This is a genomic window from Anaerospora hongkongensis (genome assembly GCF_004339805.1).
In the GTDB taxonomy this organism is placed as follows: domain Bacteria; phylum Bacillota; class Negativicutes; order Sporomusales; family DSM-15969; genus Anaerospora; species Anaerospora hongkongensis.
In genome coordinates this window covers 1-57,671 of sequence record NZ_SLUI01000010.1, presented here as the reverse complement: position 1 = coordinate 57,671, position 57,671 = coordinate 1, and the positions used below count along the sequence as shown (strand labels likewise).

At 45.0% G+C, this 57,671-nt stretch carries 62 protein-coding genes and 2 other annotated features (1 of these 64 running past the window's edge); of the genes, 10 read left to right on the top strand and 52 right to left on the bottom strand.

Annotated features, from left to right (window positions below; all coding sequences use genetic code 11):
- The 25 genes from EV210_RS15030 to tyrS all read right to left on the bottom strand — a co-directional run.
- On the bottom strand, positions 1–636 hold the 5' portion of the coding sequence (locus EV210_RS15030) for a magnesium chelatase ATPase subunit I (RefSeq protein WP_132082171.1). Its footprint begins 714 nt before the window's first position; the window shows 636 of its 1,350 coding nt (coding positions 1–636); the start codon lies at positions 634–636; the stop codon falls past the left edge of the window.
- A 90-nt stretch (positions 637–726) separates the two neighbouring features.
- Positions 727–1,185: a DUF456 family protein gene (locus EV210_RS15025; RefSeq protein WP_132082170.1), complete on the bottom strand. Its 459-nt coding sequence runs from the start codon at positions 1,183–1,185 to the stop codon at positions 727–729.
- A 35-nt stretch (positions 1,186–1,220) separates the two neighbouring features.
- The gene (locus EV210_RS15020) at positions 1,221–2,231 is read right to left on the bottom strand and encodes a hypothetical protein (RefSeq protein WP_132082169.1); all 1,011 of its coding nucleotides are present in this window, start codon (positions 2,229–2,231) and stop codon (positions 1,221–1,223) included.
- Between the two features lie 132 nt (positions 2,232–2,363).
- Complete coding sequence (secF, locus tag EV210_RS15015; RefSeq protein WP_132082168.1) at positions 2,364–3,272, bottom strand: protein translocase subunit SecF; 909 nt, start codon at positions 3,270–3,272, stop codon at positions 2,364–2,366.
- Between the two features lie 12 nt (positions 3,273–3,284).
- Positions 3,285–4,490 (bottom strand): protein translocase subunit SecD, encoded by a 1,206-nt coding sequence (secD, locus tag EV210_RS15010; protein ID WP_132082167.1) that lies wholly within the window; start codon positions 4,488–4,490, stop codon positions 3,285–3,287.
- Between the two features lie 85 nt (positions 4,491–4,575).
- Complete coding sequence (locus tag EV210_RS15005) at positions 4,576–5,241, bottom strand: HD domain-containing protein (RefSeq protein WP_132082166.1); 666 nt, start codon at positions 5,239–5,241, stop codon at positions 4,576–4,578.
- A 4-nt stretch (positions 5,242–5,245) separates the two neighbouring features.
- Positions 5,246–5,578 (bottom strand): hypothetical protein, encoded by a 333-nt coding sequence (locus tag EV210_RS15000; protein ID WP_132082164.1) that lies wholly within the window; start codon positions 5,576–5,578, stop codon positions 5,246–5,248.
- Between the two features lie 13 nt (positions 5,579–5,591).
- A complete protein-coding gene (locus EV210_RS14995) occupies positions 5,592–6,296 on the bottom strand; it encodes a PP2C family protein-serine/threonine phosphatase (protein ID WP_132082162.1) in 705 nt (234 codons plus the stop codon).
- 37 nt (positions 6,297–6,333) lie between these two features.
- Positions 6,334–6,927: a 5-formyltetrahydrofolate cyclo-ligase gene (locus tag EV210_RS14990; protein WP_132082160.1), complete on the bottom strand. Its 594-nt coding sequence runs from the start codon at positions 6,925–6,927 to the stop codon at positions 6,334–6,336.
- On the bottom strand, positions 6,911–7,216 hold the full coding sequence (gene yajC, locus EV210_RS14985; protein WP_132082158.1) for a preprotein translocase subunit YajC: 306 nt from the start codon (positions 7,214–7,216) through the stop codon (positions 6,911–6,913). Before yajC ends, EV210_RS14990 begins: the two co-directional genes overlap by 17 nt.
- Before the next feature lie 54 nt (positions 7,217–7,270).
- Positions 7,271–8,383 (bottom strand): tRNA guanosine(34) transglycosylase Tgt, encoded by a 1,113-nt coding sequence (tgt, locus tag EV210_RS14980; RefSeq protein WP_132082156.1) that lies wholly within the window; start codon positions 8,381–8,383, stop codon positions 7,271–7,273.
- A 14-nt stretch (positions 8,384–8,397) separates the two neighbouring features.
- Complete coding sequence (gene queA / locus EV210_RS14975) at positions 8,398–9,417, bottom strand: tRNA preQ1(34) S-adenosylmethionine ribosyltransferase-isomerase QueA (RefSeq protein ID WP_132082154.1); 1,020 nt, start codon at positions 9,415–9,417, stop codon at positions 8,398–8,400.
- 36 nt (positions 9,418–9,453) lie between these two features.
- Positions 9,454–10,794 (bottom strand): SpoIID/LytB domain-containing protein, encoded by a 1,341-nt coding sequence (locus tag EV210_RS14970; RefSeq protein WP_132082152.1) that lies wholly within the window; start codon positions 10,792–10,794, stop codon positions 9,454–9,456.
- An 18-nt stretch (positions 10,795–10,812) separates the two neighbouring features.
- A complete protein-coding gene (locus EV210_RS14965; RefSeq protein ID WP_243650569.1) occupies positions 10,813–11,037 on the bottom strand; it encodes a DUF2905 domain-containing protein in 225 nt (74 codons plus the stop codon).
- 24 nt (positions 11,038–11,061) lie between these two features.
- Positions 11,062–12,078 carry a Holliday junction branch migration DNA helicase RuvB gene (gene ruvB, locus EV210_RS14960; RefSeq protein WP_132082150.1) on the bottom strand — a complete coding sequence of 339 codons (1,017 nt, stop codon included), beginning with the start codon at positions 12,076–12,078 and terminating at the stop codon, positions 11,062–11,064.
- A gap of 2 nt (positions 12,079–12,080) precedes the next feature.
- Positions 12,081–12,683 (bottom strand): Holliday junction branch migration protein RuvA, encoded by a 603-nt coding sequence (gene ruvA / locus EV210_RS14955; protein ID WP_132082148.1) that lies wholly within the window; start codon positions 12,681–12,683, stop codon positions 12,081–12,083.
- Positions 12,680–13,177, bottom strand: coding sequence for a crossover junction endodeoxyribonuclease RuvC (ruvC, locus tag EV210_RS14950; RefSeq protein WP_132082146.1), 498 nt, complete (start codon positions 13,175–13,177; stop codon positions 12,680–12,682). Before ruvC ends, ruvA begins: the two co-directional genes overlap by 4 nt.
- Before the next feature lie 102 nt (positions 13,178–13,279).
- Complete coding sequence (locus tag EV210_RS14945) at positions 13,280–13,855, bottom strand: BofC C-terminal domain-containing protein (RefSeq protein WP_132082144.1); 576 nt, start codon at positions 13,853–13,855, stop codon at positions 13,280–13,282.
- A gap of 89 nt (positions 13,856–13,944) precedes the next feature.
- Positions 13,945–14,679, bottom strand: coding sequence for a YebC/PmpR family DNA-binding transcriptional regulator (locus EV210_RS14940; protein ID WP_132082142.1), 735 nt, complete (start codon positions 14,677–14,679; stop codon positions 13,945–13,947).
- Positions 14,680–14,758: 79 nt separating this feature from the next.
- Positions 14,759–16,261 carry a 4Fe-4S dicluster domain-containing protein gene (locus EV210_RS14935; protein WP_132082140.1) on the bottom strand — a complete coding sequence of 501 codons (1,503 nt, stop codon included), beginning with the start codon at positions 16,259–16,261 and terminating at the stop codon, positions 14,759–14,761.
- Between the two features lie 101 nt (positions 16,262–16,362).
- On the bottom strand, positions 16,363–17,505 hold the full coding sequence (locus EV210_RS14930; RefSeq protein WP_132082138.1) for a SpoIIE family protein phosphatase: 1,143 nt from the start codon (positions 17,503–17,505) through the stop codon (positions 16,363–16,365).
- Positions 17,505–19,208 carry a [Fe-Fe] hydrogenase large subunit C-terminal domain-containing protein gene (locus tag EV210_RS14925; RefSeq protein ID WP_132082136.1) on the bottom strand — a complete coding sequence of 568 codons (1,704 nt, stop codon included), beginning with the start codon at positions 19,206–19,208 and terminating at the stop codon, positions 17,505–17,507. Before EV210_RS14925 ends, EV210_RS14930 begins: the two co-directional genes overlap by 1 nt.
- Positions 19,209–19,212: 4 nt before the next feature.
- Positions 19,213–19,455 carry a (2Fe-2S) ferredoxin domain-containing protein gene (locus EV210_RS14920; RefSeq protein ID WP_132082134.1) on the bottom strand — a complete coding sequence of 81 codons (243 nt, stop codon included), beginning with the start codon at positions 19,453–19,455 and terminating at the stop codon, positions 19,213–19,215.
- A gap of 184 nt (positions 19,456–19,639) precedes the next feature.
- Complete coding sequence (yunB, locus tag EV210_RS14915) at positions 19,640–20,317, bottom strand: sporulation protein YunB (RefSeq protein WP_132082132.1); 678 nt, start codon at positions 20,315–20,317, stop codon at positions 19,640–19,642.
- Positions 20,318–20,441: 124 nt separating this feature from the next.
- Positions 20,442–21,656: a tyrosine--tRNA ligase gene (gene tyrS / locus EV210_RS14910; protein ID WP_132082130.1), complete on the bottom strand. Its 1,215-nt coding sequence runs from the start codon at positions 21,654–21,656 to the stop codon at positions 20,442–20,444.
- Positions 21,657–21,821: 165 nt separating this feature from the next.
- Here tyrS and EV210_RS14905 point away from each other — a divergent pair, with 165 nt between their 5' ends.
- Entirely contained in the window at positions 21,822–24,014 is a 2,193-nt protein-coding gene (locus EV210_RS14905) for a transglycosylase domain-containing protein (RefSeq protein ID WP_424218048.1), read from the top strand.
- Between the two features lie 557 nt (positions 24,015–24,571).
- On the opposite strand, the gene EV210_RS14900 is transcribed toward EV210_RS14905, so the two are convergent.
- Positions 24,572–24,934 carry a hypothetical protein gene (locus EV210_RS14900; protein ID WP_132082126.1) on the bottom strand — a complete coding sequence of 121 codons (363 nt, stop codon included), beginning with the start codon at positions 24,932–24,934 and terminating at the stop codon, positions 24,572–24,574.
- A 96-nt stretch (positions 24,935–25,030) separates the two neighbouring features.
- On the opposite strand from EV210_RS14900, the gene EV210_RS14895 reads away from it, so the two are divergent.
- Both EV210_RS14895 and EV210_RS14890 read left to right on the top strand, forming a co-directional pair.
- Positions 25,031–25,351 (top strand): YbaB/EbfC family nucleoid-associated protein, encoded by a 321-nt coding sequence (locus EV210_RS14895; protein ID WP_132082124.1) that lies wholly within the window; start codon positions 25,031–25,033, stop codon positions 25,349–25,351.
- 14 nt (positions 25,352–25,365) lie between these two features.
- Positions 25,366–25,971, top strand: coding sequence for a hypothetical protein (locus tag EV210_RS14890; RefSeq protein ID WP_132082122.1), 606 nt, complete (start codon positions 25,366–25,368; stop codon positions 25,969–25,971).
- A gap of 71 nt (positions 25,972–26,042) precedes the next feature.
- Here the strand turns inward: EV210_RS14890 and EV210_RS14885 are convergent, their stop codons facing one another.
- From EV210_RS14885 to EV210_RS14785, 21 genes are all read right to left on the bottom strand, one after another.
- Entirely contained in the window at positions 26,043–28,406 is a 2,364-nt protein-coding gene (locus EV210_RS14885; protein WP_132082120.1) for an endonuclease MutS2, read from the bottom strand.
- Positions 28,407–28,418: 12 nt separating this feature from the next.
- Positions 28,419–30,914 carry a U32 family peptidase gene (locus tag EV210_RS14880; RefSeq protein WP_132082118.1) on the bottom strand — a complete coding sequence of 832 codons (2,496 nt, stop codon included), beginning with the start codon at positions 30,912–30,914 and terminating at the stop codon, positions 28,419–28,421.
- A complete protein-coding gene (locus EV210_RS14875; RefSeq protein ID WP_132082116.1) occupies positions 30,911–31,825 on the bottom strand; it encodes an alkaline phosphatase family protein in 915 nt (304 codons plus the stop codon). Before EV210_RS14875 ends, EV210_RS14880 begins: the two co-directional genes overlap by 4 nt.
- A gap of 117 nt (positions 31,826–31,942) precedes the next feature.
- On the bottom strand, positions 31,943–32,611 hold the full coding sequence (locus EV210_RS14870) for a DUF421 domain-containing protein (RefSeq protein ID WP_243650568.1): 669 nt from the start codon (positions 32,609–32,611) through the stop codon (positions 31,943–31,945).
- 63 nt (positions 32,612–32,674) lie between these two features.
- The gene (locus tag EV210_RS14865) at positions 32,675–32,935 is read right to left on the bottom strand and encodes a cell division protein ZapA (protein WP_243650567.1); all 261 of its coding nucleotides are present in this window, start codon (positions 32,933–32,935) and stop codon (positions 32,675–32,677) included.
- 133 nt (positions 32,936–33,068) lie between these two features.
- Positions 33,069–34,460 (bottom strand): amino acid permease, encoded by a 1,392-nt coding sequence (locus tag EV210_RS14860; protein ID WP_132082112.1) that lies wholly within the window; start codon positions 34,458–34,460, stop codon positions 33,069–33,071.
- 205 nt (positions 34,461–34,665) lie between these two features.
- Positions 34,666–37,095, bottom strand: coding sequence for a phenylalanine--tRNA ligase subunit beta (gene pheT / locus EV210_RS14855; RefSeq protein ID WP_132082110.1), 2,430 nt, complete (start codon positions 37,093–37,095; stop codon positions 34,666–34,668).
- 12 nt (positions 37,096–37,107) lie between these two features.
- Positions 37,108–38,130: a phenylalanine--tRNA ligase subunit alpha gene (pheS, locus tag EV210_RS14850; RefSeq protein WP_132082108.1), complete on the bottom strand. Its 1,023-nt coding sequence runs from the start codon at positions 38,128–38,130 to the stop codon at positions 37,108–37,110.
- Between the two features lie 268 nt (positions 38,131–38,398).
- The gene (locus EV210_RS14845; RefSeq protein ID WP_132082106.1) at positions 38,399–38,488 is read right to left on the bottom strand and encodes a YqzL family protein; all 90 of its coding nucleotides are present in this window, start codon (positions 38,486–38,488) and stop codon (positions 38,399–38,401) included.
- A gap of 78 nt (positions 38,489–38,566) precedes the next feature.
- Positions 38,567–39,376, bottom strand: coding sequence for a TrmH family RNA methyltransferase (locus EV210_RS14840; protein ID WP_132082104.1), 810 nt, complete (start codon positions 39,374–39,376; stop codon positions 38,567–38,569).
- Positions 39,377–39,522: 146 nt separating this feature from the next.
- Positions 39,523–40,371 carry a class II fructose-bisphosphate aldolase gene (locus tag EV210_RS14835; protein ID WP_132082102.1) on the bottom strand — a complete coding sequence of 283 codons (849 nt, stop codon included), beginning with the start codon at positions 40,369–40,371 and terminating at the stop codon, positions 39,523–39,525.
- 194 nt (positions 40,372–40,565) lie between these two features.
- Positions 40,566–40,922 carry a 50S ribosomal protein L20 gene (rplT, locus tag EV210_RS14830; RefSeq protein WP_132082100.1) on the bottom strand — a complete coding sequence of 119 codons (357 nt, stop codon included), beginning with the start codon at positions 40,920–40,922 and terminating at the stop codon, positions 40,566–40,568.
- Positions 40,923–40,955: 33 nt separating this feature from the next.
- Positions 40,956–41,153 (bottom strand): 50S ribosomal protein L35, encoded by a 198-nt coding sequence (gene rpmI / locus EV210_RS14825; protein ID WP_132082098.1) that lies wholly within the window; start codon positions 41,151–41,153, stop codon positions 40,956–40,958.
- A gap of 15 nt (positions 41,154–41,168) precedes the next feature.
- Entirely contained in the window at positions 41,169–41,672 is a 504-nt protein-coding gene (infC, locus tag EV210_RS14820) for a translation initiation factor IF-3 (protein WP_132082096.1), read from the bottom strand.
- 41 nt (positions 41,673–41,713) lie between these two features.
- Positions 41,714–41,842, bottom strand: a sequence feature (ribosomal protein L20 leader region).
- Positions 41,843–41,908: 66 nt separating this feature from the next.
- A complete protein-coding gene (gene thrS / locus EV210_RS14815; protein ID WP_132082094.1) occupies positions 41,909–43,822 on the bottom strand; it encodes a threonine--tRNA ligase in 1,914 nt (637 codons plus the stop codon).
- Between the two features lie 305 nt (positions 43,823–44,127).
- Complete coding sequence (gene ytxC, locus EV210_RS14810; RefSeq protein WP_132082092.1) at positions 44,128–45,042, bottom strand: putative sporulation protein YtxC; 915 nt, start codon at positions 45,040–45,042, stop codon at positions 44,128–44,130.
- 124 nt (positions 45,043–45,166) lie between these two features.
- Positions 45,167–45,493 (bottom strand): GRAM domain-containing protein, encoded by a 327-nt coding sequence (locus EV210_RS14805; RefSeq protein ID WP_132082090.1) that lies wholly within the window; start codon positions 45,491–45,493, stop codon positions 45,167–45,169.
- 15 nt (positions 45,494–45,508) lie between these two features.
- Positions 45,509–46,279 carry a pseudouridine synthase gene (locus EV210_RS14800; protein WP_132082088.1) on the bottom strand — a complete coding sequence of 257 codons (771 nt, stop codon included), beginning with the start codon at positions 46,277–46,279 and terminating at the stop codon, positions 45,509–45,511.
- A 13-nt stretch (positions 46,280–46,292) separates the two neighbouring features.
- Complete coding sequence (locus tag EV210_RS14795; protein ID WP_243650566.1) at positions 46,293–47,669, bottom strand: RsmB/NOP family class I SAM-dependent RNA methyltransferase; 1,377 nt, start codon at positions 47,667–47,669, stop codon at positions 46,293–46,295.
- A gap of 28 nt (positions 47,670–47,697) precedes the next feature.
- Positions 47,698–48,789 (bottom strand): glycosyltransferase family protein, encoded by a 1,092-nt coding sequence (locus tag EV210_RS14790; protein WP_132082086.1) that lies wholly within the window; start codon positions 48,787–48,789, stop codon positions 47,698–47,700.
- 53 nt (positions 48,790–48,842) lie between these two features.
- On the bottom strand, positions 48,843–49,451 hold the full coding sequence (locus EV210_RS14785; RefSeq protein WP_132082084.1) for a DNA-3-methyladenine glycosylase I: 609 nt from the start codon (positions 49,449–49,451) through the stop codon (positions 48,843–48,845).
- Positions 49,452–49,670: 219 nt separating this feature from the next.
- Between EV210_RS14785 and EV210_RS14780 the strand changes: the two genes are divergently transcribed.
- On the top strand, positions 49,671–50,105 hold the full coding sequence (locus tag EV210_RS14780; protein ID WP_132082082.1) for a hypothetical protein: 435 nt from the start codon (positions 49,671–49,673) through the stop codon (positions 50,103–50,105).
- A 180-nt stretch (positions 50,106–50,285) separates the two neighbouring features.
- Positions 50,286–50,558, top strand: a complete 273-nt coding sequence (locus EV210_RS14775) for a hypothetical protein (protein ID WP_132082080.1) — start codon at positions 50,286–50,288, stop codon at positions 50,556–50,558.
- 63 nt (positions 50,559–50,621) lie between these two features.
- Here EV210_RS14775 and EV210_RS22705 read toward each other — a convergent pair whose 3' ends face one another.
- The 3 genes from EV210_RS22705 to EV210_RS14765 all read right to left on the bottom strand — a co-directional run bounded on the left by EV210_RS22705 (position 50,622) and on the right by EV210_RS14765 (position 51,871).
- On the bottom strand, positions 50,622–50,774 hold the full coding sequence (locus tag EV210_RS22705; protein WP_165898928.1) for a hypothetical protein: 153 nt from the start codon (positions 50,772–50,774) through the stop codon (positions 50,622–50,624).
- 332 nt (positions 50,775–51,106) lie between these two features.
- Positions 51,107–51,604: a peptide-methionine (S)-S-oxide reductase MsrA gene (gene msrA / locus EV210_RS14770; protein WP_132082078.1), complete on the bottom strand. Its 498-nt coding sequence runs from the start codon at positions 51,602–51,604 to the stop codon at positions 51,107–51,109.
- Between the two features lie 75 nt (positions 51,605–51,679).
- Positions 51,680–51,871 carry a hypothetical protein gene (locus tag EV210_RS14765; RefSeq protein ID WP_132082076.1) on the bottom strand — a complete coding sequence of 64 codons (192 nt, stop codon included), beginning with the start codon at positions 51,869–51,871 and terminating at the stop codon, positions 51,680–51,682.
- A 145-nt stretch (positions 51,872–52,016) separates the two neighbouring features.
- Positions 52,017–52,218, top strand: a binding site (T-box leader).
- 54 nt (positions 52,219–52,272) lie between these two features.
- Here EV210_RS14765 and EV210_RS14760 point away from each other — a divergent pair.
- Both EV210_RS14760 and EV210_RS14755 read left to right on the top strand, forming a co-directional pair.
- Positions 52,273–52,752: an Lrp/AsnC family transcriptional regulator gene (locus EV210_RS14760; protein WP_132082074.1), complete on the top strand. Its 480-nt coding sequence runs from the start codon at positions 52,273–52,275 to the stop codon at positions 52,750–52,752.
- Entirely contained in the window at positions 52,749–53,918 is a 1,170-nt protein-coding gene (locus EV210_RS14755) for an aminotransferase class I/II-fold pyridoxal phosphate-dependent enzyme (protein WP_132082072.1), read from the top strand. Before EV210_RS14760 ends, EV210_RS14755 begins: the two co-directional genes overlap by 4 nt.
- A gap of 47 nt (positions 53,919–53,965) precedes the next feature.
- On the opposite strand, the gene EV210_RS14750 is transcribed toward EV210_RS14755, so the two are convergent.
- Together EV210_RS14750 and EV210_RS14745 are read right to left on the bottom strand one after the other, a co-directional pair.
- Entirely contained in the window at positions 53,966–54,505 is a 540-nt protein-coding gene (locus EV210_RS14750; protein WP_132082070.1) for a guanylate kinase, read from the bottom strand.
- Positions 54,506–54,543: 38 nt separating this feature from the next.
- On the bottom strand, positions 54,544–55,086 hold the full coding sequence (locus tag EV210_RS14745) for a hypothetical protein (protein WP_132082068.1): 543 nt from the start codon (positions 55,084–55,086) through the stop codon (positions 54,544–54,546).
- Positions 55,087–55,242: 156 nt separating this feature from the next.
- Between EV210_RS14745 and EV210_RS14740 the strand changes: the two genes are divergently transcribed.
- From EV210_RS14740 to EV210_RS14730, 3 genes are all read left to right on the top strand, one after another.
- Positions 55,243–55,698 carry a CBO0543 family protein gene (locus EV210_RS14740; protein ID WP_132082066.1) on the top strand — a complete coding sequence of 152 codons (456 nt, stop codon included), beginning with the start codon at positions 55,243–55,245 and terminating at the stop codon, positions 55,696–55,698.
- A gap of 93 nt (positions 55,699–55,791) precedes the next feature.
- Complete coding sequence (locus EV210_RS14735) at positions 55,792–55,989, top strand: hypothetical protein (protein ID WP_132082064.1); 198 nt, start codon at positions 55,792–55,794, stop codon at positions 55,987–55,989.
- 142 nt (positions 55,990–56,131) lie between these two features.
- Positions 56,132–56,869, top strand: a complete 738-nt coding sequence (locus tag EV210_RS14730) for a polysaccharide deacetylase family protein (RefSeq protein ID WP_165898927.1) — start codon at positions 56,132–56,134, stop codon at positions 56,867–56,869.
- Positions 56,870–57,671: the final 802 nt, after the last annotated feature.

Here is a 57,671-nt window from a genome sequence, read left to right as displayed (position 1 = left end):
GGATAGTTGACGACGAACTTGTGCTAAAGCTCCCGGGTCTTCATCCGGATTTGACGCCGCCCATACAGTAACCGCCAACGGCAGTTCAACTGCAGGCATACCCGTTTCTTCAATCTGAATACGGCCGGGTTTTGTCCCCATAACATCCAGCAAAACGTCAGCTAACTCCGGTGACGTATCAGCGAGCCTGTTAATTTCATCAACAAAAATGATTCCGCGATGAGCCTGTACAATTGTACCGGGCAGAATCGAAGCAGCTGGTGACATTTTGTCAGTCAATTTAGCTAAATCAATCGTGCCTACCACCGTGCCGATTTTGGCTGACTGTGATATTTCTAAAAAAGGACACGGTATTGTTTCAGAGCCAATTTCCTGAATTTCTTGTGCTGACAGGCACCGGTGCTCAGGACAATGCGGTTTAGCCGGATCACAATTATACAAACAATTTTTTATGCGCACAATAGGCGGTAAAATATCTTTCACAGCCCGCATAATAGTGGTTTTGCCAGTCCCCCGCAGTCCTTCTACATGAAGGTGAAAAGGCTGTCCTTCCGCTAATGCTGACAATGATAATTCTACGGCCTGAAATAAGTCGCCATTTCCGTTGTGTCTTACAAGTTCAAAATATGAAGGCAATCGTAATCCCTCCCCACCCCGTTTTTCTTATTTTGCCCATTGCGTAACCTGCCATACGAAAATGACGCAGCGCAATATTTATTTTGTCTGTTAAAAAACATAGACTGTTATTAAAGCAACCATAATTACCGCACAGATAAAACGCAGCATAGCAGCTATTGCCAGGAAGTAAATGACGCGACCTACTGTACTCCAGCGGGGGATGAAGGCTTTACCAACAATTACCTCCCAAATAATAATTCCTAAAACAGGCCCCAGCAGCGCATCGGCCGCAATGATTCCCGCAATATTTCCTGCCGATGCGTTAACACAAAACAGCCGTGAAAGCTGATACCGGTTTGTCAAATACGTACGCAGCCATCGCCCGCCTATTTCTGCCGTCAAGGTCAAAATGAAAAGCAAAGCGATAAGCCAAGGCTGAAATGTGGTAAACCCGGTCAATCCCCCATATAACAAAGCCCCGCAGAATATGATGAACGTTCCCGGCACCCTTGGTATTAGTGTACCGACCACCCCTATGAGCATAATAACAGCGACAATAAGCTTCACGATACTTTATCCTTTCAGCGAATATAGTATCATTATTACTTGTTTGTTCGTCGTTTATGTAAAAACCATGCCGTGTAAATCAAAAAGCCTATTGTAATGAGACCAGCCCAGCTCAGTACCAACAGCAAGGTATGAAAATTCACTAAACTACTGATATATACAGCCGCTATGGAAAGGCCGAGCGACGGCCAAGTCGGTAAATTTGCCATTAAGCTAATCTGCCGGGCATTTACAATCATGGCAGGCACCATTGTATTCATAAATGTGCATAATAGAATAATATTAAATAAATAAAAACCAATTGTTCCCAAAGACTTCTGCACTACCTGGGATAGCGCCAGCGGTCCGGCCGCACCGGCAAATACCACCAGATGTGCCACACCAATCGTAAACAACCCCTCCACTACTTTGGATAATACCGCTAAATAAACTGCCTTTTCTCCCTTTTTGGATAAGATCGCCGCCGCCTCAACTACGAGAATCGAGCGCATACCGCCCGAATTATAGCCAATTAAGGCAAAAACCAGCGGCCAGTTAATCGCTCCCACATCAAAAAAACGCTGGGTAATGGTAAATTCCTGCTGAAAAAACAAAATGCCCACAATAGGCAGTAAAAATAACGCCAGATAGTTGGATAATTTCAGAAATTCGAATCCATAACCCGCCGCAATCAAGGAAAAAAACAATAAGCAAATCAGACCGGCCGCTAAGTGAGGTATCCCCGTGAGTGCGTGCAATACCCAGCCGGCAAAATAACAGCCCGTAATCGCGCTAGCCGGAATACAGGTAGCTAGGATAATTGCCGCCAAGGTGTTTTTACCAGTGCTGCCAAAGTGTTTCTTTACCACAATAATCAGTTCCTGACCGGTTTGTACGCCAATCCAGGATGAAATGCCGGTAATCAAAGAGCCCAGCAAAACATAGGCCACAATAATCGTGCTGTAAATATCCGTTCCAATTACTGAAGCCATATCGGGAACAACTGCAACATTATCCCCGGCAATCTGTACGATTGCCAACGAAATAGCTGGTAATAGCATCCACATTGTTTTCACCGCCCTTGTTGCTATCATCATATTACACAGAGCGGATAATGGTGAATAAGCGCAGCTTAATCCGGCAAATTGGCATAAAAAAACTGTGCAGCCACTTTTAAAGTGAAATGCACAGTTTTTTGCTTATTTGGCGCCTTTAGGCCGCAGTTCAGCCCTGCGGCGGTCGTCATATTCCTTCCAGGTTACCCATATGGGGCTGGCATTAAATATGGATGAATAAGCACCGCTGATGAAGCCAATTAACATGGCAAGCGAGAAATTCTTCGTTGTTTCGCCGCCAAAAAAATGTAGCGATGCACACGCAAACAACACCGTCAATAAGGTGTAAATGGAGCGGGTAATCGTTTGCCCAATGCTGCGATTAACAAGATCTTCATAGGACTCGCTCTTACGATGACTGCGCAAATTTTCCCGGATACGGTCAAATATTACAACTGCCTCATTCATCGAATAGCCAATAACAGTTAAAATTGCGGCAATAAAAGAGGAATCCAGTTCCAGTTGGAAGATGGAAAATACCCCCAAGACCACAAATACATCATGCAAAATAGCTAAAATAGCCGATATGGCGATTTTGTACTCAAAGCGATACGAAATGTAAGCACACAAAAGCAGGCAGGCAACTGACAGGTTCAATAAAGCCTGACGGGTAAGCTCAGAGCCGACAACCGCTCCGACCTTCTCAACACGCTGTACCTCAAAGGCACCCAGTCTATCGGTCATTCCGGCAAATAAAGCTTTACTTTCATCATTTGACAGAAAATGGGTGCGCAGAAAAACATATTGTGATGCATCCGTTTTCGCCGTTCCCGCCAGCTGAATAGTACTATTCTCCAAATGGAAATCTTTTAATGACTCCCGAACTTCGGCAACAGTCACTTCCCTGCTGAACTTCAAATCAACAATCGTTCCACCGGTAAAGTCAATACCCAAATTAAAGCCTTGGAGGGCCATGGAAATAAGTCCCGGGATTAGGATAATTCCGGAAAGCAGGAACCACCAATACCGTCTTCCGATAATATTCAGCTTCATGTTCATCACCCCTTACGCACCAAAAAATTTACTGTTTTTAACCACATTGGCATGGATCAGCATCCGCAGTAAAGAACGGCTGACGGTAATAGCCGTAAACATGCTGATAACAACACCAAGTCCAAGTGTGACAGCAAATCCTTTGATCGGGCCTGAACCTAAGAGGAATAATACCGCTGCTGTAATCATAACCGATACGTTAGCATCCAAGATCGTGCCAAAGGCACGGTGAAAACCGGCATCCATTGCTGCACGCAATGTTTTTCCAGAACGAAATTCTTCTTTAAAGCGTTCAAATATCAGTACATTGGCATCAACAGCAACACCCATCGATAGAATAATCCCGGCAATGCCCGGCAATGTGAGCGTCGCCTCCAGGCCCTTCAAAACGCCTAACAGCAGCAATACATAAACCAGTAAAGCAACGTTGGCAACCACGCCTGATAAACGATAAAACAGCAGCATAAAAACTACAATAGCTAGAACGCCTATCGTAAATGCTTTGATACTTTTATCTTTTGAGTCTTGTCCAAGTGTAGGACCGACAGTACGGGTTTCCATTACCTCAACTTTGACAGGTAAAGCACCTGAGCGGAGTAAAATAGCCAGCCGCTGTGCTTCTTCCAGTGTGCGGCTGCCGGTTATCACAGCTTTACCACCCGGAATTGCCTCTTGAACGGAAGGGTTAGTCAATACTTGTTTGTCCAACAAAATAGCAATCCGTTTACCAATATTTTGCGCGGTTAAATCAGCAAACTTTTTCGCTCCTTCATCGGTAAATTCAATGGCAACAAGATTTTGTTTTCCCTGATCAATCTGTGACCGGGCATCTTTCAGATCTTTTCCCGTTAAAACAGTCACGCCGCTTTCGTTCTGAAACTCAAGCATTGCTGTTTTCCCGATCAATTCAATTGCTCTTTCCGGATCTTTTACACCCGGAAGTTCTACAATAATCCGCCGTTCTCCTTGGCGTTGGACAATTGGTTCTGTAAGCCCCAGCTCATTAATGCGCCGTTCAATAATTTTAATAACCCGTTGGACGGCATCGTCGTCTACTTTCGCTTCCGGTGTATCAACCGCTTCCAATACAACATGGGTCCCTCCCTGTAAATCAAGACCTTGTTTAATGGACATGGCAAGCGGCGAAATGTAGTAACCAAAAACGACAAGAATAGCTAATACAATGCCGAGAAATTTCGTTAAATTTCCCCACCTCAAACCGTTCTCCCCCAATCATCGTGTTCTACAACAAACCAATTATAGCCAGAAAGTACCATTTATGTCAACGAACAAGTCTTATTGCCTATAATAAGCGATTATCATTAATCACTAAATTAAATTTAGCATGTAAGAATTCAGCTGCTCTGCGACACATGACCATACGCTCGAGAAATATTTCAAAATATTCCATCACTGGACAAATTGTCGTATCAATTTTTAAATCAAGCGTAATTACTGCTTTTGCACGGTCAACTGTCAATAAACTATGGTTCGCAGCGTAATTGACTCGGTCGTGAATTTCAAATTTAGCAAAATCCTTATTCGTTACACGGCTGCGGTGAACATCTGATTTATCAGCCAGAATCAAGGCTGAAGCCACATGATTTACTGCATTGCCGCGCTCCTCTTCATGATTGCCAACAGCAGAAATCACCAGTGCAATTTCTTCCGGCGGCATCTCCAGGCGGGATAGGATGGAAAATGCAATTGTAGCACCAATTCCACCATGGTTAAAGCGGTTAATCATATTAGCAATATCATGTAAATAGCCGGCAATAGCAGCTAACTGACAATCCCGCTCTTCATACTGCAGGTCTTTTAGTACCTGATATGCACGGGCTGAAACGATACCGGCATGCCGGTGTCCGTGTTCAGTAAAGCCCAATTGTCCAAGATATTGTGTACTACAGGCGAGGTAGACAGCTACCTCATGATTTTTTTTCAGATCATCCACTGTAATAAATGACATCGTATTACCCCCTGACAAAAGCTGCTACTTGTTGTGCTACTTCTTCTTTAGTAAGGGAATCGGTAGGTAAGAATAAATCGGCATGCGCTTTGGCATCTTCCAGGCGTTCACGCTGAACAATCAGCCGTTCTTCTCCCCACGGCACTTTACGCCGTTTGCGAATACTTTCTAAAGTGGCATCAAGCATAACGACGATATCTGGCTGTTTTTTCTTCCATAAGGTCTTTATACCCGAATGCTCCTGCGCAACATTGTGCGCGTCAAACCCCCACTCTTTTAATTGAGTAACTAAGGTTGTCTTGCCTGAAGCACAAACGCCTACTACGATAATACGCATCAGCTCACCTGCTTTACCAAGGGAAAGATACTGTTATTTTACGGATTTTATGGACATCGTCCTTGTCACACAACCCCATAACTACAACGGTCATGTCATCACCTGGCCGGTAGTCATCCAGTTCAAGGGCATATTCCAGAATACTTTCTGCAATAAAAGCAGCATCTTTCGCTTCATTTTCCTCAATAATTTTGTGGATAATTCCGGCATCCATTGTTCGCCCTTTTTTTCTGCCGGCTGCCTGTATACCATCACTGTAGGATACTAAAATCATGCCCAAATCAAGGGGCATTTCATACGTAAGCGGCTTCATCCGTTTATGAACGCCGATAGGATTAATCTCTTCATCATATACATCAATGCCATAAGTCTGCTTAACAATAACCGGACAGTTTGAATTCCGGCAGAACACTACCGTTTGGGTATCCAAATCAGCACTGATAATTGCTAAAGTGGAAGATACCTTCCCATCTTTCAGCGCGTACAGATAATCATGAACCGCTCTGGCGACCGCACCATCACGGGCTCCGTCGGCAATTAAAGCAGCCGTTTTATTAACGACAGCCAGACTGGTTGCTCTTGCTGATTTTCCACTGCCTTGTCCATCTGCCAGAATGGCAGAAACTCCACCTCTCGGCCGCTCAGCAATTTCAACACTATCGCCGCACTCACTCATAGCGTATTTATTTATTTGAGCTATTCCTATTTTTACTTCCATTTCTGCCTCATGGCATAGAAAGGCAAAATGCAGTGAACTACATTTTGCCTTTCCTGCAACTCGTTATTTTTTCTTCGGTAACTACATACTGAACAGGAATATCATGTTCTTGCGACACAATAGAAGGCAAAATTTGAAAATTCCAGGCTATGCCCAGCGTACATACCTGGGGAATCCGGGCAAGAAAACGGTCATAGTAGCCTGCCCCCATTCCCAGCCTGTTGCCGGCCAAATCAAAAGCAACTCCGGGTACTAAAACGAAATCAATCGTTTCAGGCTCGACAATTGTCATGTTTTGCTCATCAGGAACACGTAAATTAAGTTTACCCTTTTTTAATTCTTGCAATCCGGTAATTGCCGCACTTTGCATATAGCCAAATTTTTCAGTAAGAAATGGTACACTTACCTGCTTGCCATTTGCCAAAGCAAATAAGATGAGTTCATCCATTTGCGGTTCTCCGGGCATGGCAAGATATAACATTACATTTTTAGCCTGAAGAAAAGGTTCCCAGCAGGTCAAAGATTGCACGATGATTGCACTTTGGCTGTTTACCCAGTCCGGCGAAAGGGCATTGCGCCGTAAGAGTACTTCCCGGCGCAGTTCCTTTTTATCGTTATTTATTATCGCCATTTTTTGCAGAATCCTGATAATGGCTTATTGCGGTGCGAGAAACTTTAATTTCTACTTTCTCAGCAATTTTCAGCATAACTGTTTTATCAGTTAAAGCCGTAATCGTACCAAAAACGCCGCCAATCGTAACAACGCGATCTTCTTTTTTCAGACTGCCGAGCATATTGGTTCTTTTCTTTTGTTCTTTCTGCTGGGGACGGTAAAGCATGAAATAGAAAATTACCCCCATCAGTACAATGGGCCATGAAGCCTGGATAAACTGGGTTACTTCTGTAGAAAATTCGGGCAATCAACTCACCTCCTGATATGTCCAATATATTCCACACTCATACGGGAAAATCCTCTAATGACTCTGATAATGCGCCCAAAACTCCTGACGGAATGCCAGAAAGCGATCATCAAGAATTGCCTGACGCATCTTCTTCATAAAATGAATTAGAAAATGCAGGTTGTGAATCGTAGTTAGGCGTAAACCAAAGATTTCTTCCGTTTTTAACAGATGGCGGACATAAGCTCTGCTAAAATTACGGCAAGTATAGCAGTCGCAGTCAGCATCAATGGGCCGGAAGTCCCTGGCGTATTGAGCATTTTTTACAACAAGCCGTCCCTTACTGGTCATTGCAGTGCCATTCCGGGCCACACGTGTGGGAAAAACGCAGTCAAACATGTCAATGCCATGCATGACCCCTTCTACCAGGCAATCCGGCGTTCCCACGCCCATTAGATAACGCGGCTTATTGTGCGGCAGCTGTGGCACGGTATGCTCCAGCATTTCATACATAAGCTGCTTCGGCTCGCCAACACTGAGTCCGCCTACTGCATACCCCGGAAAATCCATTTTTACCAGATCCTGGGCACTTTTGGTGCGCAGATCCTTATACATTCCACCTTGTACAATGCCGAACAAGGCCTGATCTTTCCGGGTATGCGCTTTCTGGCAGCGCTCTGCCCAGCGGGTGGTCCGCTCCGTAGAAGCACGGGCATATTCAAATTCCGCCGGATAGGGAACACATTCATCAAAAGCCATGATAATATCTGCACCTAGCGCCATCTGGACCTCAATTGCCTTTTCAGGTGACAAAAAGTGCTTTGATCCGTCGATATGGGAGCGAAAGCTTACACCCTCTTCCGTGATTTTACGCAAGGGGCCTAAGCTAAAAACCTGAAAACCGCCGCTGTCTGTGAGGATGCCGCCATCCCACTTCATAAATTTATGCAGTCCCCCGGCCTCCGCTACCAAATCGGCACCGGGGCGCAGATATAAATGATAGGTATTGCTTAAAACGATACTGGCGCCCATCGCCTTAAGCTCATCAGGGGATACCGCTTTTACGGTTGCCTGTGTGCCGACAGGCATAAACATCGGTGTATCAAAAACACCATGAGGTGTATAAATTCTGCCAACCCTGGCCCCTGTCTGGGAGCACTTTTTGATTAATTCATATGTAATAGCCAACTTCCAAAACCTCCTTAAAGGATTAACATCGCATCACCAAAACTGAAAAACCGATAGCTTTTATCCACAGCTTCCTGATAAGCGGATAAAATGCTTTCCCTGTCGGCAAAGGCACTGATCAGCATTAGCAGTGTTGATTCCGGCAAATGAAAATTTGTCACCATGGCATCAATCATGTGAAATTGAAATCCCGGATACATAAAAATATCTGTCCAGCCTGATCCTGCCTCAATTCTGCCAGAGGCCCCAACCGTTTCCAATGTTCTGACAGATGTCGTGCCTACCGCAATTACCCGTTTCCCCTGTTCTTTCGTTCGATTAATAATTTGTGCCGCCTCGGGAGAAATAGAATAATATTCCCGGTGCATAACATGCTGGGTAATATCGGCAACACTTACCGGACGAAATGTGCCCAGTCCGATATGCAGTGTCACAAAAGCAAGATTAATCCCCATTTGTTGAATTTTTTGCAGCATTTCTTCTGTAAAATGCAAGCCGGCAGTTGGTGCCGCCGCCGATCCATTTTCACGGGAGTAGACAGTCTGGTAACGCTCGCTGTCTTCCAAGCGTTCCCGGATATACGGTGGAAGCGGTGTTTCTCCCAAACGGTCCAGAATGGCCTCAAATGCTCCTTGAAAGGTAAACCGTACAATCCGCCCGCCAAAATCGGTGCTGTCCAGTATCTCACAGCTCAGTTCGTCACCGAATTTGATTGTCATCCCCGGACGAGCCCGTTTGCCCGGTTTTACCAGCGTTTCCCATTCATTGTGATTAAGCCGGTTAAGCAGAAAAACTTCGACCTTACCGCCAGTGTCCGCCCGAGTGCCAATTAATCTGGCAGGGATAACTCTGGTATTATTAAAAACCAGGGTATCCCCTGGCTCAAGATAGTCTGGCAAATTATAAAAATGCTGGTGTGAAACCACACCCGTCTTGCGATCCAGTACCATTAGACGGGAATGATCGCGAGGTTCCAGCGGGAACTGAGCGATCAGTTCAGCAGGCAAATCATAATAATAATCGGATAATAGCATGCATATCTCCTTAAAGCAGTAAATTCTCAATACTCATTAGTATATTTTAACAACATCCACACCTTGATAATAGTGTTTCAATATCGTTTTGAAATATGCGGCATCACTTTGCGGTGCCTTTTCTGCCATAGCTTTTGCTCCCCATTGCGACAAGCCTAAACCATGCCCAAAGCCTGAGCCGTTAATGACAATCCGTTCCTGGGGACGTCCGGTAATCCGCCGGATAATATCCTTGTCGTTTATTAGGCCTTTCTCCACACTTGGCTTTAAGTTAACTTCCACTTTCTTGGTCCCATGGTCTCCAAAACTGTCCGTTATCGGAACCTCAATACTAGCAGGAGCAGGCGTAACAATTGACATATCAAACAAAGTACTGTTCAGCGCCAATAATCCTCGCAATTTAGTACCGGTCAGCATAACCGACCCGTTAGTTCCGGTAAAGCGGATCGTTTTAACTCTTCCTGATACGCCCCGGTCAACAGCAGTTACCGGCGGTGCGCTTAATCTGCTGAGCACGATAGCCTGCAAATCGCCAACATTATAGCCGGCCTTAGTTAAAAGCTGACTTAGTTCCTGCGGAGTATACTCTTTTTTCCATTTGTAATAAGGCGATTGCTGATCATAATCAACTACCCCCTTCAAGTAAGGCAAAGGAGAACTCCATACATTCTCACTGTTCTCGGTAAATCCGCCGCCGCTGCTGTGAAAACAAGCAGAAATCAACTTATTCTCATACTGCAGGACTATCCCTCGTGTATCATCAACTGCTTTTTTCGTACGCTCTGATTCGCTTTCACGACCGTCATAAACCTGGCAGTCGGTGGTGGAACAAACATCAAAGCCATCTGCATTGTGCTTATTGATGCTGAATAAAGCGTATGTTCTGGCAGCAACGGCTTGTGCTTTCACTGCCTCTAATGCCCATTCCGGCGATATTTCCCTTGCAACTACACCATAAAGATATTGCTCCACAGGCAATGTGTTGACCACTGTTAAGCCTGCTTTATCAATTGTTTTATGAATGGATATCATACCGCGATAACTGCGTTTATTTACTTCCATATAAGCATCGCTGCTGTCGTCGGTCATGCGAAACTCTACATTTTTTGCCGTAATTGACTTGCCATTCAGTAAAATCTGTGTTCCCTGAAGAGAGAAAGCAGCTTTTTCCTTATTGGAAAACCGGCCCAGTACTTCACCATTTTCATTCAGTGCCTGAAAACTGGTATTGGAAGAAATAACGATATTCTGTTGATTGGCCCATAATCCCACCCGAATAGACGGCACCCCCTGGCCATGACTCACTCCGGAAAAAAGGAAAGTCAGTATCAGTATGCTGCAGAGACTAATAAAACGTAATTTTTTATTTCTGCTCATAACATCCTCCACAATTCATTAACGGCGAAACAAGACATTCAGTACAATAGTTAAAATCACGCTTATGACAAGTGATGTTACAATCGGGAAGTAAAACTTAACATTTTCTTTCTCAACAAAAATATCACCCGGCAGCCGGCCAAGAGAAAAGAATTTTTCGCCAAACGATACTATTGCACCGATAAGCAGCAGCAAAACTCCAGCCGCCATCAGTATTTTGCCTAACGAATCAAACCCCGGCAAGCTCGTTCTCCCCTTTCTTGTCCTTTACCATAATTTTTCCTCATTGGTTTTACAGGCAATTCCCAGATGGGCATAAGCCTGAGGGGTAGCAATCCGTCCCCGCGGGGTCCGGTTTAATAAGCCCAGCTGCAGTAAATAGGGTTCATACACATCTTCGATTGTTGTAGTTTCCTCGCTAATCGCGGCAGCCAGCGTTTCCAGCCCTACCGGCCCGCCGTTAAACTTCGTAATAATCGTCGACAGCAACTGCCTGTCCGTTCTGTCCAGACCGCATTTATCCACTTCCAGCATTACCAGCGCCTGGTCGGCAAGTCTATCCGTAATAACACCACTGCCGGCAACTTGGGCAAAATCGCGGACCCGCTTTAATAAACGATTCGCAATACGCGGTGTACCACGTGAACGGCGGGCAATTTCTTCCGCTCCTCTGTCTTCAATCGCAATATTCAAAATCTCGGCAGCACGATTAATAATAGACACTAAGTCTTTCGTCTCATAATATTCCAAACGGCTGATAACACCAAAGCGGTCTCGCAGCGGTGCAGCTAACGCACCTGCTCTGGTAGTGGCACCGACCAAAGTAAATGGAGGCAGATCAATCCGGATCGAGCGGGCACTGGGACCTTTTCCGATAATAATATCTAAGGCAAAATCCTCCATCGCAGAATATAAAACCTCTTCTACACTGCGCGATAAGCGGTGAATTTCATCAATAAACAATAAATCCTTTTCACCTAAATTAGTGATAAGCGCGGCTAGGTCGCCAGGCCTTTCAATAGCCGGGCCTGAAGTAATCCGGAAATTAACGCCTAACTCATTGGCAATAATTCCGGCCAGTGTTGTTTTCCCGAGACCCGGCGGCCCATACAGCAAAACATGGTCCAAAGCTTCACCGCGGGCAAGCGCGGCCTTAATAAAGACAGACAGATTCTGTTTTGCCTGATCTTGTCCAATATATTCCTGCAGCCGGCGCGGGCGCAGACTATACTGCCAATTGTCTGCCTCAAGTTCGCCTCCGGCTACGATTCGTTCTTCTTCCATAACTACCTCCCGCTGCCAAACTCACGCAATGCCAGTTTTATCAGCTCTTCAACCGATTTTACATCACTGCCGGCCTTACGCAGGATCGGTGCGATTTCTCCCTGATTATAACCAAGTGCAACTAACGCCTGCAACGCTTGCGTCCGCACATCATCATTCATCGGACTGCCGACCAGAGGACCGGCAGCCGGCACTTCCTGCGTACTGTCTCCCAGCTTATCCTGCAGTTCAAGAATTAAGCGTTCCGCCGTCTTTTTGCCTATTCCGGGAATCTTCGTTAAGATACCGATATTTTTCTGGCTAACAGCTAACCGGAATCCCTGTGGGTCGACTGCAGACAAAATACCGAGCGCAACCCGCGGCCCAATACCCGTAATAGCGATGAGATGCAGAAAGAGCTCGTATTCTTCCTGCGTATAAAAGCCGTATAATAGCAAGGCATCTTCCCGTACATTCAGATGCGTAAATAAGACAACCGACGTGCCGGTTGTTAATTTCTGTCGCGTTGAATTTGGCACAAACACCCGGTAACCGACACCTTGCACATCTACAAAACAAAAGTCTGCAAATAAATGAGTTATTTGACCTTTTATATAGCCAATCATGGTTTTACACTCCACATTTTACTGGAACGGCTGCTATGAATTGAGCAGATGGCAATGGCTAGGGCATCGGCAACATCATCCGGTTTCGGTTTGTCCACCAATGACAGCAGGCGCTGAGTCATATAAATCACTTGTTCTTTAGTGGCCTTCCCATACCCAACCACAGATTGTTTGACTTGCAGCGGAGTAAATTCAGCCAAAGAAAGATTATTTTGGGCAATAGCCAATAAAATCACGCCGCGGGCCTGTCCGACAGCCATAGCCGTTGTAACATTTTTATTGAAAAACAGCTGCTCTACACCCACTGTATCAGGCTGATATTCTTTAAACAAAACATCAAGCTCCTGATAAATAATTTGCAGTCTTTCCGCTGCACTAAGAACAGGGCTCGTACGAATCGCTCCATATGTAATCGCCCGCAAGCGGCTTCCCACTGCTTCGACGACACCGTAGCCGCAAATTGCCGTTCCCGGGTCAATTCCAATTGCCAGCATGGCTCTTAAGCCTCCCTTTATTCTAACCTTGCAAGTTCGACAAATAAACGGCAGAATCCTTTGAGAGCAAGAAAAAAGGCAGGGTTTAAACCCTGCCTCACTCTATCGCGACTCTAAACCTTCAATAAAACGAAGCAATTCTTCTCTTGATTGAACAACCATGCCGTGCTTTAACTCTTCCGCATCCCCCGGTACAAGCTTGGTAATGGGAATCTTCGTTACTTCCTTCAGTATTGCCTTACTCCCCGGCTTACCGTGAAAAACGGCTACATAACCGTCCTTTACGCCAATAAACATATTATTGGCATGTTCGCGGCATAAACTATTGACCTTAAGGGACATTGTCACTTCCGGTGTATCAAATTTTTCAATCGTCCATCCCGAATATATCTGCTGGACTTGCTGATAATTCAGTCCAACTAAATTATCGGCAGGCTTCGTGCGAAATGTTTCCTCTTCATTGCATTTTAGGTAGATAATCCGCTGGACAATGTCCGTAGTGGGAGTAATCTTGATTTTTGCATCCTGCTTGGCCACTTCTGTTTCTCGTGGCAGCGCAGGCGGCATATCCGAGATTGCCGATGGTTTAACGAAATAATAAACCCCCGTACAGGCAACAAGAATCAAAACCACAGTTAAAGCCGTTCTTATTTTGGTGTTTTTCATAAATGGCAACATCAAAAACACTCCTTATGTTTTGTGTTGCCATTATAATTACCAATTATTGCATAGAGTATACATGTTATAGAAATGCAGGCTTTTTTTGCCTACTCCATCATCTCATCAGGCAATTCTACGTTGGTATAAACCTCTTGAATATCATCATGATCTTCAAGCGCATCAATCAGTTTAACCATTTTAACCGCTTCATCACCATCAAGTTCCACAGTTGTTTCGGGAATCATGGTAATTTGGGCGACTATCGTTGTGATGTTATTTTGTTCTAATGCCTGCTGTACACTTTCAAAATCTTCCGGAGCAGTTGTAATTTCATATTGCTCTTCTGCTTTAAAGTCTTCAGCTCCGGCGTCCAGAACGGTAAGCATTAGTGTCTCTTCGTCAACACCCTCTTTTTCGACGACAAAAAGACCTTTTTGCTTAAACATCCACGCAACACAGCCGGATTCCCCCAGATTACCACCGTATTTTGTAAACAGATGGCGAACATCCGCCGCTGTCCGGTTACGATTGTCCGTCATAACTTCAATTGTAACGGCAACACCACCCGGGCCATAGCCCTCATAGGTAATTTCCTCATAGTTGGCACCTTCTAGTGCTCCTGCCCCTTTTTGGATGGCACGCTGAATGTTATCCTTGGGAATATTGTTTTCCTTCGCTTTTTGTAATGCCAGCTTCAGCCGCATATTACCGGTTGGATCCGCACCGCCAAGCCGTACTGCCACCGTAATTTCACGGCCGATTTTCGTTGTAAGCTTGCCCCGGATAGCATCCATTTTACCTTTTTTGTGTTTTATATTCGCCCATTTGGAATGTCCAGACATATTGTTGCTCCTCTCAGACAATCTAAATCAGGCTATATTGTAGCATAAACAGCAGCATTTGGTAAAGAAGAAAACATAATTAATGTCCGTGATGCCAGCTTTCGCCTTTTTTTATTTCATCAATAGCGTTACCATTCTCCGGTGAAGCAGTAACCTTGGCTGTGTTAGCATGATTGTCAACCAGTCTCGTAGTTACCCGATAATCGGTCAACGTTCCCGGTCCCCCGACGCAGCCGCCGTAACAAGCCATTCCTTCAAAGAAATTCGCATCGATTTTGCCATCTTTCAACTGGCGAAGGGCCATTTTGCAATTACCAAGACCTTCCGAACGATGTGGCTTAACAACTGCATCAGGCGCCATTTTAGCGGCTGCATCAACTACGGCCTGAACCAGTCCGCCTGCCCGGGCAAATGCGTTGCCATCCCGTGAGGCTACAGTCTGATAACCGTCGTCTTCTACTTCGCTGACATTAATACCGGCCCCTACCAGCATCGCTGTCATTTCTTCAAACGTTAAAACGTAATCAATATCCTCAGGATATTTGTCTGCCTCCGCTTTTTTGGCAATACAGGGGCCAACAAAAACGATTACCGCATCGGGGTCATTATTTTTAATCCAGCGGCCGGTGGCAATCATTGGGGATACGGTTGATGAAACCTGCTCCAGCATTTGGGGCATATGCTTTTCAACCATGCCCACATAAGCCGGGCAACAGGAAGTAGTCATAAAAGATCGTTCATTAGGAACGGAGGCAGCAAATTCCTTTGTTTCCTCAATAGTGGTAATATCCGCACCGAATGAAACTTCATGAACTTCATAAAAGCCTAGTTCTTTGACAGCCTTCATAACCTGACCCGGTTTCACTTTTAGACCAAATTGCCCAATGAAGGCCGGGGCTAAAATGGCATAGATATGCTTATCACTATTTTTTAATAGTTGAATTAATTGTACAATAATCGACCTGTCACTAATTGCGCCAAACGGGCAAGCCGTCTTACAGGCGCCGCAGGAAACACATTTCGTATAATCAATGACAGCCCGGCGATCGGCTCCCGCATTAATTGCTTCTAAGTCACAAGCCCGTTCACAGGGACGGCTGATTTCAATAATTGCGCAATACGGGCAGGACTTTTTGCAGAGGCCGCACTCTACGCACTTGGACTGATCAATATAGGCCCTATTATTGACCACCATAATTGCTTTCTTAGCACAACTGTTAATACAATGGTGAGCCACACAATTCCGACAGGCATCGGTAACCATAAATTTGTCTATCGGACACTGATCACAGGCTTCCGGCAATACGCTGATAATTGGTATATCAGCAGCTTCTTGATTCAAAGCATTTTCAGCAGCAACGGCAAGAGTGGTGTTAATCGGTTGACAAAGGGCTAAGTTAACGCGATCTTTTAATACCGCTCGTTCCTTATGCACACAACAGCGATAACGGGGACCGCTTTCGGTAACAACCGTCTGCAAAATATCTTCTACGTTATCTTTCAGCGAGCCCTCAAAAGCCATGCGGGCAATTTCCGATAAAACCTTACGGCGAATTTTTACGACTTCTGTTACTTGGGACATGTTAAATCCTCCTCTTGCAGCGAATAAAATTTAATAGATACCAGTAAAAAACCGTCAGAAGTAACATTTAGCTGACATTGTTTCTTAAGATTTCATCACAATTAGACCCACTCAATTGCTGCCTGCTTGCCTTTTTCTTTCAGCACCGCAAGCAGTTGGTTCAATACCTGTGATTTTATATTAATCTGCACCGGAAAATTCGGATTCTGATGTGCCGGATTCACTGCACTTCCGGCAATAATCGTAATTTGATCCGCTTCCAGCATCATACGGGCCAAGAGACTGGCCCCATCCTGCTGTTTCCAGGCTGCAGCACTGCGCAGCCGGTCTACAGCAGCATTAAGCGTTAGAACACCTTCGGTCACTAAATCAATTCCCTCAATTGTGCCTGTAGGGGGAATGGCAGGATCGTGATAATCCAAATTTACTTTTAGCGGACGATTGGTTATACGGCTGACGATATTGGCTGTCGTTCCTCCGGCTACCACTTTTTTTCCCGGCTGCTGCAGAAATCGTTTAACCACCTTTTGGTCATACGAGCGGTCGGCAGGAGGTCCGGTAAAGATTGTCAAAAGCAGCGGCCGTCTGATTTTAACGGATACAACTGTTGAATCATCGCCTGCTTTGTCCAGATAATACCCCTGACAACAGCGAATCACCTGCTGACTCAAATTATCGGCATCAATGACTTTGACAGACTCACCGGCAAGCTGCTGGGCAATTCCCTGCCACCCCCAGCCGAGTTTTAACAGTCCGCCAATACCGGCATGAATGACCCCATCACTAACGGCTACCAATATATCGTCTTCCTGTAAGGAAAGCTGCCCTTCTTTGATCACTTTGCCCCCCACGATTTTCTCTATCGTAGGAAAAACAATAACATGATTATTGCGTTTTAAGAAAGTAGAAGGGCAATCAAATTCTACTACTGTTGCCAATCCGGCACCGCTGATTTTTATTATATGAAAAGTGGAATAGGCGATTTTCCGCTGCTTGCAAACCGGTAGCGTAGCGGTAATGGTATCCACAACATCTTCCAGCGGAATTCCTCTTTTCAGCATCGAAGCCGCAATTTTCGTGGTTAAGGTTGCCAGAATGTTTGCTTTTACGCCACTGCCTAACCCGTCAGAAATAACAATGATAGTATCCGAAGCGGTACGCACCACTTCTACATTATCGCCGCACAGTTCTTCACCCGCTTTGGATAGCTGCGCTAAGCCGACTTCAGCATGAAGCAGTTCCATCAAGCTTCCTCCTTACCTTTCAGAAGCCAAATCACTTCCAGTAATGCGGACTTGGTCTCTGCAGTCGTTTCTCCCAGAAGCCCGGCAATCTCTTGAGCGACATGCATTTGCTTATCAATGACTTGCGTTGCCTTTTTTATTGTTTCCAGCTTCATTAACTCAAGCTCTTTTAGCTTCTTTTCTTGGTCGGTCACATTGGTAATGATCGCAATAATGACATCGTGTTTAGGGACAGGAATAATCATTTGTTCCGTCACTAATCCATAATGGACGTACTCAACCCGCTTACCTACAACTTTATTGCCGCTTTTAGCAGCATATACAAAGTGGGCACAGTCCATAATTTCGCCTAAATTCATACCAGTTGTCATTTCCCGTCCCCAGTCGAACATCGCCTGGGCCGCAGGATTAAAATCCTGTATAATCATACGATTGTCGACTACAATGATAGCATTCAGGGAATTTGTTACAATAATATTGGCAAAGGACTCCGCCTTAGAGCGCATATAGGGAACGCACATATCATTTTCTGCCAGTCCCTGATAGACGGCAATAGCCTTATCACGGCATGAATTATAACCGCAGGCACCACAATTTTTTTCATCCGCGGCAGCGGTTTTGCCTGTTTGGCGCAAAATGTCGGCAATTTCCGCTTCTGTTGGCATAGGAAACGCAACCGGTTTCGCCTCATGAATCCGGGCAAAGCTGAGGGTTTTATCATAATCCTGCTCACTGTCCCGGCCACTATTTTTCGCGTAATTAATGACTTCCCGGCGTTTAGCAGCCCTACATTGCTGATTACCGCTTACCGGCCCGCCAATACAGCCGCCGGAACAAGCCAAAGCTTCAATAAACCGCGGCGAAATCTCCCCTTTACCTAATGCATCAAAGGTTTCCATACAATTTTCAATGCCATCAACCGTGATAATCTCCGTATCGGTTTCATCATGATCCATAAAGGATTTTAGAATTCCTCCGGATATGGGAAAGTAGCGTCCCCTTCCCTGAGGCTCAAGGGCCACCTGCTGGGGAGCGGTATCTTTAACTGCGTAATGTCGATCACTTTCTTGCAGCCATTGGCGCAGCTGTTCAAAAGTTATCACCGCATCAATCGAATCAGCATCCTTTTCCGCTTCTCCAATTTTGGCAACACAAGGACCGGCAAATACAACATACGTATCATTGCCGGAGCGATGCTTAATAACTTTACCGTGCGCAATCATGGGAGAAACCACTGGCGCAATATTTTTAACCAAATCAGGATAATAGGTTTTAATTACATTTACGACAACCGGACAACACGCCGATATAACCGGCTCTTGCGATTCCTCCAGCATACGGCTGTAATGAGAAGAAACAATTTCTGCACCGATGGCTGTCTCTTCGACATCATAAAACCCCAGACTCTTAATCGCTTGAAACAGCTCTTTGCCTTTGTATTCAGGAAAAGAACCAATAAACGAAGGAGCCAGGCTCATGAGTACTTTGTATCCGGAAGCAATTTTTGCTTTAATTTCCGCTACTTGATTTTCTACTTGCTTTGCTTTTTGTGGACATTCCGTTACACATCTGCCACATACAATACAGCGATTTTCTACAACGCGTGCTTGTCCTTTATCAATGCCAATCGCTTTTACCGGACAAGACCTTACACATCTGTGACAGTCCTTGCAATTCACTTTTAGAGTTGTAATACTCTTCATTGAATCACCGCCCTAGCACCTTTTGCGTGAAAATTTCGTGTACCTTTTCTTTTGCCACATTCGTGATAATCTCGTCACCAATCTTAATCACGACACCTTCTGTACAGCGGCCCTGACAAAAACTTCCTTCAATATCAACTGTTCCTTGAACCTGATATTTCTGTAGCAATGCCGCAAAAGCATTTAATACGCCATGTGCTCCTTTCAAGTGACAGGCGCTGCCAATACAGATAGATATGACCACCATCTAAATCCACCTCAATATTTTGTGAATTTTTTCACATTGGTGTTTCTATTTCATTTTACCGCATATGAAGGTTTTCATCAACGCTTTTTTCGGAATAGCTAGTATCACTTTTAGATATGCTTACCGAAAATGAACACCAGCAAACAAAAAGGAGTTCTTATTTTTTAAGAACTCCTTTTTGTCATCAATTCGTATTTCCGGTATGGCCCAGTTCATTGGTAAAGGGGAACGGAAATTGAACATATGTGTTAGGAACTTCGCCGACGACCACATACTCCGTAATCGGAACCTGTGTATTAACGCTTACACTTTTGCTCACTAGAGGAATAACAATGCGAACGGTTGTTGTCGCCATTAGATACACCATATGACGGGTTTGGTTGATTCCAGCCTGTTCAAATTTATCCACTACATTGACTTGCACGGTCCCAACAGGAATAATCGTTACGACAATATTCGGGCCCCAGCTGGCTATCAACTGACTTCCTACAACCTGGCCGATAGGAATATAGATTTTTTCATCAGCAATTGCTCGTAAGCCGTCCTGAACTTTGATTGTCGTATCTGCCGCCAGCTTATTAAATTCCATTGCATTCGGCTGAATCAATACTACTTTGCCATGATCATCTACCCGAACGGTGATCAAACTCTGCGGATCAATAATCGCGCTGATTTTTTCATTGATTACATTATTAATTGTCTGTGTCGCAATCAGTGTGGCCCGTGCCTCGGCGATGGTTAACAATGTGGGCTTCAGGTTAGACTCTACAATCCAGAAAAAATAGACGGATAAGGACAGCAATAGCACAGCTGTCAGCCACAATCGCGGGATAATTTTTTTCCTGCGTACGGAGAACCGCATCGTTCTCCCTCCCCAAACAGTTTGTTTACTATTGTATGACGGAAGAGGGAAAAGTGTTCCTGCCACGGCACAATGCGGCAAAAGAAAAAAGCCAGGTCTGCGGCTGCGCATTCCCGGCTGTTAATTATCCCAGTACTATTTTAGCAAACTTACGCTTGCCAACTTGCACAATCATACCGTCGGCAACTGTAAGCTTTGCATCGGTGTCAGTTATTTTTTCGCCGTTTATTTTTACTGATCCTTGCTGAACAGCCCGTTTTGCTTCACTGCTGCTGGATGCCAGCATGAGCTGAGTCAAAAGCTTGGGCAGCCAAATTGCTTCCGTTTGCTGTTCAAACTGAAATTCCGGAATATCATCAGGCAGATCCCCCTGCTGGAAGACTTTGATGAATTCATTTTGCGCCTGATCAGCCATCGCTTCACCATGATAAAGACGTACTAGAGTATGGGCAAGACGCATCTTAGTATCCCTGGGATGCAGCGTTCCGTTTTCCAAACCGGTGCGGATGCTATCCAGTTCTTCCAGCGATACGTCTGTTACCAGTTCATAGTAACGAACCATCAGCGCATCCGGGATAGACATGCTTTTACCGTAGATTTCCGTAGGAGCTTCATCAATTCCAATATAATTGCCTAAGCTTTTACTCATCTTTTGAACGCCGTCAAGCCCCTCGAGTATCGGCATCATAATAGCGACTTGCGGTTCTTGCCCGAATTCTTCCTGTAAATGGCGTCCCATTAACAGGTTAAACTTTTGGTCTGTTCCGCCAAACTCAATATCTGCTGCGAGAGCAACTGAGTCATAACCCTGCATGAGCGGATAGAAAAATTCATGCACACTGATTGGGCGTCCTTCTTTAAAGCGTTTGGTAAAATCTTCCCGCTCCAGCATGCGGGCTACGGTATATCTCGCTGCCAAATTCACCACATCCGCGAATGTAAGCGGAGCCAGCCAGGTACTATTGAAGGATACCTGGGTCTTTTCCCGGTCTAATATCTTAAATATTTGTTCTTCATAGGTCTTGGCATTACGGCGGATATCATCATCCGTCAATGGCTTGCGGGTTTCGGATCTGCCGGTGGGATCACCGATTCGTCCTGTAAAATCACCGATAATAATAATAATATGATGGCCAAGATCCTGAAATTGTTTTAGTTTACGTAAAACAACCGTATGTCCGAGATGAATATCCGGAGCGGTTGGATCTAAGCCTAGTTTAACTTTCAGTGGTGCACCTGTTGCAATCGAACGCTTAAGCTTTTCTACTAATAAAGCTTCCGGCAGGATTTCGGCTACACCGCGTTTAATTATTTTTAACTGTTGTTCAACAGAAACCATTCTGCTACCCCCATAAAAACTCAATCTATTATTACTTTCCGTAATATGGTATTATAGTTAGCCGCATTATAACATAACATCCTTTACATTGCAAATCTTTCCATAATCTATGCCTGTCTGTGGATGTATGATATAATGATTGAGATATCGGCACCAAAGGAGGTCATCATGAGCAATCGCAATAATGGCGGTACGGGTGAACGTCGTCGCCCGAAAGGCGCCTTTTCAAAAATTGCTATTATCTCAGTTATTGTCTTTATTGTAATGATTACAGGCGCAGGTCTTGGTTTCCTAACGGCAAGCATTCACACCATGCCTAGTCTAAAAGGGGAAATTCGTCCTGCAGCCTCATCCCAAATTTTCGATTCTAACGGCAAGCTAATTACTACTATTCATTCGGTAGAAAACCGCCTGCCTGTATCGATCAGTAAAATTCCTCAGAATCTACAAAATGCTTTTATCGCTGCCGAAGATGCCCGCTTTTATCAGCATATGGGCATTGACCCCCGCGGCATCCTGCGTGCCGTCTGGTCAAACATTACCGACCGGGGCGTTTCGGAAGGCGGCAGCACAATTACGCAGCAATTGGCACGCAATGCCCTGCTCTCACAGGACCGAACATTAAAAAGGAAAATTCAGGAAGCTTTTTTAGCCCTGCAGATTGAACGCCAGTTCAGCAAGCCTGAAATCCTGGAGATGTATATGAACCAAATTTATTTTGGCCAAGGGGCCTATGGAGTGCAGGCTGCTTCCAGAGTATATTTTGGTAAGAATGTTGAAGACCTGAACCTGGCGGAGGCTGCGATGATTGCCGGCCTGCCGCAAAGCCCTAACTACTATTCGCCGCTGAGCAATATCAAAGCGGCAAAAGAACGCCAGGCAACCGTCCTTGATCAAATGGTAAAGTACGGTTACATTGATGCAGAAACCGCCGCACAGGCAAAATCCAAAGAAATTAAACTGGCTACTGCCTCCAGCAGCGGCGAATTTGCTTCCTACTTTATTGATTATGTCACCCAGCAGTTAATTGATAAATATGGCGCAGATGCTGTATATAAAGAAGGTTTAAAAATTTACACGTCCCTGGACTTAGATATGCAGCAGGCAGCCGAACAGGCTATGAAGCGCCTGCCTACAGCCTATACGGATAAAAGCGGGATAAAACAGCCGCAAGGAGCACTTGTTGCCATTGATCCTCATACAGGCTACATCAAAGCAATGGTCGGCGGCCGCGGCAACGATCAGTTCAACCGGGCCATTTTAGCAGAGCGGCAGCCAGGCTCTGCCTTCAAGCCATTTGTCTATTTAGCAGCCATTGAGAGCGGCATGACAGCCGCTACCCGGGTCGACGACAGTCCAATTTCCTTTGGCAGCTGGACGCCGGGAAATTATGATGGTAAATTCCGTGGTGAAGTTTCCCTGCGGAATGCCCTGGAATTGTCTCTTAATGTTATTGCAGTCAAACTGGCGAATCACGTGGGAGTAGACAAGCCCTTATATTACGCACAGCAAATGGGTATTTCCACGCTTGTCCTGCGCGGCAACACTAACGACCGTAACTTGGCAATGGCCCTCGGCGGTTTGACCCGCGGTGTAACTCCAATTGATATTGCCAGCGCCTACGGCGTTCTGGCTAATCAGGGAGTGCGTGTTGAACCGGCTTCCATTATTAAAGTAGTTGATCGTGCCGGCAAAGTATTAGAACAAAACACTCCCCATGAAAAAGTTGTCATTAACGAACGGAGCGCCTACATTTTGACGGATATAATGAAGGGCGTGCTTATCAGAGGAACTGGTACGGCAGCAAATATTGGCCGTCCGGCAGCGGGAAAAACCGGCACAACCGATGACAATAAAGATGCCTGGTTTGTTGGGTTTACGCCTGATCTGGTAGCTTCCGTCTGGATGGGCTACGACACTGACGGCTATCTCGGCGATATCACAGGCGGCGGTGTCCCTGCCGTCATCTGGAATGCCTTTATGAGTGAAGCTGCTGCGAAGTACCCTGTTAGAGATTTCCCCCGTCCTGGCGGTATTGTCTCTGCGACCGTTTCCAACAAAGACGGCCTTCTTGTTACCGATCCGGCTAATAAAGACGTCCATTCGGAAATATTTGTCGACGGCACGCAGCCGACTAAACCCAGTCCGCTTGTCGATGACAAAGAAAAAGACGCTAAAAATAAAGACGCTAAAAATAAAGACGCTAAAAATCCAAAAGATCCTAAGTCACCAGAGCAATCATCAGAACCAGCCGATGATAAAACACTGACTCCGCCGCCCCCCAAAGCAGATAGCAAGTCTTCTTCTCCGGCTGCACCCCCGCCCCCACCGGTAAAACCGGATAACAAAAAAAATTAAGTAAAAAACACGCGTAAACTACGCGTGTTTTTTTTTGCTTTCTCGCATATACATTATTAATATTTATTTTTAGCAGCTGAAATCGGTATCGTCCTCAAAGAAGAACAGCAATAAGATAATGATGATGATGATAACAGCCACACTACTGCGGCCACCTCCAAAACAGCTCATAAAACCTTTCCTCCTTCCGTGTCAAATTATAAGTAATAATTCGTCTTCTATGTTAGTATGATATTTTATCGCTTGCCCGCTGCTGAAGCAGCAGGAACACGCTGTGCGTGTTCCCCGCCGCGTACAAGTCAAAAATTACAGACAGGTATCCGTATCTTCCTCCAGGAAGAATAAGAGAAGAATAATCACAATAATAACAACCCATGTTCCATTATTGCCACCGAAGCCACATCCGCCCCAACCTCTTGCCATTTAGAATACCTCCCTCAACATTCATTTGAGGACGGCAAATAAAACAGTTCTCCCTCCTGCATCATTTACCGTCCGCCTTCTACTTCAATATATGGAGTTCCAGTAAGAAGTGTTACTGTACAAAACTTAGATTTTCACCTTCGATTCGTATTGTTAAATAACTGTTTTATTTGTCTGGGTGCTTCGGCTGCCGTTCTAAGTGAGCGCATACTATTATTAATAAGTTCGGTAATATTTCGCACTTTATCAACAGTTGTTGTCATCGTTTCCAGACCTCTATCCATTCGCGCATTATCAGAATTCATGGTAAGCAGCACCGTCATAATCTGTATATTAAAATTGGGGTCACTTATCAGCCGTTTAAGTCCTCGAATAGTCTTTACCGGTACGGCTTCCTTGACCTCACTTTTTTGCACATTTTCAAGAGCGTTAGGTTTATCTCTTCCGTTACGATTTAACTTTTTACTCTTAGAGCGTCGCCATCGTAATCGCATCACGTTGTCCTCCTTCGGTTGTGTATTATCTAATCTAATATATGAAACAACAGGAAAAAAGGTCTCTCTTCGGTCAGAAAAAACAGGAGGTGCATAATTATGTTGGAACAGTTAGGCGGTCTTATGGATATGGTGAAAAAAGTACAGCAAAATGTCGATCAGGTACAAGAACATCTCAAACAAGAACGAATTGAAGTATCGAGCGGTGACGTAGTCAAAATTACGCTAAACGGTCAACAGGAACTGGTTGCACTTGAGCTGAACCCGAAATATTTAACTACGGAAAATGCCGTTCTGCTTCAGGATTTAATCACAGCAACTATGAACAACGCACTGGCAAAATCCCGTGAGCTCAATCAGGCGGCTATGAGCAAATTAGCCGGAGATATGAACTTGCCGAAAATACCTGGTCTGTTTTAAGAGGAGGCACTTATATGTCCACTGAAGCAACTACGCATCCCCTTTCCTTATCTCAAACCGTACTTAGAATGATTCAATATGCGCTGAGCGGCGGCATGACGTTTGACACAATTACTACCGTCTTATCCCTGCTATGTTTGCTGTCTATCGTACAGCGCAGCCAACCGGTCGAAGCACAGATTCCTGCTGCTACTCCTGCATCCGCTGCATCTCCTTCTGCCGGACCTGCTGACGGCCTGCAAAAACTACTCGGTCAGCTAACGAAGTCAGAGGGCGGCGGTGGCTCCGGCGATGCTCTGATGAGTCTTCTGCCGTTGTTAAACAATCCGCAAATTAAATCCAAAATGACTCCAGGTAACATTGCTGCCATCTTAGGGCTTATCAACAATTTCAGCGGAGCCGGGGATAACAAGCACGAGAAAAGCGAAAAGGAAAAGCAGGATAGCAAGGGAGATGGAAAAAAAGATTCCCCTGCGGCAACCGTGACGGCAGGAGCTGATGCAGAAATACCGGAGATGAATTTCCCCGAACCTGCTGTTCCGGAGCTGATAAGCGCTGAGGCGGATACTCTGCCTGCAAAGGATAAAACCCGTTATTTAGAATGGAAAAATAATTTTTGATTCTTACAGCCAAAAGAGGTGTGGATTTTATCCACACCTCTTTTGTTTCATTATGTACATGTCATGCTGATCTAGAGCAGTTGAGCAACCGTCACGCCATCTCCGCCCTCATTCATATCGCCAAAGCGGATATCTTTGATGTGAGGGTGTTCGGTAAGATAGTTTCGAATTCCCTTACGCAGCGCACCGGTTCCTTTGCCGTGAATGATCCGCACTTCGGCCAGCCCGGCCAGAATGGCATCATCAATATATTTGTTCAGCAGTTCCTCTGCCTCCATCACAGTTGTTCCCCGTATGTCAATCTCACGGGAAATCTGCTGTACCTTTGTAACGTTAACTTCCCGCCTGGCCAGAACTTTTCTCGGCTGAGGAGCTTCACTAATCAGCCTGCAGTTCACCAGGGGAACGTTAATCTTCATAATGCCCAATTGAACAGTAACTTCGTCCCTGCCAACAGCCAGAACCGTTCCCTTTTGCTTTAAAGTAGTTACATACACCAGCATTCCCGCTTCAAGATCATCCGGCTGGGGAATGTTCTCATCCTCCATATCCGCCTGATCGTCGTCGGAATAGAGAGCTGACATCCCTTGCTGCAGTTTTTTTCTTGCACCGCTGATAGCTGTTTGCCGCTCTTTTTCGCTGTTCACGGAAAATTGAGCCTTAAGTTCAGTAATGACACCTTCAGCATCCCGCCGTGCCTGACGGATGAGAGTGCCCGCCTGCTCCTGAGCTTTAGCAAGGATATCACGCCGTTTCGTTTCCAGCTGTTCTTTTTCCCGGGTTAATACTTCCCGTAAGGAAGTAACTTCTCTTTCCAGCACCTGTATTTCTGCACTTCTTTTTGCATACTCCCGCTGCTTGGCATCTAATGCAGCCAAAACGGCCTCAAATTCAGCATGCTCCTCATCCAGAAGTTCCTTGGCTCTGCTAATGATTGGCTGAGAAAGCCCCAGGCGCAGACTGATATTAAAAGCATTGCTGCTTCCCGGGACGCCAATCAACAGACGGTAGGTAGGTCTGAGCGTCTCAATATTAAACTCTACACTGGCATTCTCAATTCCCTGGCGGGAATAGGCGAACGTTTTCAATTCGCTGTAGTGAGTCGTAGCAATGGTTCGCGTTCCCAGGTTGTGAAGATACTCCAATATCGCCATTGCCAAAGCAGCGCCTTCACCGGGATCAGTACCTGAACCAATTTCATCGATTAGTACAAGATCATGCGCGGTTACTTGCCGCAGGATACGCACCAGATTTGTCATATGCCCGGAAAACGTACTTAGGCTTTGTTCGATACTCTGTTCATCACCGATATCGGCAAATATATTTTGAAACAAAGGCATTTCTGAGGTGGCTTTCGCTGGAATAAATAATCCGGCCTGAATCATCAGGGAAAAAAGTCCCACTGTTTTTAAGCTGACGGTTTTACCGCCGGTATTGGGCCCTGTAATTAAGAGAGTTGTAAACTCTTTGCCGAGATGAACATCAATAGGGACAACTACCTCTTTAGGAATAAGCGGATGCCTGGCCCCAATCAATCGGACATGTCCCTTTTGGTTCACAATCGGCTTCTCAGCACCCATCTCCAAACTAAGCCGGGCTTTTGCAAAAGCAAAATCAAGCTGGGCTAAGGCTGTGCAATTTCTTCGGATTGCTTCTACCATGGCCGCGATCTGCGCAGAAACTAGTGTCAAAATACGTTCAATTTCATTTTTTTCCGCCGCCATGGCTTGCTTCATATCATTGTTTAACTGCACAACAGCCATCGGCTCGATAAAAACCGTTGAGCCGCTGGCGGATTGATCGTGTACGATCCCTGGAAACTGATGCCGGTATTCCTGCTTAATCGGAATAACATAACGATCGCCACGCACCGTAACCAGTGCATCCTGGAAATATTTCTGATACTCGCCGGAGTGCAAAATATGCTCTATTTTTTCCTTGACCCGGCTCTGAGCTGTTCGTATTTCCCGTCTCAACCGGGCCAGCTCAACGCTTGCATCATCCCGGACCTGCCCCTGCTCGGTAATTGTATTTTCTATTATATTCTCCAAATTGCGCAGTATGGTAATAGCAGCGGCCGTTTCTTCCAGTACCGACAAAGGCTTGTTATATTCTGCAAAAAAGTTCTTGATGCGCCGAGCTGCATAAAGAGTGCTGCCAATTGCTAACATTTCCTGGGGTTCCAGCATAGCACCAATCTCGGCACGCTTCATAGCTGCACGAATATCCCGGATCCCGCCCAGGGGAACGGTGGCAGCGGCTATCAGCACCTCCAGTGCCTCTGCTGTTTCCTGCAGTCGTTTTTCTACTTCTTCCCGTTCGGCCGTAGGTGTTAAGTTAAGCGCAATCTCTTTTGCCATCACCGATCCGGCTTTATCAGCAAGTAGACTTACTATTTTTGGGTATTCTAATGCTTTACATACGGATGAATCCATTTGTATTTCTCCTTACAATACGCCCCTGAAATAATGACCTCTGGTTATGTCGCTGTTGTCCACTCTTTCCTGGTTTCCTGGCGCAAATAAGTAGTGATTTTCCCCCTGCCGGAGCAGCTCGCGATATAACTTTGTTACCTCTCCCACCCTTTGCGGCGAGTCTTGTTTGGCCTCAATCCGGATGCGCTTGATTCCAATTCGGGAAAACCGCGGTACATGAATAGCCATGTTCAATTCTTTGGCATTTAAAATATGCATACGGCAGTATTGATCGGTAACAATCGGAAATTTTTCATCAAGGCGGTCTTTTAACCAGTACTGTCCACGCAAGCAAGCTTGATTACAAGTACCGGTATGCAGTTGTCCCAAGTAGCTGCCCACAGCACAATACTCAGAAATCATCATAGTCAAATGCCCGTGAACAATACATTCAAGTGATGTGTTTGAACGGGCCGTCAGATTCTCAATTTGGGTAAAATTTAGTTCCGGCGAAAGCGTTAGGCTGCTGAGGCCTTGCTTAGCAAGAAAATCAATTGTAATGCTATTGTAAACATTAAGCGAAAAATCGCCATGCAGGTTAACCGGGCTGTTAATCTCCTGGAGCATGTGCAGCGTACCAATATTCGATACGCCAATCGCGTCCGGACAGAGTTCCGTAAACAGCTGCAATTCCTGCTTAATCCCGGGAACTTGCCACTCTTTGATTAATCTGGGCGTAGTTAACATGATCTTTACATTTCTATCCCGGCACAGCTTTACTGCCTGTGTGTAGTCACTGGTTGTAAAAGGTAAGTGATGAAAACTTTCACCGCCGAATATAACCCAGTCGGCGCCATTTTCTACGGCCGCTTTCACTTTTTCCAGCGAATCCACCATCACTGCTAGCTGGGTTTGCGCCGGCTGAACAGTCTTATAGGCTGGCAGATCAACATACCGCGGGGCCGACAGCCGGGTTCGGGCAAACCGTGATAACCGGTCTTCCTCCAGTGCTTCTGCCGCTTTTCGCCGCGCTTCATTGATTTCACTTACCGGCACCATAAGCTCGCCTTCAATACGGCAATCCAGCGACTTGAGTTCAAAAACCGTAGTACCTAAGCGATCTACCTGCTTGGTTACAGTGTCAATTGTCAAAGGCCTTTTAAGAGCTGCTTGGGCAATAAATTCGGTTTTGGCTTCTCCGCTGTACCCTTCAGCATCCTTCATCCGAATAACCAGCGGCCTGCCGATTGCTGCCTCGACCTCAACATCAACAGGAATGCGCCGAACTGCTGTCGGTGAATTGAAGAATGCTCTGGCCTGTTCCATTAGTCTGGCATCAAAAGTTTTAAATACCCTGTCACTGACCCGGATACCAGGGCCGTGAACAGGAATCGTTACTTCCACTCCAGCTGCAGCTTGCGTAACTGGCTGGCCTGCCACCGTTATGGATGTAACACTGGTATTAACCCGCCCGCCAACCTTAACCCAAAATTCAACCATATCCCCTATGGCTAGGGCCTCATCCAATTTAATAACGGCTGTTTTAGTTGTGCTGTCATAGGCTAAAACGCGCCCAATGCGTACGCCCCGGTTATTAGGCCGGCGGTCGCTCATCATCTGGCGGCCTTCTTTCCTTTTTAAATAAGCAGTAGTAAAGTCTCGATTAAAAATTTGGGCTAAGTTTCTTTGGGTTTGATCTGTTACATGATACGCTTCCTGATTCAGTAAATACGAGTCAATTGCGCGGCGATACGTATCTACTACGACTGCCACATATTCCGCCCGTTTCATTCGGCCCTCTATTTTAAAAGAAACAATGCCTCCCTCAATGAGTTCAGGGATCAGCTCAATTGTATTCATATCTTTGGGACTAAGCAGATATTCACCGTTATCGCAGTTTTCCAATACATCCTGCCCCTCTTTGTTCACCAAGGTGTATGGCAGGCGGCAGGGTTGCGCGCAGCGTCCGCGATTGCCGCTGCGTCCGCCAATTAAACTGCTCATCAGACATTGCCCGGAATACGATATACACAATGCACCATGGATGAATGTCTCAATTTCAATAGGCGAATGCTTGCAAATATGGCGAATGTCTTCCATTGACACTTCCCGGGCAAGTACAACCCGTTTAAATCCTTGCTCAGCCAGAAATTGGACCCCATCCAAATTATGTACCGTCATTTGCGTACTGGCGTGAATATCCAGCTTAGGCACTACTTGCTTTGCAATAGCAGCTACCCCAATATCCTGCACAATAATCGCATCTACCCCAATGTTATATAAGCCGACAAGATAATCTTGCAACGCTTTCAGTTCGCTGTCATCTACCAGTGTATTCACCGTTACATAAACGAATACACCGCGCAGATGGGCAAAGCGGACAGCATCCGCCAACTCTTCATCCGTAAAATTGGGAGCATAATGACGGGCTCCAAACGCTTTTCCGCCAAGGTACACCGCATCAGCGCCGCTTTCCACAGCTGCAATGAGCGCCTCTTGACTACCCACAGGGGCAAGTAATTCAATCATAAAAAATTCTCTCCTTTAAGCAACGACAGTATAACCGGCGTAATATGAGTTAAATCGTTTATTTGGGTGGCTGCTTCCTGACATCGGCTGCCCATTATTATGGTTGGTACCGCATGATTCGTATGAGTTTTAACACTTAAATCTTCAAAATTTCCATGATCACTGGTAATTATCACGGTCATATCGGAAGAAACAGAATCCCGAACTGCACATAAAAATTCATCTAATTGACGGGTAACCTGTTCTGCAGTAAGCCAATTTTGCTTATGGCCGTACCGATCCGTTTGAAAGTATTCAAACATCGTAAAGTGATGGTTCTCTGCTATATTGACTAATCGCCTTCCTGCCTCCGCCGGGGTAATACCGGTTACGCCAGGCAGTTCCAATGGCAAAAGCAAATCATTGGTCAAATCTTGATAAACAGCCTGTGCCTGCTGCATCTCCGGTAAAGAGCGAAGCGCAATCCCTGCTTCCAGAATAACAAGCGTCGTAACTGAATACCGCCGCTTTTTCATGGTCACCAGTTCATGATAACCGGGTGTATACATATTGGCTGACGTTACCGCAAAGCCCTGCTCAGCAAGGCGGCGCATAATGCCATGCTCCCTGATTATGCCGGCAAGTGCCGGTCCGGGAAAGCCGGGAATATGCCTCGACATCAGCTGAGGAGCATTGACGCCAGTGAAGATGGCGGTTTGACCGGTAGCGCTTTGCGGCAATCCTGGCACGCCAAGACAGGCATCCGTCGGCACAAGACAACCTTCAGGATGATAAAAACGCCCCAATTCTATCGTTAAAGGCTGTCCAAAAAGTTCTTTAAAGAAACGAGGATCAAAACGAACAAAGGGGTTGCTTGCGGCTTCGTATCTCCCTAAACCCATTCCATCAATAAAAATTAGCAATATCTTCACTTACTCACACCTCAGCATTAGAAAAGACTTGGCTTGCACCAAGTCCTTTAGGGCGCAGGTGGAAGCCTTGGGTACCTTTCCGGCTAGATAAAGAAAAAGAAGGGAAGCCCTCCTCTTTTAATACTTACGTTGATTGTCTCCTTCATCCTCTTTCGTTTTCGCAGCCGGCTCCTGCCCTTTGCGGAAATTCTCGGCAAGAATATTGACATCTTTCATAAATTGCTCAAATTTCGCAGCTTGCTTGCCAAGAGGGCTGAGAGGATTATCATAGATATCTTGAAGGTATTTTTCAAAGTCCCGTCTGGTCAGCGGCTCTGCTTCAGCGGTAAGGATGATCGAAAACGAACCGCAGCTTTCCAGCCTGGCAACTTTAATGTCTTTAATATTCGTCATATCCATACCGGTTTTATGCAGTTCCTGCCGTAAGTCGTCATAATTAACGTGATGTTTTATAAAGTTATGGGGAAGAATTTTGCCGTTTTCAATTAACGTAACAGGTGCTCCTTCAAACCACTTGCGCAAGGTAGTGTTTTTCAACGCCAAATAGGATAAAAGCTTCTGCAATATTAATAAGCCAACTAAGCCCTCTGCCCCCAGCAGTAAGTGTTCTGATTTGTCCATAGCCACATTGGCAACAATGTCGCCAATGCCTACCATCAGTACAAAGTCAAAGGGTGATAACTGGCCTACCGCCCTGTTACCCATGGCACGTACAACAATAAGCGCAACAGCAAAAATAATCGTCATCCTCAGAATAACGATTCCTGATCCTTCATAGCCAAACACACTCTCACCCCTTTTCTATTTGTAGTATAAACAAACAGTCAAAGAGGTATTCTTTATCGCCAATTATGGTTTTTCTTCCTGCAGCATATGGATCATTTGACGGTAATCTTCTTCCAGGCGCAAAAACTCATCTGCTAGATTCAGCGCTGTCAAAACAGCAATTTTCGCAGGCGTTAATGACGGATTTGCCAAGGCAATCTGCTTCATTTGTTCATTAACCAGTAAGGCGACCCGGCGAATGCGCTCCGGCTCTCCTTCACCTTTGATGTTATAGGGCTCTCCATATATTTCTACAGTAACCTTAGACTTTGTCGCACTCATCATTTCCACCTATTCAAGTATGTTCTTTCTATGTCAAATGTATAAGATTCTACCTATAATTGGTTTTTCCTGCAATACAAAAAAGAAAGAACCGTTTATGCGTCCTTGTCATAAACGGTTCTTTTTACTATTAGTATTAATTTGCTGTTTTCTGTTTATTCAGCTCACTGTTACGATAGCTGTAAAGAAAGTAGACGGCAAAGCCAATCGCACTCCAGATAAAGAAACGCAGCCAAGTTTCGCCGGGCAGGTTATACATGAGGTAACCACAGGATAAAACCGCCAGAGGTGCCACAATGGAAACGGCAGGACAGCGGAACGGACGATGCAGATCCGGCCGGGTTTTCCGTAAGACAAAAACCCCGATAGCAGCAACAACAAAGGCGAACAATGTCCCGATATTGGTTAACTCCGCAATAATTCCAATAGGAGTGAACCCAGCAATTAACGCTACTGCCACACCGGCCAATATCGTAATGACATGCGGCGTTCCATATTTAGGATGGACTTTACATATACCGGCAGGAATGAGTCCGTCGCGCGACATGGCAAAAAAGACTCTTGTCTGGCCATACATGAGTACGAGCAGTACGGTTGTAATACCGGCAATAGCGCCTGTTCCAACCAATGCAGAACCCAGGTTATAACCAATAGCACGTAGTGCATAAGCAACCGGCTCGGCATTATTGAGCTCCGTATACGGAACAACACCTGTCAGCACAGCTGCTACAGCGATATATAAGATCGTGCAGACAACTAAGGAGCCGATGATTCCAATCGGCAAATCCCGGTTAGGGTTACGGCACTCTTCTGCAGCTGTAGCCACAGCATCAAAGCCAATATAGGCAAAGAAGATAATTGCTGCACCACCGGCTACTCCGGAGAATCCGTAAGGCATAAACGGAGTCCAGTTAGCAGGATTCACTTTCGGGCCTGCTAACACCAGGAAAATAAAAACGGCAGCCAATTTAATAAATACTAAAATTTTATTCAAAGTAGCACTTTCTTTTGTACCCCTGACAAGTAAAACACTTAAAAAAAGCGCAATCAGCATCGCAGGCAGATTCACTATGCCTCCGTCAGCCGGTACAGCTGTGTACGCTTTCGGAAGTTCAATCCCTGCTGATTTTAATAAACCGACCATGTAGCCCGACCAACCGGCGGCTACCGCACTAGAACCTACAGAATATTCCAAAATTAAATTCCAGCCCACAATCCAGGCAATAATTTCTCCCAGTGCGGCGTATGAATACGTATACGCACTGCCGGCGACCGGAACCATTGACGCCAGTTCAGCGTAGGCTAAGGCCGCAAATGCACAGGCAAGCCCGGATAATACAAAGGAAAGCATAATGCCAGGACCAGCATATTTAGCTGCCGCCACACCCGTCAGAACAAAAATACCTGTGCCAATAATACAGCCCACACCAAGCATAACCATGTCTGAGGCACCAAGGGTTTTCTTTAATCCTTTTCTTTCTGCACTGGAAATTAAGTCATCAATCTTTTTTGTCCGCAGAATGTTCATATTTTTCCCCCTCGTTAAAATAAACGGGAACAAAGCGACTTACCAGTTGTATTATCTATTAAGGACAAAATAACAGACCTGCCCCAGGCAGGTCTGACGATACTACAACAACTATTCGCTCCACGTCCACCCACGGTTAACAGTTTAACACAAAGTAAAACGCGGGTAAAGAGTTTTTTGTGCTTTTCTCGGGGACATTTTTTTCTTAATCCCTCAATTTCGCCGATAAAGTCTTTTCTAAATGAACAAGTATGTTTTTATGGTGAGTCTCAACTTCGGCATCCGTCAACGTACGGTCCACTGCACGAAATACTAATGAATAAGCAAGGCTGCGATAGCCATTTGGAACTTGTTCACCAGTATAAACATCGAACAGCTTTACATCCGCTAAGAGATTGCCGCCATTTTCAACAATGACGTCTGTTACTTGGCTAGCAGGCACACTAACCGGCAGCACCAGCGCCAAATCACGGGCAATTGCCGGGAATTTGGGAAGCTGCTCATACTTGCCGATTAAGCGGGTTTGGTTAACCACTGCCTTAACCGGTATCTCAAATACATATACTTTGCGGTTAATTCCAAAGGCCGCCTGTACTTTCGGATGAAGTTCACCAACAGTCGCTACCGTTTCGTCACCGATCGTAAAAATCGCTGTTTTCCCTGGATGAAGCGAGGGATGTTCACCTGCTTTAACCGTGTACTGGGTAATTCCCAGATTAGCCAGCAGTTCTTCCACAGCACCCTTTGCATCATAAAAATCGACTGCCTGCTGGGGCTGATTCCAGGCCACTTCCGTACGGCGTCCGCATAGAGCACCACACAGCATGAGGGGCTCATTAGGCAGATCCTGCAGCGGCAGTTGTTCTGGTTGATACACTGCCCCTAACTCAAAAATTTTCAGGTCTTCATTTTTACGGGAAAGATTCCGTACCAGAACATCCATAATGCCCCCCAGCAATGTGGTTCGCAGCCAGGGAAATTCATCCGTTATCGGATTTCTAATTTCAATTCCCTGGTATAAGTGACTATCGCCGGTATAGTTCAATTTAGCAAGGGTATTAGGATGCATGAAGCTGAACGAAATAGTTTCCGTAAAGCCGATACCAGCTAAGCTGCTTTTTAATCGGTCCGCAATCGACTGTGTATAGCTTTGACTGCCTCTTGTCATGCGTCCTGACGGAGTAGTGGTAGGCACCTTGTTATAGCCATAAATCCGGGCAACTTCTTCGCTAATATCAGCCGGGCCGGTTACATCCGAGCGCCAGGTGGGTACAGTAACGGTAATTCGTTCGCCCTGCACATCAAGTTCAAATTCCAGGCGTCGCAAAATATCCACCATCGTCGCTTGAGGAATTTCAGTACCTAAGAAGGCATTGATTTGCTTAGCAGTAAATACCACTTGCCGGGGCAATGTAATACCCGGATAATTATCGATAATGCCCGGACAAACTTTGCAAGCTCCCATATCTTCCAGCAGCTTGGCTGCCCGGTCCAAAGCCCGGGTAATGTTTGCTGTATCAACGCCGCGTTCAAAACGTCCCGAAGCCTCAGAACGCAGCCCTAATGCCCTAGATGAACGGCGTACGCTTGCTCCCTGAAAAGCAGCTGCTTCCAATAGAACAGTCTGCGTGGCAGCTGTTACTTCCGTAGCTAAGCCTCCCATTACACCGGCAATGCCAACTGCCTGCACCGCATCGGCAATAACCAGGGTTTCCGGGTGTAATTCTCTTTTCACACCATCAAGCGTCGTCAGCTTTTCACCCGGATTTGCTTTGCGCACCGTAATACTGTGGCGTGCGAGCAAGCTATAATCGTAAGCATGCATGGGTTGCCCCATTTCCAGCATTACAAAGTTTGTGACATCCACTATATTATTGATCGGACGCATACCGGCAGCCTGCAAACGATGCTGCATCCATACAGGCGAAGGCGCCACCTTCACATTTTGTAAAATACGCGCCGCAAAGCGTGAGCATAGTGCCGGCTCAGTAATGGCAACAGTAGCCAATGCACTCGCTTTGCTCTCTCCCTGCTCCTGCAGAGCCAGCATGGGTTTTTTTACAGTAGTATTCGTTAGCACGGCTACTTCACGGGCAAGACCGATCACACTAAAGCAATCTGCCCTGTTAGGCGTGAGCTCAAATTCTAAAACCGTGTCATCTAACCCCAGCGCTGTCTGAATATTAATACCGACCGCAGTTTCGGCCGGCAGAATATAGATACCCTCGCGTAACTCAGGTGCAATAATCTTGGCATCCAAATTCAATTCTTCAGCGGAGCATAACATGCCCTGCGACATAACTCCCCGCAATTCCGCCGCTTCAATTGTTTTACCACTGGGAAGTTTAGCCCCTTCCAAAGCAACTGGTACAATCTGTCCAGCGCGAACGTTAGTGGCACCGGTAACAATTGTTACCTTACTTTCCCCTATGTTTATTTTGCAAACACTAAGGCGGTCAGCCGCAGGATGAGGATTTACTTCGATAACCTTTCCGGTAACAACATTTTGAATATTTTGTCCCAGGCTATCTACTGATGCTACCGGAATCCCGGCCATTGTAAGCTGATCAGCTAATATTTCAGGAGCTTCCGTAATGGAAACATAATCGTTGAGCCATTTTATTGATGCGTGCATATGATATCCTCCTTAAAATTGCCGCAAAAAGCGCAAATCGTTTTCAAAGAATAACCGCAAGTCATCAATTCCGTACACCAGCATAGCAATACGCTCAACGCCCATGCCAAAAGCAAAACCGCTAACTTGGGCCGGATCATATTTACTTAATTCCAATACTCGCGGATGAACCATCCCACAACCCAGAATTTCCAGCCAGCCGGTTCCCGAGCAAACCCGGCAGCCTGTGCCTTTGCACATTACACAGGAAATATCTACTTCAGCACTCGGTTCCGTAAAAGGAAAGAAACTGGGGCGGAAACGCACGCGAACATCATTGCCGAATATTTCATGAATAAACAGCTCTAACGTTCCTTTTAAGTCAGCAAACGTAATCCCTTTATCAATAACCAATCCTTCTACCTGATGGAACATGGGTGAGTGAGTGGCATCATAGTCCCAACGGTAAACCTTGCCGGGAGCGATAACCCGAACCGGCGAATTAGGTTCCCCGGACTGCATGGTTCGCACTTGTACCGGTGAAGTATGGGTACGCAGCAAAAACTCTTCTGTTATGTAAAATGAGTCTTGCATATCACGGGCGGGATGATCAGGCGGAAAATTAAGGGCTTCAAAATTATAATAATCTTTTTCTACTTCCGGTCCTTCTGCTACATCAAATCCCATGCGCATAAACGTCTCTTTAATGCGATCCAATGTTGTAGTCAACGGATGCTTTCTTCCCAAAGCAGACCGGCGGCCGGGCAAGGTTACATCAATACGCTCAGAAGCAATCTTATGAGCTAATTCCGCTTGCTTTAGTTCTTCTGCCTTAGCAGAGATTACCTCTTCCAGCTCGGTGCGTATTTCATTAACAATCTGTCCCATACGGGGGCGCATTTCGGCACTAAGTGCTCCCAGACCGCGCAAAACAGCTGTCAGGCTGCCTTTTTTCCCAAGGTACTTGACCCGCTGTTCATTCAGCATGTCCATGTTGGACACTTGCTTCAGTTCCTCGAGAGCTGCCTGACGCAAAGCTTCCAATTGCTGTTCCATATAATACCTCCTAATACTAATCTCAAAAAATAAAAAGACTTCCACCCCTGAAGGGGCGAAAGTCTAACTTCCGCGGTACCACCCTAAATTACCACTCAAATTTCCTTTAACGCGGAAAAGACGTCCAGCCTACGCAAGAAAAACTCTTCAGCCAGATGCTCCGGAGCGAACTTCAGCCAGGCGATCCGGATAGCTCTCAATCGACGGCATATCCTCCCTGTAGGACCGGTTCTGACGTACTCTCTCTGTCATTGCAATGTATATTTCATTAGTGAATCATTAAGCGGCGATAAAACATATACGCAGCAATGGAACCGGTAGCTTCGAATACTTTCCAGAATAATTCGGCGGTCACCATAGAGGACCACACCCTCTCTGCTCATAGTTGGAAATTTCAGGTCATTGCTTTATTAATTATATCATATGGATTTTCAAATTACAAGGCTGCACGCTGCTGCCGTGCAATCTCATAAAAAATTACTGCAGCAGCTGCTGCCACATTTAACGATTCTGCCCGGCCATATAAGGGAATGAACAAACGACTTGCAGCATGCTGCAAGAGCTCATCGCTCACGCCATTGCCTTCATTACCAAAGACGATTGCAGCCGGCCCTGTCAGTTCCACTTCAAAATACGGTTTAGAAGCGGTTAATGCCGTGGCAATAAGCTGAATGCGATACTGCTGCAAATAGTGTAGTAATTCCGAAGGACTCACTCTGCTAATCACCGGCAGATGAAAGATTGATCCCATCGTGGCACGAACAGTTTTCGGGCTGAATAAATCGGCACTCCCTTGCGTGAGAATAACAGCCGTACAGCCTGCAGCATCTGCGGTACGAATCAGGGCCCCCACATTCCCTGGGTCCTGCACATTATCAAGAACGGCAATTAAGGGCTGTCGCTCACCTGCAACCAAATCAGCAAACAAGAATTCCTTCTTTTTCACAATTGCCATAATGCCCTGCGCCTGATCCGTATCCGTAACTTTTTCATATAATCCTTCGGAAAGCTCAGCAAGTCGGCAGTGCCGCTCTTGAAGCTGCTGGATAATAGTTTGTACACGTGCCTGATCAAGAGCCTTTTTTGTGACCAGGCAGGCAGTAATTTCCCAGCCTGCTTGAATTGCTTCTTCTACCAGACGCACTCCTTCTACCGGGAATACACCGTTTTCGTCACGATATTTTTTTTGTTTTAATGATGCAGCCAGCTTTATCAGGCTATTTTGCGTACTTGCAATGACCTCCATGAATTCAATTCCTCCGGCATCCAAATTCGGTAGCTCAAGTATCTGACAGCTAGACTGATAATGTGCTACTACTGCAGTAGTTTATCATAATGTATAAATGAACACAAATCAAACTAAAGCCTGCCTTCATCAGGCAGGCTGAGCATTCAGACAACTTTTGCTATACAATCAAAGCAGAGCATATATTTCCGAACAGATTCTTTGACGCCTTTCTTCACGGCATTCATCAGATTTACATAGTTAGCAGTTGCACTTCTTCCCAATTCTGTTCGTAAGGTTTCTGCCGCCGCCAGCGACATATCTGTCGCAATATTGATCTTGCTTATGCCGGAATGAATCGAGTGCCGGTAATCATCCTTATGCAGCCTTGACCCGCCATGCATGACAAGCGGCACATTTACGCTGTTATTTAGTTCACTTAGCCGGGAAAAATTCAATTTAGGAGCGCCATGATAACCGCCATGACTTGTGCCTACCGCCACGGCCAGCGCATCAACTCTTGTCTTATCGACAAAATCTACCGCGACTTCCGGTTTTACTAAATTATCATCTGTTAAATCACCTGCATTGTCATAACAACCAATATAGCCCAATTCCCCTTCGACAGAAATGCCTAGAGAATGGGCTATTCGCGTAATATCTTTTGTGCGTTTTAAATTATCTTGAATAGACAGATGGGACCCATCAAACATAACAGAGGTAAATCCCCAGCGAATAGCTCGCATTACACCTTCATAACTATAACCATGGTCAAGATGGAGTGCAACAGGTATAGAGGACTTTTGTGCGGCTCGCACTAAAGCAGCGCTTAGCGTTTCTACATCGACAAACTTAAATAATCTTTCCGGAATGCCTAAAACGAGCGGGGTCTTTAACTCTTCAGCAACTTCCAACACAGCTCCCAGTGTCTCGAAATTGAAAACATTAAATCCACCAACTGCATACTTCCTTTTGCGCGCATCCTGAAGAAGCTCATGCATAGTAACCAAGGCCAAGATTGACTCCTCCTTCTATTCCTTTTTTGTCATGCACTTACTACATACTATTCGAGTATCGCTGAAGAAACACCTGCCAAAATTATCTTAAAATTTAAAATTGTCTTATGATGAAATTATTTCCAGCAAACCCGTAATTATGCATCCATTGCGGCAAATAAAAAAACTCCTGACTGAACAGGAGTTTTTTATTTCTATTGGAGCTGCTCTTTAGCGGTTTCAACAAGCTTACCGAAGGAAGCCATGTCGTTAACAGCTAAATCAGCTAACATTTTACGGTTTACTTCAATACCAGCTTTGCTCAAGCCATTGATCATCTGGCTGTAGGAAATGCCATTCATACGAGCAGCTGCGTTAATACGGGCAATCCACAATTTGCGGAATTCGCGTTTTTTAGCGCGGCGGTCGCGGCGAGCATAGTATAAAGCTTTCATTACTGTTTCATTAGCTTTTTTGAACAGCTTGCTCTTAGAACCACGATAACCTTTGGCTAATTTCAATATTTTTTTATGACGTCTGTGAGCCGTCACACCTTTTTTAACTCTTGGCATGTCTGATTACCTCCATTTAAAAAATTACCTGATTTATGCGTAAGGCAGCATTCTTGCTACGCGCTCATGATCAGATTTGCTTACCATTCCAGCTTTGCGCAGATTACGTTTACGGGCAGGAGATTTTTTCTCCAGAATATGGCTTTTGAAAGCTTTGGACCTTTTGAATTCTCCAGTGCCGGTAACTTTAAACCGCTTAGCGGCGCTTCTACGAGTTTTAATTTTTGGCATGATGTATCCTCCTTTTTAATTGTGTTGCTTTGCTGAAAGAATCATAATCATATTTTTTCCTTCAAGCTTCGGTTCGCGCTCTACATTAGCGACTTCCTTAACTTCAGCAGCCATTCGAACAAGAACCTGTTTACCAAGTTCGGGATGACTTAACTCCCGCCCCCGGAACATAATGGTGACTTTTACTTTGTCTCCATCTTCTAAGAAGCGTAAAGCATTTTTCAATTTTACCTCAAAATCGTGATCTTCAATGTTAGGGCGAAGTTTAACTTCTTTGAGAGTAAACGTTTTCTGCTTTTTCTTAACTTCTTTGTCCCGTTTCTGCTGCTCATATTTGAACTTACCAAAGTCCATAATACGGCAGACTGGCGGTTTAGCTGTTGGGGCTACCTCAACCAAATCAAGTTGCTGCTCAGCTGCAACCCGTAATGCATCCCTCAACAACATAATCCCTAATTGCTCATTTGATTCGCTAACTACCCGAACCTCTCTTGCGCGGATTTCTTCATTAATCCTCAAAGTGTCTTTGCTAATTGCCGCTCACCTCCTGATAAATTCAAATAAAAAATTTAAAGCGGATGGCATACACCACCCGCAAAAACAGCATAAATCACTATGCTAAATCCTGATACCTTACGAACAGCCAGATGCGTTGTAAGGTGAGAAGCGGATGGCCTCTGCTTGTAAATATTTACTTACTAGGACATATTACCATGCACGATGAGAAAAGTCAACAACTTTACCTTATTACGGAATTAAATTGTTTTTTTAGCCACTTCATCTAATACGACAGCAATAAAGTCATCAACTGCCTGGGCACCGATGTCTCCCTGTCCCCGTTTCCGTACTGCAACAGTATTATTTTCAACTTCTTTATCACCAATTACAAGCATATACGGAACTTTAGCCATTTGGCCTTCACGGATCTTATAGCCAATTTTCTCATTCCGGTCATCCACGTCGACCCTGATATCCTTCTCGCGCATTGCTTTGGCCAATTGCTCAGCATAAGCCACCTGACGCTCTGTGATGGGCAGAATCTTCACTTGGACCGGAGCCAGCCACATGGGGAATGCACCGGCGAAATGCTCGATTAAAATACCGATAAACCGCTCCATACTTCCATAAGCAACCCGGTGTATCATAACCGGCCGGTGTTTTTGTCCGTCTTCCCCGATATAATTAAGGTCAAACCGTTCCGGCATCTGCATATCCAGCTGAATTGTACCGCACTGCCAAGTCCGTCCGATCGAGTCCTTCAGGTGAAAATCAATCTTCGGACCATAAAAAGCTCCATCACCTTCGTTAATTTTAAAAGCCAGGCCTTTTTCTTCCATTGCTTCCCGCAGGGCATTGGTGGCAGTTTCCCATATTTCATCCGAACCCATTGCTTTTTCCGGTTTCGTGCTCAGCTCAGCATGATAGCTTAGGCCGAATACACGGTAGACAGTATCAAAAAGCTCGATGACGCCCATAATTTCCTGCTTAATCTGCGATGGCAGCATGAAGATGTGTGCATCATCCTGCGTAAAGCTTCGTACACGCATTAGTCCATGGAGTGCACCAGAGAGTTCATGCCGATGAACGAGACCAAGTTCAGCCGTACGCAGAGGCAAATCGCGATAGCTGTGATGCTGGCTGCGATAAACCAGAATACCGCCAGGGCAGTTCATCGGTTTAACCGCATAGCCTTCACCGTCTATATTAGTAAAGTACATGTTTTCCCGGTAATGATCCCAATGTCCCGATTGCTGCCAAAGTTTTTGATGCAAAATAATAGGCGTCTTAATTTCCTGATAGCCATATTTGACGTGCAATTTACGCCAGAAAGCTTCTAATTCATTGCGGATGATCATTCCTTTCGGATGAAAGAAGGGAAAACCCGGTCCTTCTTCCTGCATGCTGAAAAGATCTAATTCTTTACCCAGCTTGCGATGGTCCCGTTTTGCAGCTTCTTCAAGCATCGTGAGATAGGCATCAAGGTCTGCTTTCTTTTCAAAGGATGTACCATAAATACGCTGCAGCATCTTGCGTTTTTCATCACCACGCCAGTAGGCACCGGCCAGGTTCTGCAATTTTACCACTTTTACTTTACCAGTGGAGGCTACATGGGGACCAGCACACAAATCAACAAATTCTCCTTGCTGATAAAGGGAAATAACAACATCTTCGGGCAAATCACGGATCAATTCAACCTTGTAGTTCTCCCCTAGCTCTTCAAAGCGCTTTATCGCTTCCTGTCTGCTGACCTCGATCCGCTCTATAGGCAAATCTTCTTTTATGATTTTTTCCATTTCGGCTTGGATTTTTTCCAAATCTTCTGGTGTGAAGGTGTGGGCAGTATCAAAATCATAATAGAAACCATTTGCAATAGCCGGCCCGATACCAATCTTAACATCACCAAATACCCGTTTTACGGCCTGCGCAAGAATATGCGATGAACTGTGGCGCAACGCATCTTTGCCTGCCTCATCTTCAAATGTCAAAAATTCAACCCGTACAGGCTTGGTTAACTGAGTACGCAAATCAGCCACTTGACCATCAAGTTTGGCGACAAGCGCACTTTTCGCTAAGCCGCGGCTGATTGATTCTGCGACTTGTGTCAAAGTTGTGCCTGCAGCATACTCCCGCTCAGTTCCGTCTTTTAAAGTAATTTGCACTTTTTCCATACTATATTCCTCCTTGCGAACAAATAAAATAAACTCTCATCCCAAAAGGGACGAGAGTTATACTCACGCGGTTCCACCCTGTTTGACTGCACAGCAGCCCAACTTGATCATGTGATAACGGGAAATGACCCGGACTGGCTTACAGCAAGTTCAGCCAGACAGTTTCGAGGTGGTAACAAATATGGTCAGTCCGTAAAATGCTTTCAGCCTCTGGCATTTTCTCTCTGGAACGGCGATTCCCCACTTATCATATCCTCGGCATTACTGATAAATATATGATATTAAAACTGATTATATAGAAGAAATTACTCACTGTCAATATTTTGGGAAACACTTTTGCTTTTGCACAATTCACAGCCGCTGCAATGCATCACCCGGTCTTCAAATATGCTTTTAATCGTACGAATCAGCTCATTCGTTGCCGGTAAATAGGGATTATGCAATACAACATGATGCGGTGAGACAGCAATCAGAGCGGTAATCAATAAATCCTGATAATTAATTTCGTCCGAATAATGAGCATCAAAGCTGTCCAGATATTGATTGTCTATTGACTGCCCATTCTCATCCAAAAGTTTAAAACTGCTGGTTCCTTGAATAATGACATGCGTTTCCTCTACCTGTGGCTCCTGCACATTAATAAAATAGCGCAGCACCCGGATAAACTCCTGATATTCCAGATCCAGCATTAGTTCATCTACCGCTTTGTCTACTATCTGGGCCAGATTGTCCCGGTAATCCTTCAAACGGAACTGTACAAAACCATCGACTACCAGCTCATGATGATTATCAAGATATTCCATAAGGCGCGATATAATCCGCTTACGCCGTGATCCGGCACTAAAGTCCTGAATAACACAGCAGCTGCTGTCATTAAGGAGCTTCAACGAGTTATCATAAATAATTTTTTGTTCTTCTTTGCTGAAGTAATGATAATTACGTTCAATAAGGCGCTGAATAATTGTCTTTTCCTCATTAGCAAGGATAAAATCCGCCACTATCTTTGCCACATAGTTTTTCAATGAGTCTTTAACCCGCTCATAATTGCGAAAGGATAACTCTCCTTCAACAATATTGCAGCCAATAAACGTATACTTCCCCCGATTCATTTCATCAATCGCAATGCGAAATCCTTCGTGCATCAAACTGCAGCAATCCTGCTGCAGCCGCATGGTAATATCCTGGCTGATACCGGTTAACCCAACTGAAAGCAGTTTCACAGACCTCAACTCCTTTCCACGTTATAGTATATGTGGCACCAAGCATTTGCATACAAAAAGCCGGTGCCAGATATGCTGCAGCTTGGGGAATCAGCAACAAAAAAAGCACTCCTTAGGAGTGCTTTCATTCGGTCTGCCTTGCTTGCCTGCTAATAGCGTTCAGCCATTCATCACGCTTTGCGATAATAATTTTTAAAACCCGGTTCCGTATGCTTACTACCGTAAATGCATTCGGTATAAAATAAAAAGTTTTTTCCTTCTTCAATTCGCTTATATGCTCCAAAGGAACCTCTTCCAGGTACTTACGGTTCAAATTCAGTAAATAACCGACAAACACCAGCCGCTCATTCGTTAAATACAAAGCTCCGCTAAAGGCATTGCCTTCCACCGACATGCTGGCATGCCCTTTTTTTACGATTTGTTCCTTGTCTTGAAGAGGAAAGCTGTACATTATTCTCGCTCCCTGTTATCGCATTACCGTCTTACCGCAGTTATTCGCTTCCGGTGCTTCTTTTCCTGCCAGCATTGCCAATTCCGCTACAGTCAGCTCCCGATATTCACCAGGAGCCAGAGCGTCATCCAGCTGCAATGTACCCATGGTTAAGCGCTTTAAATACGTAACCTTTTTGCCAACCGCTGCGAACATTCGCTTTACTTGATGGAATTTCCCCTCATAAATAGTCAGTTTAATTTCGGACTGAGCACCGGAGCGGATAATGTGGAGTTCTCCGGGCAGCGTTTTATAACCATCATCTAATACTACCCCTTGCGCAAAAGCCCGTCCATCCTCTGCTGTTACTTCTCCGGAAATTTGCGCATAATACGTCTTTGCCACATGCTTTTTGGGAGCAAGCAATTCATGAGCCAGTTTCCCGTCATTAGTCAGCAGCAGCAGCCCTTCGGTATCCTTATCCAGACGGCCAACCGGAAAGGGTTTAAAAATCTGGTGTTCCGGCCGTAATAAATCAACGACTACCTCTCCATGATTGTCCTCGGTGGCCGACAAAACGCCTTGCGGCTTATTCATGAGCAGATAAATATATTCCCTAAATAGTACAGGACTGCCGTCTACTTCAATCGTATCCGTTGAAAGCCGCACTTGCATATCCGCATCTTTGGCCACAACCCCATTAACCAGCACTCGCTTAGCCTTAACAATTGCTTTAATTTCCCGCCGTGAACCAATACCGGAATTCGCTAGTATCTTATCCAAACGATATCTATCTTTTTCTGCCATTCATACACCTCAACTAATCTTCCCAGCGCCAGCCGGGTGGATAATCATTTTTCAAACTATGGCCTGCTCCTTTGCCCCAGCCAAGCACAAACCCGTCAATTGTAACGAGATGCCAGCCGGAAGGCCACTCCTGATTGTCAATTTGAATCGTCTCGCCTCGCAAATAACGGATTGCTCCATAGCGGCCCTGTTCATTGCCTGCCGAGAAGTTGCAGCGCTGTGCTGATAGTGCCGCTTCCTGAGGCAGCCCCATTGCAAAGGCCTGACTGGGACGAAAGCGCCCTTTTTCCCACACGCCAAGCAGCCAGCCTGAGCGCAGCACTTTCAAGCCTTTAAGCGACGGCAGCGTTTTATCTTCCCATAAAATATGGCCATTTCGTTCTATTATAAGCCCGCCTGGCGGAAGCCATTTCAGCCAGGCCTGCTCCTGTTTCCATACCTGCCGGGAAAAATCTTGCAATGCTTCCCGGACTGCAGCCTTTAAATTGCTGATGTCACAAGCCTGGTATACATTTGCATCGTTTTTCGTATTCACCGACGGTGTATTTTGTTCCTTTATTCTGGCCGCAAAATGCCCTTCCCCTTTATTTTGATGAGGCCACAGGCGCCGCATCTCCTGAATATGGAACTCTGGATGGCTGTTCACAAAATTCTGTACCTGAATTTCATTTTCTTCGGGCGAAAACGTACAGGTCGAATAGACTATTTCCCCTCCGGCGCGCAGCATATCAGGAACATAGCTTAAAATTTCCTGCTGCCAGCGAGCATATTTCGCCACTTCCTGCACCGACCAGTCATTAGCCATTGCTGGTTCTTTGCGAAACATGCCTTCGCCTGAGCAGGGAGCATCAACCAGAATTTTGTCAAAGTAACCGGCAAACACCTTTGCCAGACGGTCTGGCGTCTCGTTGGTTACAACAACATTCACAACTCCATAACGCTCCATATTTTTCAATAATGCCTTTGCACGTTGTGGATGAATATCGTTCGTAACCAACAGTCCATTGCGCGCCAGCTGCCCGGCTATTTGAACAGATTTGCCGCCGGGTGCCGCACAAAGATCCAAAACACGCTGTCCCGGAGAAGCAGCAAGCAGCTGTGCAGGCAGCATCGCGCTCGGTTCCTGAATATAATACAATCCGGCATAATAATACGGATGTTTTGCCGGCCTTACCTCACTATCCGCATAATAGAAACCGTCTCTGCACCACTCAACAGCTTCCTGTAAATAGGGCAGTAAATTTTTTAGTAATTCTGGCTGAACTTTGAGACCATTAGCCCTGAGTCCAGCAACTTTTTCTTGTTCATAAGCCGCAAGGAAGGCGGGAAATTCCGCTCCTAATTGTTGCTCTAACTTATCGGTTAAGTCTTTTGGCAGTTTCAGCTGCATCACATTCCTCTACTTCAGTTTCACTTACCTAGTAACCAGCAGGAAAAAAAGTGGTAAGTTGCTTCAATATTTCACCGGCTGAATATTGATACCTGGTTCCGAGCCGCTTATAGCTTCGCCTCATTTCTTCCAGCTGCTGCTCTAAAACTTCCGGCGAAAAAGCATATAACTCTGCCGGAGCAATACTGCAAATACAAGCAAGCGCCTCAATTTCCGGCATAATCATATTTTCTTCCGCCCAGCCGCCATTGGCTTTCAGTAAAAATACCGGTTTTTCGGCAATGAGGGCCTCCGCCAAGGTGGACCAGCCGAATTTGGTCACTACAGCGTCACAGGCAGCAACATAATTCTGGATGTCCGGTTCATCATCGGGTATCGAAAATATATTTTGCGCAGGAGGCAGACTAACACCACGGGTGTGGAGCCAGTCAATGCCCGCTGGCAAGGCCTTGTATTCCAGTTCCAGTGCCCCGCCGATGCTGAATAATAGCAGCGGTCTGCCGCTCTTTTTATATCTTCTGCGAATTTCATCCACTTTATCGGTTTCAATAGGACGGCTGATCAGGCCTACTGCAGTCCTGTTGGCAACAGGCATGTTATCCCCCGTTGATAAGGGATATTCCAAAAAGGCAGCTGCCTTTTGATAGAGCTCCCGTAAGATAAGGAGTTCGTCTTCCTCTACATAGTCCTTACAAATTTCGTACCAGGTAAAATTGCTAATGCCGATAGCAGGGATCCCCAGTTGTTCAGCAGCTAAAAAAGCCTCTGGTACAATATCGGATATGATTACTGTTGTTTGCCTGCTGATTTGCTCGCATTCCTGCACTGCCCGTTCTGGCAGTTCTTTAATCCACTTTCGAAGGTTATGAATGGTAGCCGGAAAATTAACTTGTACCTTAACAGGGTCAACAACAATTTCAAAATTGGATGCAAATAATTGAATTTCGGCACTTAGCTTGCGTTCCTGCAGGTAACGTTCGGCAAAAGCAGCATGTTCTGCACTGCATTTTATACAAATAGTGAGATCTTTTTGCTCCTGCAGCAGCAATTCAATTATCGCCAATGATCGGGTTAAATGTCCAAAACCATGACTAGAAATGTAATAAACAATATGCTGCATATTTTCTCCTGTCTTCAGCTAACCGCCTGCTATTGTACTATATGCTGCTAAGTCTAGCGTACTTGTTCAGCTGCAATCTGCTGGTGTCGGAAGCAATCGGTTGTATGATCGTTTACCATACCTACAGCCTGCATGTACGCATAGCAGATCGTTGGCCCAACAAAACGGAACCCCAGTTTCTTCAATTCTTTGCTCATCTTTTCCGATTCCTTCGTTTGTGCCGGCACCTCGCCAATATTGTTCCACTGGTTATTCAGCGGAGCCCCGTCTACGAACTTCCAGATATATTCGGCAAAACTGCCATGACGGTCAATAACCTGAGCAAAAGCTTTAGCATTATCGACAACAGCTCTAATTTTTAACCGATTTCGTACGATTCCCGGATTGTCCAGCAGCTCTGCCATTTTCCGTTCATCATAAGACGCAATCTTCTCCCACGAAAAATCATCAAAAGCATTGCGATAACTTTCTCTTTTACGTAAAATAGTAATCCAGCTTAAGCCGGCTTGCGCTCCTTCCAGGATTAAAAATTCAAAAAGTCTGTGATCACGATACTCTGGCACGCCCCATTCCTGGTCGTGGTAGGCAATATACAGGGGATCCTCGCCACACCATTGGCAGCGAACTGGTGCTATAATTACCTCTTTCCCGTTATCATCCATTATTTCATCACACCTATCATCATAATTTACCGACTTAACTTCTTGCAATGTCTAAATGATAGTCAACCAGGGCATACTAGCACTGGTACCAAATCTTCTCCTCTCCTATGAACTGGCTTAACAGCCAGTTATTTTTTTATCAACCAGCCTCTATCACGCCCTACAAAGCTTGCCATAACTATGGTAAAATAAAGAAAAACGATGCGGAGGTAAACGGTTGTGAATCAATTCAAACAAGCACTATTAAGCCTATGCTTTGTTCTTCTCCTTGTTGCGGCTCCAGTACATATGGCAGCTGCCGCACCGGGTAATCTGCCCGTAGAGGTTGTTGTTGATGATCCTTCCACCTTTTGGGCATGTACGTATTACGCCAAAGAGAATATGCCCACCACAGCTTCTGAAATTAAACTGGAATGGTCGGCGGGAAATTCCTCGAAAACCCAGCGCGAAACCATTGTCCTAAAAGGAAAGGAATCAGGTAAGCTATCTATTCCTGTTGAAAAAGGCACTCTGGTTAACCTGCAGGTTTTTGTTGTTAATACCAAAAATGAAAAATTGGGAGCCTGGAGCCTGCAGTTGTTGAATAACGGCAAAACGGAAGTAATCCGAGTCTTCTCCCCTGAAACTGTCCAACCCGAGTTTAACAGAGACTAATCTTGCTAAGTACGCTGGTGTAATTATACACCAGCGTACTTTTTTTGCCAAAATTTCCTTTACTATTCTGCCATTAGAGAACTAAAACCTTTTTTGGGAAAAATTAACGTCAAGTCTATGTAGGAAATTGTCCTTTGGGGTCGAATTGTGTAATAACAGATTGAATTGCAGGTGATACATATGCTTTTAACACTGCGTGCTACTTTGCATATCATTGGCGCTTTTGCCTTGTATTATTTAGCAATCTTACCAGGTAGAGCCGCCTTGCGCTGTCTGGCTACCGGTAATATTTTATGGATAATAGCCGGAATGCTCTGGCTGTCCATACCGGTTGCAGTTTTTATCTGGCTTCCTGTTTCGGCCTTTTTAAACAATGACTACGAATTGCTGCTCATCGAGTTTTTATGGTTAGGCAACTACCTGCTTACTCAGCTGAATAAACAGTCTGTTTGAATATAACCCTCAACATGACAACGACCTCCGCTAAGCGGAGGTCGTTGTCATAGATCAGCTGCCCTAGAATAGGATCTTAATAATCACGCTAACGGCTATTGCGCCGCCCAGCCAGACAGCCCATTTGGGAATATCATATTCTATTGCTTTTTCTTCAACCTTATCGTCTATTTTCGATCCCACTTCGTCTAATTTTTCTTTCAGTTTTTCATCCATTTTATCCCCTCCTATGTTATTATATTCTGTTAACTAGCTAATGGTTCCACCGTTTTTACTTGCTAGTTAACAGCCATACAGGAGGGATATACCGGCATTTTATTTATTGGTAATATTAAAGCACACTAAGCCCAGACAGGGAACGTTTTCGGGCTTTGGCTCGCCGGCGCACTTTCCCAGTTGATTATAGACGCATTGGCATTTTAATCCCATAATGCAGGTCACTCTCTTCACCTCTCTTTAGTATATGCTATTTTTCCCTTTATTTTAATTTTTCATAACATTCTGCAGAAAATAAGAGCAGAGCACTCACCGCAATGAGTGCTCTGCTCTTATTTTCTTTCATTTGGCGCTGCAAGCGCTAGATCGACATGGCAGTAACCATGTGGATTTTTTTTGAGATAATCCTGGTGGTACTCTTCTGCTGCATAAAAGGTCTGCAATGGTTCAACCTCAACAACAACCGGTTGCTTGTAGCTCTCCTGAACACGCTGAAGCGCATCCTTGATCACAGCTTCATCCTGTTCTTCTGTATAATAAATGCCGCTGCGATATTGGGTTCCGCGATCAGGCCCCTGACGATTAAGACTGGTGGGATCAATAATCCGGAAAAAGTGTTCGAGTATTTTACTCAGTGTTATTTTTGTTTGATCATAAACAACTTCACATACTTCCGTATGTCCCGTTTGCCCGCTGCACACTTGCTGATAACTTGGATTCACGGTTTGTCCCTGGCCATATCCTACCGTGGTATCAACCACTCCCTGCAATTGTTGAAAGTACCCTTCAACACCCCAAAAGCAGCCGCCTGCCAGCCATATTTTCTTCACTGCAACATCACCGCCTTCTTTGCTTTAGTATACACTCTTTTCACTGCCGCCTATCCGCAAAAAAGTAACCAGCGGCTATATTTGGCAGTCAACTTTTTCCGGAGTAATAATACAGACAGTCTCTTGCTCATTTCTTTCGTTGTTGGCTGTTTTTTTGCGGGTAAAGGGTTGATTTTGCTTCGGCTCAATAGCAAAGGAATTCACTTTTATAACTTTTTTCCCCACAACCGGCGCAACCGGTAATACCTTATCCTCGTAGTCGCTCAACTCCATTCCCCCCCATAAAAACTATTTCTTCTGCTATAATTCGCGCTAGGAAATCGCTCTCCCTGCCAATTTATTACTGATTCAGAAATCTGCCCTTGCATCTGCGATCTTTTTTTGCTATGCTATTCCTAAATAACATATAACTACTATAGTGATGATAGGAAAAGTACGTATTTCTTCTTTTTACAGAGAGCCGCGGCTAGTGGAAAACGGCAAAAGAACAATACGGAAAGCCACCCTGGAGCTGGAGGCGAAATTTTTTAAGCCTTACGTAGCCGGCGTTAACGGTGTCAAGTGAGCCAATTGGCTAATTTAGGTGGTACCGCGGGTCAGTTCCCGTCCTTCTTATAGGACGGGAATTTTTTATTTTTAAGCTTTAATTTAGAAGGGAGCATTACGATATGAAAGAACTACTGGAACTGTTGGATAAGGAACCAGCCCTGCCCTTAAATAAACTGGCAATTATGCTGGATACTCCGGAAGAGGAATTAGCGCAAACCATTAAACGGCTCGAGGATGAAAAGATCATTATTAAACGCCCTGCAATCATCAACTGGGAAAAAGCAGGCCTTGATAATGTTACAGCCGTTATTGATGTAAAAATTACCCCCCAGCGCGAAAGCGGCTTTGACTTCATTGCCGAGCGTATTTACCGCTTTCCTGAAGTACACAGTGTCTCACTGATGTCGGGCGCATATGATCTTTTGGTAATCATCCAGGGACAAACGCTAAAAGAAGTAGCCCAATTTGTGTCAGATAAACTGGCGACAATCGACGGGGTTATCAGCACTACTACTCATTTCATGCTGAAGAAATACAAAGAAGCGGGCGTAATTATCGAAGACGAAGAAGCTGATCACAGGCTGGTAATCACACCATGAACTGGTCGAGTCGAATTTCACCAACCGTAAACGCTATCCCCCCCTCCGGTATTCGTCGCTTTTTTGACATTGCAGCTGAAATGAAAGGGGTAATCTCACTAGGTGTAGGCGAACCGGATTTTATCACTCCCTGGCATATCCGGGAGAGCTGCATCTATGGACTGCAGCGTGGTTACACTTCCTATACCTCCAATTATGGGCTGCTAGAGCTAAGAGAAGAAATTTCCCTCAAATTTGCTGCAGAATACGACGTTCAGTATAACCCGCGCTCCGAAGTACTGATAACGGTCGGCGTAAGTGAAGCCGTTGATCTGGCAATGCGAGCCCTCTTAAGCCCAGGCGATGAAGTTTTAATTCCTGAACCCTCTTACGTCTCCTACAAAGCCTGTGTCTCACTGGCCAGTGGTGTCCCTGTTCCTGTTCCTACTTTCATGGAAGATGAGTTTCGTGTTACCGTTGACCAGTTGGAGAAAGCCATAACAGACCGCACAAAAATCCTGCTTATTGGCTACCCGAATAATCCAACCGGGGCCATTATGACTAAAGACGATTTATCCGCCATTGCCGCCTTTGCTCTAAAGCATGATCTCATTGTGATCTCAGATGAGATCTATGCCGACCTAACTTATGAAAACAGTCATACATGTTTTTCCAGCCTGCCTGGTATGCGCGACCGAACCATTGTCTTAAACGGCTTTTCCAAAGCCTATGCAATGACTGGCTGGCGCATAGGCTACGCTCTATCGAATCCGGATTTTATTGGTGCTATGATGAAAATTCACCAGTATACCATGCTCTGTGCGCCGATCACCGCTCAAGTTGCCGCCGTGGAAGCTCTGAAAAGAGGAAAGGTCAATATGCAGAAGATGGTCGATGAATATAATCATCGCCGTCGGCTGATGCTTGATGGGTTTCGTCATATGGGCCTGCCTTGTTTCGAACCGAAAGGTGCCTTTTATATCTTCCCTTCCATTAAGAAAACAGGCCTTACTTCCATGCAATTTGCCGAAGAACTGTTAAAGGCAGAAAAAGTCGCCCTAGTCCCCGGCGATGCATTTGGCGCCAGCGGGGAAGGGTTCGTTCGCTGCTCGTATGCAGCTTCTGTTGAGAACTTGTCGGAAGCACTCGTCCGGATTGAGCGGTTTATACAAACAAAACTAAAATAAAAAAAGAGTCAAATAATCGCCTTCGTTAGCAGATTATTTGACTCTTTTTACATGAACAGCTGCTTTTTAAATAATTGGACCAGCCGTTTACTGCGCTCCCAGTTATCCTTTGCGTTGTTGACTATAAGATCCGCCAGCTTCTGCATAGCCTGAACTTCTTCCTGATAAGTGAAAACTCTTTCTAAAGCATTGGGGTCCCTTCTTTTTTGGAGGCGGGAAATACATTCTTCCACCGGCGCATATACTCCCAAAACTAAAACGCGCTCCCCATATTTTTTACGTAATTCACTTGCTCCATTGCTGTCCACAATAACAGAAGCGAGCGCTCCTGAACGGATAACCTGCTCAAATGATGCTGCAGCTGTTGCATACAGGTTTCCATTATACTGAGTAAATTCAAGTAATAAGCCCTCTTCAAACATCCTCATAATCGTTTCTTGCGTTGTAAAATGATAATCCACACCATCTACCTCACCTACACGAGGGGAACGCGATGTCCATGTAACAACCGGCGGAATATCCATAAAATCCTGCAAGGTGCTTTTTCCTGCGCCGCTGGGACCTAAAAAGGCAATAATATTGATCATAACTACACCTCTGCTTAGTTGTACTTTCGATTCTACGCTTATAAGTTGCCTGGGTACTCCGTAAAAATAACATTAATCGTGACACTTAACCCCGATTCACCTGCCGCCCAAAAGTACAGCGAGCTTCTCGGATTAATAATCAGCGGCACAATACTAATCGGATTAAAATGATTTGCCAACGACAGCTGACGCAAAAGAACATCCCCTTCACTTATACTTACCATAGTATCGGCAGCTGCTGCAACCAGTGTCGTCGTGGAAGGAATGTGCTTATTATTTACATTATACACTGTTTGCGGCATAAGTGAGCCATTTACTATGCCATTGCGGATAATTGAATAGCCAATATTGACCGAGCTGCTCACCACCAGGCCTTCTACAGAAGTCATTTTATTGGAGCTGTTATTTTTAATCTCGCAAATAATATTGCCATTATCGGGAAGTGTTAGACTCATTGAGCTGATATGCACTAACCCATTTCTCGCCTGCGCCGTTAAATACGGAATCGTGTATACGGGATCATTTACGGAAGTGATTAATCTAGGATTCAAGCGTGTTAACTCATCATCTTCCTCAAGCAACTGCACTACCTCCTATTGGGGATTACTTAATTAATTCCATACTTGGTTATAAAACAGAACAATACAGGGAATCATTACCTTGTATACATTTCCCTCTCCTTATAACTGGCTTACAGCCAGTTATTCTTTCATCCTCTTCACACAAGGAGTACTACAGTGTCTATCGAGCTTATCATTCAATATTTGTCTCTTGTTATAGCGATCATTGCTTTAATTATCGGCCATAAAGGAATGAAACGCTATCTACCGGTAGCTTTATTCGCAAGCTTATACGCAAATATTTGGTGTTATGTTGCCACTTATTTTCACTGGTGGGAATTTCCCATCCGCGTAATGCCGCATGTCCAGGATGTTTCTTTTGCGGCTAATGTAATTACCGTTCCCGTACTAGCAATGTTTTGGGTTCGCTACTCCCCGATGTCCAGAATAAACTGGGCTCTCCTGTGGTCCATTCTCTTATCTGTCTTTGAGTACTTTGCAGTAGAATATACGGATATGATCAGTTATCACAGCGGTTATGCAATTTATCATTCCTTTATTCTCTGGATGATTAGCTGGTTTATCTGGTATCGCTTTCACATCTGGTTTTATAAAGATGGCTGGAGACCTTAGCACAAAACCAGAGAATATTTCTGATTTCTCTTCACCTCCTATAGGAAACTTAACATATGATAATAACAAAAGAGCTTTCATTAGGAGTTTAGTATGAATGAGAAAATAGTCCTAAAAGTTAGTCTTGAAAACAATAAAACTAACTCAGTATTAGATATTTATTTAAAAAATGAAAAAATGATTCTTGAAATGTACAATCGTTATGCAGATCAACAAACAAATGGAGCTGCCATGTCCGTCGATCCCTATGAATTCATCACAGCTTTACAGCGCTTACTAGGAACGAAATAAATTGGATTTTCTACAAAACGAAACCCCGCTGACATGCAGCGGGGTTTCGTTTTGTAGAAAAAGCAAGGAAAAAAGCCTATTGCCGATATCTGCCGAATATACTTTATTAGGATTGATAAGGCAAACAATCGAGGTGCTAAAGGTGAAAAAAATTCATTTTCTATTGTGTTCTTGCTTCATTGTTGCTACAGCGGTGGTTGGTGAGCTTGCTCAGAGTCAACTGGAAACAAACCGGGTCATCTATCAGGCGCAAGTTCCCCGTAAAGTAATTGCATTAACCATTGATGATGGCCCGCATTATAAGACAACCCCGGAAATTTTAGAGGTGCTAAGACAAAAGCAGGTAAAAGTGACTTTTTTTGTTCTGGGAGTCAATGCCGAGCAATCTCCCGCTCTACTAGCCCAAGAAGTCCGTGATGGACATGAAATTGGCTCCCATGCTTACAGCCACGCATCATTACCGGCACTTTCCCAGAAAAATATTGAAGAAGAGCTTAACAAGACGGAAAAAATCATTCTCGCACAAGCACCCCAGCCTGCTTTATTTCGTCCGCCTGGAGGCATGCTCAACAGGAAAGTTATCGAGATAGCAGAACAAAAAGGCTATAAAGTCGTATTGTGGTCCATAGATCCTCATGACTGGCAGCGCCCATCCACGGAAAAAGTCATTAATTTTGTCTTAAAAGAAGCCAAACCAGGCAGTATCGTTTTACTGCATGATGGCCAATATCCCCTGCCTACTCCCCAGGCTATCGGGACGATTATTGATGCACTTCGTAAAGACGGTTATGAATTCGTCACTGTCAGTGAACTGCTGCAATACAAAAACGAAAGCTATCCCTCGATTACCTCTTTCAAGGATTTATTGAACCGCTTCTAGCCTTTTTCCCATATAATCAAATTTTTTCCTCCTACTGTATACACAAATCACTCTTCTACATATTATGTAATAAAGGGCAAGGGAGGAATCGATATGGTTTCATGGGCAGTTATTGCGGTTATCCTGTTTTTTTTACTGTCCAACTTTTGGCTGATCATCTTAATTCTTCTTGCGATTGGCGGATTATGGATATTAGTCTAGTGGCATTAGAAAAAACTTGGCTTGCATAAAAAAGCGTCCCCCTCGGGACGCTTTACATATTTATTTATAGGGCGGCTTAGTCTGGAATCGAATATTCGTAACTTCTTGTATAAACCGTTTTTGTTGATTTAATAAGGTTACAGTAATCGTGACCGCTAATAAAATACCAAAAACTAAACCAACTAAAATGATTATACCCAAAAGCAGCTCAACTCCAATGCGATTTCTCCTTGCCTATTTCTAGTAAAAACGACATTTTTCCTGCAAGCCTCCTAGTCCATAGTCCCTATTTTTTAATAAGTATTTTTACCCATCTTTTCCAGGCGTACAAGCAAAAGGTTTCAGCCAAGACTTTCGGCAGTTCCGGCCGTTAATCCGGCCTCGCATCAATAATTTGCTTATTGGCGTTAGTATCCTTATAAGTGCATGGACTACAAAGCGGGGGGAATGCCGTTGCATAAGCGTAGGTTAAGCGACAGCGTCGAAGCGTTGCAATGGCACTCCCCCTGCCGGGCCTTTACGCATCATTCTGACTCGCCATTTTACACAAAACAAAAAAGCACTCACATTCGTAAGTGCTTTTTGCTAATCAGCGACTCCC

Coding starts and splice junctions, on each gene's coding strand:
- EV210_RS15020 (WP_132082169.1), bottom strand. CDS start 2,231: ATGTGGATGCTATTACCAGCTATTTCGTTGGCAATCGTACAGATTGCC.
- secF (WP_132082168.1), bottom strand. CDS start 3,272: ATGAAGCTGAATATTATCGGAAGACGGTATTGGTGGTTCCTGCTTTCC.
- EV210_RS15005 (WP_132082166.1), bottom strand. CDS start 5,241: ATGTCATTTATTACAGTGGATGATCTGAAAAAAAATCATGAGGTAGCT.
- EV210_RS15000 (WP_132082164.1), bottom strand. CDS start 5,578: ATGCGTATTATCGTAGTAGGCGTTTGTGCTTCAGGCAAGACAACCTTA.
- EV210_RS14995 (WP_132082162.1), bottom strand. CDS start 6,296: ATGGAAGTAAAAATAGGAATAGCTCAAATAAATAAATACGCTATGAGT.
- EV210_RS14990 (WP_132082160.1), bottom strand. CDS start 6,927: ATGGCGATAATAAATAACGATAAAAAGGAACTGCGCCGGGAAGTACTC.
- queA (WP_132082154.1), bottom strand. CDS start 9,417: ATGCTATTATCCGATTATTATTATGATTTGCCTGCTGAACTGATCGCT.
- EV210_RS14970 (WP_132082152.1), bottom strand. CDS start 10,794: ATGAGCAGAAATAAAAAATTACGTTTTATTAGTCTCTGCAGCATACTG.
- ruvB (WP_132082150.1), bottom strand. CDS start 12,078: ATGGAAGAAGAACGAATCGTAGCCGGAGGCGAACTTGAGGCAGACAAT.
- ruvA (WP_132082148.1), bottom strand. CDS start 12,683: ATGATTGGCTATATAAAAGGTCAAATAACTCATTTATTTGCAGACTTT.
- ruvC (WP_132082146.1), bottom strand. CDS start 13,177: ATGCTGGCAATTGGAATTGACCCGGGAACGGCAATTTGCGGCTACGGT.
- EV210_RS14945 (WP_132082144.1), bottom strand. CDS start 13,855: ATGTTGCCATTTATGAAAAACACCAAAATAAGAACGGCTTTAACTGTG.
- EV210_RS14940 (WP_132082142.1), bottom strand. CDS start 14,679: ATGTCTGGACATTCCAAATGGGCGAATATAAAACACAAAAAAGGTAAA.
- EV210_RS14935 (WP_132082140.1), bottom strand. CDS start 16,261: ATGTCCCAAGTAACAGAAGTCGTAAAAATTCGCCGTAAGGTTTTATCG.
- EV210_RS14930 (WP_132082138.1), bottom strand. CDS start 17,505: ATGGAACTGCTTCATGCTGAAGTCGGCTTAGCGCAGCTATCCAAAGCG.
- EV210_RS14925 (WP_132082136.1), bottom strand. CDS start 19,208: ATGAAGAGTATTACAACTCTAAAAGTGAATTGCAAGGACTGTCACAGA.
- EV210_RS14920 (WP_132082134.1), bottom strand. CDS start 19,455: ATGGTGGTCATATCTATCTGTATTGGCAGCGCCTGTCACTTGAAAGGA.
- yunB (WP_132082132.1), bottom strand. CDS start 20,317: ATGCGGTTCTCCGTACGCAGGAAAAAAATTATCCCGCGATTGTGGCTG.
- tyrS (WP_132082130.1), bottom strand. CDS start 21,656: ATGGTTTCTGTTGAACAACAGTTAAAAATAATTAAACGCGGTGTAGCC.
- EV210_RS14895 (WP_132082124.1), top strand. CDS start 25,031: ATGTTGGAACAGTTAGGCGGTCTTATGGATATGGTGAAAAAAGTACAG.
- EV210_RS14890 (WP_132082122.1), top strand. CDS start 25,366: ATGTCCACTGAAGCAACTACGCATCCCCTTTCCTTATCTCAAACCGTA.
- EV210_RS14885 (WP_132082120.1), bottom strand. CDS start 28,406: ATGGATTCATCCGTATGTAAAGCATTAGAATACCCAAAAATAGTAAGT.
- EV210_RS14880 (WP_132082118.1), bottom strand. CDS start 30,914: ATGATTGAATTACTTGCCCCTGTGGGTAGTCAAGAGGCGCTCATTGCA.
- EV210_RS14865 (WP_243650567.1), bottom strand. CDS start 32,935: ATGATGAGTGCGACAAAGTCTAAGGTTACTGTAGAAATATATGGAGAG.
- EV210_RS14860 (WP_132082112.1), bottom strand. CDS start 34,460: ATGAACATTCTGCGGACAAAAAAGATTGATGACTTAATTTCCAGTGCA.
- pheT (WP_132082110.1), bottom strand. CDS start 37,095: ATGCACGCATCAATAAAATGGCTCAACGATTATGTTTCCATTACGGAA.
- pheS (WP_132082108.1), bottom strand. CDS start 38,130: ATGGAACAGCAATTGGAAGCTTTGCGTCAGGCAGCTCTCGAGGAACTG.
- EV210_RS14845 (WP_132082106.1), bottom strand. CDS start 38,488: ATGGTGACCGCCGAATTATTCTGGAAAGTATTCGAAGCTACCGGTTCC.
- EV210_RS14840 (WP_132082104.1), bottom strand. CDS start 39,376: ATGGAGGTCATTGCAAGTACGCAAAATAGCCTGATAAAGCTGGCTGCA.
- rplT (WP_132082100.1), bottom strand. CDS start 40,922: ATGCCAAGAGTTAAAAAAGGTGTGACGGCTCACAGACGTCATAAAAAA.
- rpmI (WP_132082098.1), bottom strand. CDS start 41,153: ATGCCAAAAATTAAAACTCGTAGAAGCGCCGCTAAGCGGTTTAAAGTT.
- thrS (WP_132082094.1), bottom strand. CDS start 43,822: ATGGAAAAAGTGCAAATTACTTTAAAAGACGGAACTGAGCGGGAGTAT.
- EV210_RS14805 (WP_132082090.1), bottom strand. CDS start 45,493: ATGTACAGCTTTCCTCTTCAAGACAAGGAACAAATCGTAAAAAAAGGG.
- EV210_RS14800 (WP_132082088.1), bottom strand. CDS start 46,279: ATGGCAGAAAAAGATAGATATCGTTTGGATAAGATACTAGCGAATTCC.
- EV210_RS14795 (WP_243650566.1), bottom strand. CDS start 47,669: ATGCAGCTGAAACTGCCAAAAGACTTAACCGATAAGTTAGAGCAACAA.
- EV210_RS14790 (WP_132082086.1), bottom strand. CDS start 48,789: ATGCAGCATATTGTTTATTACATTTCTAGTCATGGTTTTGGACATTTA.
- EV210_RS14785 (WP_132082084.1), bottom strand. CDS start 49,451: ATGGATGATAACGGGAAAGAGGTAATTATAGCACCAGTTCGCTGCCAA.
- EV210_RS14775 (WP_132082080.1), top strand. CDS start 50,286: ATGCTTTTAACACTGCGTGCTACTTTGCATATCATTGGCGCTTTTGCC.
- EV210_RS22705 (WP_165898928.1), bottom strand. CDS start 50,774: ATGGATGAAAAACTGAAAGAAAAATTAGACGAAGTGGGATCGAAAATA.
- EV210_RS14760 (WP_132082074.1), top strand. CDS start 52,273: ATGAAAGAACTACTGGAACTGTTGGATAAGGAACCAGCCCTGCCCTTA.
- EV210_RS14755 (WP_132082072.1), top strand. CDS start 52,749: ATGAACTGGTCGAGTCGAATTTCACCAACCGTAAACGCTATCCCCCCC.
- EV210_RS14750 (WP_132082070.1), bottom strand. CDS start 54,505: ATGATCAATATTATTGCCTTTTTAGGTCCCAGCGGCGCAGGAAAAAGC.
- EV210_RS14735 (WP_132082064.1), top strand. CDS start 55,792: ATGAATGAGAAAATAGTCCTAAAAGTTAGTCTTGAAAACAATAAAACT.